The following is a 57,671-nucleotide window of genomic DNA, read 5'->3' as shown; positions in this document are numbered from 1 at the left end:
GAAGTCGGTGGGCTGTCTCGCCGAGCATCTCCGTTCCCCCGAAGAGGGTCGCGGTCCCCTCCGAGACCAGGAAGAGAATGCCGATCCCGATGAACAGCAGCCCCGACAGCAGTGCGGTGGTGTGCAGTTCCACAGGTCCCACCCGGAAGGAGCGCCCTCTCAGCCAGCGGCGGGAGCCGAGATCGTAGCGGTCCCACAGCAGGGCCAGCAGGAACAGCGGAGCGACCATACCCAGGGCGTAGACCGCCAGGAGCAGGGCGCCGCGCACGGTCCCCCCTGTGGCGGCCACGGTCAGCACGGCGCCCAGGATGGGGCCGGAACAGAACCCGGCGAACCCGTACACCGCTCCCAGCGCGAAGATCGAAGCCGTGTCGGTCCTGCCGGCCAGGCGCCCCTGGAGGCGCTGCGCCAGGCCGGACGAGAAGCCGAAGCCCGCGATCTGGGCGACGCCGAAGGCGATGACCAGCCAGCCGGCGATGGTGATCAGGAGTTCCCGCTCCCCGTAGACCAGGCGGCTGATGAGCGCGGACCCCGCCCCCAGGGGAACCAGGGTCGTGCACAGTCCCGCGTAGAACACCGTGGTGCGTGCGACGAGGTGGCGCGGGTCACGGAAGGCGTAGCCGAAGAAGGAGGGCAGCAGCAGCGCGCTGCAAGGGCTCAGCAGGGCGAGTACCCCGCCGATCAGAGCAGCCGCGAACCCGATGTCGGTCACTGCCCCTCACCTCCGCCCCCGGAGGAGGCCAAGGAGCGGTCGATGACCTCTTCGAACACCTCCGTCGGCTGGGCCCCCATGACGGCCTGGCCGTTGATGAGGAACGTCGGGGTGGAGGTGACGCCGATCGCCAGCCCTTCGGAGAAGTCGTTCCCCACCAGTTCGGCCGCGGCATCGCTGTTGCGGTCCTCGTCGAACCGCTCGAGGTCCAGTCCCAGCTCCTCGGCGATCCGGACGAGGAGCTCCTCGGGATCGCTCGGACCGGTTCCCTCGACGGCGGCGTAGTAGGCCTCGTGGAACTCCCAGAAGGCGCCTTGGGCGGCGGCCGCGCGGGAGGCCCGGGCGACCGTCTCGGAGGTGTCGGTGATGACGGGGAAGTCCCTCCACTCGATACGCAGGTCCCCGGACTCGACGTAGTGCATCAGCTCGGGCTGGGTCTCCTCCACCCAGCGGCCGCAGTAGGGGCAGTGGTAGTCGGAATAGGCCACCATGACGACCGGCGCCTCGACGCCGCCCATGGCGGTGGGGTCGTCGGCCTGCCTTCGGACCACGGGGTCGTCGGCTTCGTCGGCCTCGCCGGCGTCCGCGGCCGCGGTGCCGTCCTCCGCGGAGGTGCTCGGCGCATCCGCTCCGGCAGCCCCGGACTGCCCCTCGCCGTCGTCTTCCCCGTACCGCCCCCACGCGACGGCGGCGGCGATCAGGATCAGGACCGCGCCCGCCGCCAGGAACACCTTCCAGGATGCGCCGCCGCCCGCACGGGTACCGCTTTCGGCCGGATGGCCCGAGGGCCTCGTTCTCTGCTCCGGGGTGTCCGGCATCGTGTGCCCCTTCTGTCGGCCGACAAGTATTTCTATCTTTGATAGTAGACCTACTAAGCTTGATAGAGAAATTGGGGCCGGCGCTGCGGAGCGGATGCCGCCCCGCCCCGTACATACTGACCGTGAACCATGGCACCGGACAGGTCCACAGACAGGGAAGGGCGGTCGCACGACCATGAACGGCAAGGGCCTGGGGCCACTGGAGTCCGCGGTGATGGACGCGGTCTGGGACTCGGACGGACCGGTGACGGTGCGAGCGGTCACCCGGCTCCTCGGCGAGGACGGCCCGGCCTACACGACGGTGGCCACGGTGCTCGGCAACCTGCACACCAAGGGATGGGTCGAACGGGAATGGCAGGGACAGGTCTGGTTCTACCGGCCTGCGCGCGACCGGAGCGAGCACGCTGCCAGGGCCATGGAAGACGCCCTGGCCCTCAGCGACCTGCCCCAGGCCACCCTGCTGCGGTTCGTGGACACGATGTCACCCCGCGACGCGCACACGCTCAGGCGCCTGCTCGACGAGGTCGGCGAAAGAGCGACCGAGCCCGAGGGGTGACGCGCGGCCGGACGCGGCGGCCTTCTCCGGGACACCTCGGGCCCGGGTGGCGCGACCGCGGCGGACGCGAGCGGGCCCCGGCGCACGGACCGGTCAGCCGGCGCACTGGCAGTGGGGGATGAGCACAGCGGCCAGCGCCGAGGTCAGCGTCAGCACCAGCGGAAGCGTCACCGCCACGGACGTGGCGGCCACCAGGACGCGGCCCCTCCAAGGCCGGCACCCCGCGGGGCGCCGGACCTGCCGGCGCACACGTTCGACCGGGCACGCACCGCCGATGGACAGGGTCTGCGGCGCCCCGGCCGGCGCGGCCTGCGCGAGGGACCCCAGCGCGTGGACCAGCGGATGCATCCCGGCAGCACGCACGGCCCGGTCGTCCGCCGCCCACTCCACCAGCACGGGCACGTCCTGCGCCGCGGCACGGAACAGCGGAACCCCCGGAAAAGCGCGGTCCAGGAGCCGAACCCAACCCACGATCAGATGGTGCCGCCCCCGCAGATGGGCCTGCTCGTGAGCCAGAACCGCGCGGGCCTGGGCATCGGTGAGCATGTCCAGCGCGCCGCGTGTGATGACGACACCGCCCCGGGACCCGGGAACGCAGTAGGCATCGGGCGCAGCCGTGTCGAGCAACCACACGGGCTGGTCGTGCAGACGGCGGCGCTGCGCCCTGGCGAGAAGGCCGCTGTGGTGCGTCCGCCTCCAGGACAGACCCGCGCGCCCCTGCCGGGCGGCGGTCCACAGAAGGCGCAGAAGCGCGACCACGGCCAGAGCGGCCCCGGCCCCGATCCCCCACCCCGCGTGGTTGCGCTCCAGTGCCTGGAGCACATCGATGCACGCTGCCAGGACGCCCTTGACCGCAGGGCCGAGGAGCTCCGCCGCGAGCAGGGCGAGCAGAGCGGCGCAGGAGAGCACCCAGGCCGCGGTCGCCGCGACCCACAGCGCCAGCATGGTACGCGGAGCCGAACCGCAGACACGGGCGGCGCGGCGCAGGACCACCGGCCCCCTGGCCCCCACCGCGACCACGGCGCACAACGCGGCGAAGGACCAGATCACGGGTCCTCCCCCGTCGGCAGGTCCGCGAGCAGGGAACGCAGGGCGCGCACGTCCTCGGACCTCATCCCGTCGACGAAGCGCAGCAGTGTCGCCTCGGAGTCGCGGCTCCCGGTCAGCGCCTCGTGCATCAACTCGGCGGCGTGCGTGGAGCGGTCGCGCAAAGGCCGGTAGAACCACAGCCGGCCGATCCGCTCACGGTCGACCCACCCCTTGCGCCGCAGATTCTCCAGAACGGTCGAGGTGGTGGTGTAGGCGACCTCGTGGTCGGTGAGCCCTTCCAGGACACCGCGCACGGGCAGGGGCTCGGGCGCGCGCCAGAGCACGTCCATGACCGCCGCCTCCAGCGGTCCCAGTCCAGCGATCACGGCACCCGCACCCCACCGTTCGACATCCGATCCTCCCTCAGCATAGTGATCACCTGTTCTCCCGTTCCCGGTCGGTATCGGGCGAGGGGAACACGGCGTAGGAGCCACCGGGCACCGCCACCGCGGCGACCCCGCCTGCCGTCCCGGCCACAGGCACCTCCCATCCCCCGCTGCCCAGGAGCGCGCCATCGGCCGTCGACCGAACGCGGTTCTCCTCACCGAGCGCGGTGTAGAGATACCCGGAGACGATACGCAGGGGCCGCTCGTCCGGGTCCGCACCCACTGTCCACACCTCGGCCCCGGAGACGCCGCCCACCCCCACCATCACGGGCCGGCCGGACTGCGCGGAGATCCCCGCCACCACCGCGCGGCCGTGGTCGTCACCCACCGGCACGGGCCGGGCCTGCGAGGAGAACTCCGCCAGACGGCGGCCGTCCCGCAGGTCGTGGACGGTGAACACCGTGGACGTCCCCCGGGTCCAGGTCATCACGACCAGCGGGCCCGAGTCGGTCGCGGGCCGGGGACCGTAGGCGAGGGAGACCTCCTCCTCCGCCTCGCCCCCCAGGGAATCGGGGACCGCCAGGTCGCTGCCGCGCCAGAGTTCCTCACCGGAAAGGGTGTCGACCGCGCGCAGCGCCCCGTCCCGGTGGAGTACCAGGGCGCCCTGGTACTCGTGCAGAACGGCGTCCCCCTCCTCCTCGTCGGCCACGACCGCTCCGGTGTCGGCGGACAGGGCCACCGCGGGACCGGTCTCGGCGTTCATGACGGTATGGGCCATCCGGGCGAACACCAGCCCCGGCCCCACCCAGGTACCGGGAACTTCCGTGGGCCCCCACACCTTGCGCCCGGTCGCGGGATCGAAGGCGGCCGCCGTGGTCCGCGTGGCCAGCAACCCGCGCTGGGGAGCCGCATCGCTGTCGAGCAGCACCACCAGGTCGTCACCCTCCTGTGTACGGGTGAGGGTGAACCCGGTACAGCTCGGGTTGCGCTCGGTGGACCAGCGGGTGCGCCCGTCGGCGTCCATGCCCACGAAGTGCAGTTCGCCCCCTCCCTCCGGTGAGACCGGGCCGACGAACCCGCTGTCGGATCCCTTGGGTTCGGAGGAATAGGGCGTGGCCCATCCGGCCGAACCGTCCACGGTCCCGGGAAGCAGGTCCGGATCCACCGCCTCGGCCGGCGTCGGCGCCCCCTCCAGGGGCAGGGCGTCCTCCGGGTCGGCGAGTTCGGGCCTCCCGCAGGCCGCGACGACCAGGACCAGGCAGAGCAGAACGGCGGCGAAGGGGCGCCGGTCGGGCGTCGCGCGGCGCTTCGTGCCGCCGTGGTACGTGTGCACGGCTACCCCTCCGCGTCGCTCAGCGCGAGGTCGACGGAAGCGGTGAAGACCTCCAGCGGTTGGGCTCCCAGCACAGGGTCCCCGTTGATCAGGAAGGCGGGTGTACCGCTGATCCCCATTCCCTGTCCCTCGACGAAGTCCGCCTCGACCGCCTCCTCGGCAGCCGTGCCCTCCATGTCGCGCACGAACCTCGCCGCATCCAGGCCCAGTCCCTCCGCCACGTCTTCCAGGTCCGCGCGGAGCCGCGTGTCACTTCCGGTGAAGTCCTCCGGGGAGTTGTAGACGAGGTCGTGGTACTCCCAGAACGCGCCCTGCTCGGCTGCGGCCATGGCGCCGAGGGCGAGAGTGCGGGAGTTGTCACCCAGGTAGGGGAACTCACGCCACTCGATCCGCAGCAGCCCGTCGGCGACGTAGGTGTCGACGAGGTCGGGCTGGACACCGCGCACCCACTCCCCGCAGAACGGGCACAGGTAGTCGGAGTACACGACCATCACGACCGGGGCGTCCACCTCCCCCATCGCGCGGGGATCTCCCTCCTGCCTCCTCGCGAGTTCCTCCCCCGCATCCCGCATGTCCTCGCTGACGGTGCGCGCCGGCTCCCCGGCGGACTCCCCAGAGGGGTTCTGGAGTTGTTCGGCCCTCACGAACAGGAACGCGAGGAGCAGCATCGCGCAGGCCGCTCCCGCAAGCATCAACACCTGTGCGATCGGGCGGCCGGACCGGTCCGGCATGAGCGGCACCTCGCATTCACGTACTTCCGCGGACGGCAGGACCACGTGGCTCCGCCCCGGCACACGGCCCGGGCCCCGCTCGCGCGGATCCTCCCGCGTCGGCGGCCACCATGGTTCTACCCTGGATAGAAGTCATACTATCCAGGGTAGAAAAAGAGCGCATCCGCCCCCTCGAATCCACTTGGGCAAGAGGCGCGGGGACGATCGGAAGCACCGGCATGCGGGCATCCGCGCTGCTGCGCGGAGGGCCCGGCCGCACTGACCACCCTCACTCAACCGGCGCCAGGGACGTCCCCGCGTGCGCGAGGAGCAGTCGAAGGCCCTGGAGGCGAACCCCTGTTCGTTGAGTCCATCCCCGCGTGCGCGGGGAGCAGACGGCGGTCTTGGGGCTGCCGGTGTCGTCCCTGGGTTCATCCCCGCGTGCGCGGGGAGCAGTCTTCGTGACCTGCGACGTTACTCGGCCCGTAGGCCGAATTCTGCACGTTTGCAAGAAACAGACACAGACATCCAATCCACGTAAAAAGCACCGCAGCCCATAAAAAATCTCACGCGTGCGCTTACCCTGCCGGTCCGCGCGGCTTCGCACAACTGCTCCAATTCCCGTGCACCATATGCCCGCACGAGGCGCCAGGGGTACGGTCCGATGCTTCTCGGAACCGGACACCCGGCGGACCCCATGCACTCCTTCAGATGCCCTCAGGGCTCTGCAAGGCGGCCAGTTCGCGGATCGCGTCCGCCACGGCCCGGAAGTCCTTGCGCAGGATGTGCGAGTGGTTGCTCAAAACCTTCGCGCCGACCTCAATATTCGGGTTGCGGTCGAGCACGGGGTCGAGTGCGGCGCGCACCTGCTCCATCTCCCCCTCTTCCGCGCCGAGGTTGTCGCCCGTGGCCAGGACGTATCGGACGGGGCAGGCCACACGGTCCAGGACCGGGGCGATGGCGGCGTTGACCTCGTTGATCTCGATGTTGACCTCGGCGTGCTCGTCCGCGGTCATCCGGGCGGCCAGTCCCAGCGGGCGCACCAGCGGCAGCAGCGGTCGTATGCGGCGGAACAGGCCCCGGATCCGCTCGCGGCCCTCCTCTCCGGTCAGGCCGTACGGGATGGCACCGTCCACGCACACCACCCCGGCGACGCGGTCGGGGTTCCGCTCGGCCCAGTGCACCGCGATCGCAGCGCCGTAGGACCAGCCGGCCAGGATCGGCCGTTCCACTCCCCTGGCCTCGAGGACGGCGTCGACGTCGCGGACACACGCTTCGAAGGAGTAGTCCGCCGATGTCGCGGACCGGCCTCGGGCCCGTTCGTCGTAGGTGATGTGCCGGTATCCGGTGCCGAGTTCTCCGGTCACGTGGCGCCAGTGCCGTCGGCCGGCGTAGGCGCCGTTGAGGTAGAGGACGGGGTGTCCGGGGCCGCCGGTGTCGGCCGCGGCCAGTGCGGTGTCGTCGACCGGGACGGTGCCGGTCCAGGCAGGGGTGGTCGGGTCGGCTGTGGTCACGGGGGTCTCCTTCAGAGGCTGCGGGCGGTGATGTCGCCGTGGGAGGTGGTCGCGTGGATGTCCAGGGCGGGGGTGCCGCCGGTGTTCTTGAGGGAGTTGTGGATACGGCCGTGGGGGGTGCCGGCGTCCAGGGAGGCGGAGGTCTCGGGGGCAGCGGAAATCGAGATGTCGCCGGCCTGGGTGGTCAGGTGGGCGCTGAGGGTCTCGTCGAGTTCGACGGTGGCCTGCTGTCCCGTGAAGGTGACGTCTCCCAGGCGGCCCACGCCCCGGAGTTCGGCATGGGCGGCGGTCGCCTCGACGTGGGAGCGGGTCGGCAGCTGGACGGTGACTTCGACGGCTCCGCGGGCGCCGAGGAGGCGGTTGGGCGCCGGCGGGGCCTCGATGCGCAGGACCCCGTTGCCGTGGGTGGCGGTGACCTGCTGTGCGGCCTGCACGTCGCGGCTCCGGGTGGGGTCGGCGGGCAGGATCTCGACCGTGGTGTCGGTGCGGTCGGCGGCGATGAGGCGAATGCGTCCTGCGGGGATGTCGAGGACGGCCGTGACGGGGGTGGGGGTGGGGAACTCGTGCATTTCTCTCTCCTACTCCTCTGTGTTTCCGACAATGGAAAAGCTACGTTGCATTCGCAATATTGGCAACGGAACTTACGAGGCAAACTTACATACCCAAAGGCTAGAGCAGGGAAATTGTTGCAATGGCTCTGAATTCAATGCAACAAGCCCTGCCCTTTCGTTGCAATGGATTGGAGATGAACGCTATAGTCGCGCCACCCGCGACCCACGGAGGAAACCGCGATGCCCGGTGGCAGGCTCACCCAGCAGGAACGCCAACAGATCGCCCTGGGGCTGGCCGACGGCCTGGCCTACGCGGAGATCGCCAGGCGCCTCGACCGTCCGACCTCGACGGTCACACGCGAGGTGGCGCGCAACGGCGGTCCCGCCGGCTACCGCGCGGACCTGGCCCACCGCGCCACCCAGCAGCGCGTCCGCCGCCGCAGGCAGGCCGCGCCCGCGGACACGGGCCGGAAGGAGCCGCAGGCGCACGGGCGCGACGCCGAGGCGGTGCGCGAGTACGAGGAGGCCTTCACCGAGGTCCTGGTGCAGTCGGGCTTGCCCAGGATGGTGGCGCGGGTGATGGTGTGCCTCTACACCACCGACTCGGGCAGTGTCACCGCCTCCGAACTCGTCCGCCGCCTCCAGGTCAGCCCCGCTTCCGTCTCCAAGGCGGTCGCGTTCCTCGAGGGCCAGGGCCTCCTCCGCCGGGAGCGCGACGAGCGCCGCCGGGACCGCTACATCGTCGACGACGACGTCTGGTACCAGTCCATGATGGCCAATGCCCGGGCCGAGGCCCGGCTCGTCGAGACCGCGCGCCAGGGCGCTCGCGTCCTGGGACCGGGCACCCCTGCGGCCGTCCGCCTGGAGAACATCGCCGATTTCCTCGGGTTCGTCCGCGAGAGCATCGTCCGTGCCGCGGAACAGGCCCGCGGGATCCTCCACACCGGTCCCGACACGCTCCCGGGGAGCGCCGCCGAACCGGAGCCCGAGCCCGGTCGGCAGGGATGACCCGGGCCGTACCGCGGGAAGGCTGCTTCGCGCCGACGACCCTGTTCCCCGGGTCCAGAGGCAGGCGCGCCCGGTCCGGGACCGGGGGCCGGGGCTCCGAGACCGGGGCGCTCCGGCCGGTGCCGCGACACGGCGGCCCGCACCGGAAATCCCCGCTTCTCCCCCATGGGGGATTTAGCCTTTGACCTGCGAAAACAATATTTTCGCGCGGAGACGCCCCATGACTGCACCGGTGCTCTCCGAACACCGGGCCCGGCCGGCTTCGCGCCTTCCCGGGCAGAGGCGGCCCCGGGCGCCGGGCCGCCTTTCCAGCACTCCCCGGCGCGGTCGCCGCCGTACGGCCGATCCGCCGCGGACGCGTGGTCACGCGGCCCGCCTCGGTCCGCCCGGACACCGATGCCGCGACCGGACCGATCTCGGAGGAACCATGCACATGTCCAGGCGCTCCCTGCTCGCGGCGGCCGGAGCCGTCGCCCTCGCCGCCGGCCTGCCGGGTGCCACCGCGATGGCCGCACCCCGGCTCCGCCCCGGCACCGCACAGCCGGGGCGGAGCCGGTACGTCCGCAAGGACGTGAGCGGGCTGTTCGACCCGGAAACGGGGGCCTGGGCCCCGGAGCTGTACTGGTACGCCAAGGCCGTCGGGTGGATGAAGGAGCAGCAGCAGTCCGACCCGCGGTCCTGGCGGTTCCAGTGGTACACGCACGGCCGGACCGAGCGGTCGCAGGACGATCCCCCCGAGTGGCACCAGTGTCCGCACCGGAGCCCGTACTTCCTGCCCTGGCACCGCTGGTACCTGTACCACTTCGAGCGGATCGTGCGGAGCGTCATCGTCGCGGAGCTGGGCCGGGACGACATGTCCGACTGGGCGCTGCCCTACTGGAACTACGCGCATCTGGCGGCCGGCGGTGCGCCGGAGGACTCGCAGGAGTGGCGCAGGGTCCCGCTGCCGTTCCGGCAGCGCCGTATCCGCAGTCCCCAGGGCGCGGAGGAAGAGGAGAACCCGCTGTACCTGCCGGTCGACCAGCAGGGCCGCTGCCTGGGGGACGACGCCCTGGACTTCGACCAGGTCGATCCGACCGCGGCGATGCGTGAGGACTTCTTCTGGCCGCCGGAGGGCGAGGAGGGCGGCCGGGTCGGCTTCTCCCGTTCGCTGGAGCGCTTTCCGCACGGTCTGGTGCACAGCGGCATCGGCGGCCTCATGGGGTCGGTGCCGACGGCCGCCGGCGATCCGGTGTTCTGGCTGCACCACGCCAACGTCGACCGCTTCTGGAACGCCTGGATGACCAGGCATCCGATGCCCTCGGACTGGCTGTGGCCCGAGACGCGCCCCAAGCACGATCCCGACGACCCCGACCTCCCCTACATGCTCCGTGACGAGAACGGCGAGCGGCACACCTTGCGGGGCCCCGTCTTCGCCTTTCCCCAGAACGCCTACGTGTACGAGTCACTGACGGACGGCTTGGGGACCGACGAGGTGCCGTCGGCCTTCCTCGTCACCGGAATTCCGCAGGAGGACGTCTCGGAGACGTTCGTGCTCGTCGACGAGACGACGTACCTGGGTCCCGATCCGCTCGTCCTTCCACACGAAGGCGGGGGCGCTGCGGATGCCTTCGCCACTGCGGTGGGGCCCGACGACCGGGTGGTTCTCGCCTTCGAGGGTGTGCGCGCCGATGCGACACCGTGTGCGGCCTTCCGCGTCTTCCTCGGCGACGACGAGTCGGACACCGATCCGGAAGGTCCCGCCTTCGTGGGCCACCTGCCGTTCTTCGAGAACGTCGGTCCCCACGCCGCACACTCGGAGGGTACCGAGGTGTTCTTCGACGTGACCGAGACGCTGCGGCAGCTGCCCGACCGGGCCTGGGACCGCGAGGGGGTGCCGGTGGTCCGGGTCGTCCCGGACCCGGCTGCGGAGGCGGGAGGAGCCGTCGAGGGTGATCCCCGTCTGGCCTGGGCCGCTCTCACGGTGCTCTGAGGCCCGGACGAGCCCTCGGCCGCCCCGGACCGGCCGGCAGCGGATGCGCGCAGGCACCCGCCGCCGGCCGGGTTCCGGAACTCCGCGCCTCCCGGCGCCGCCGGGGATCAGGGACGGGATGAGGCGCCCCGAGGGGTGAACACCGCCTCGCGCGCCCTCCGAGGAGTGACCGCTCCCCGAAGGGCGGGGTCGGTGAGCAGCACCACCGGGGCGATCCGGTGCGGCGAGAGCGGGCACCACTCGGCGAGGGCCTCCTCCAGGACGTTCCAGGCGTCGTCGTCGGCCCCGTGGGCGGCCAGTTCGCGTGCCGTTGCGAGGGCTCGTTCGAAGGCGGGCGGCTCGGGGGTCCGCCGCTCGGCGAGCCATGCCGTCCACTCCTGGTCGTCCGACGGCAGGCCGAGCCCGGGCAGAGCCTCGTCCAGGAGGCGGAGTTCACGGGCCGCGTCCGCGAAGGTGTCCAGTCCGGCGCTGCGCAGGAGGAGCGGGACCGCCTCGGCACGGATCTGCTCGGTGCCGATCTCGGCCACGACGTGAGGGCGGCGCAGCAGGTCCCTCAGCTTGTGGTGGACCCCGCGGAGGTCGAGGAAGGCCGAGAGCACGACCTTCAGGTAGGCGGCGGCACCCGATCCCTTCTCCTCGGCCCGGCGGAACACGTCGAGCGCCTCGTGGGCCTGGCCCTCCAGTGCCGCCCGGCGCCCCTGGGCCAGCAGGTCATCGGCGGCCTCGGGACGTACCGGGCGCCCCTCGTCCCTGCTCAGCTCCTCGAACGAGGCGCGTTCGGCGGCGACCAGCTCCGCGAAGGATCCGTGGCGCTCTCCCAGCCCCGGATACCAGCTCGCCCAGATGTAGGCGGCCCATTCCCCGTCGGGGGAGACGTCGCCCGCGTCCAGCAGCCAGTACTGGGCGTCGGTCTCGTCGGAGACCAGCAGCGTCGGTCCGACCATTCCCTCCTTCTTCAGATGGTGCTCACCGAGCCCCCAGTCGCTGCCGAGGTCGCGCATCCAGCCGACCGAGGAGGTGCCGCGCAGGCTGTACACGAACGCGCCCATGACGTTCCAACCGTCGGAAGCCGCGAGGAAGGACCGGTAGCTGGGCGGCAGCCGGGTGCCGAGCCGCTCCTCCAGGGCCTCGATCTGCTCCTCGGTGGCGCCGTCGAACCCCAGCCAGGGGGTGGGGTGCTCGCCGGCGCCGGTGGAGTCCTCCTTCTCGTCGAGGAGGGCGAGGATCTCCTCCTCGTCCATGACCCGCAGCATGTCGGCGCTGTACCCGGCCAGGTAGCTCCGCCAGTCCTCGGCGGTCCGTGGAATGCCGACCGCAGCTTCCCCGGCGGTGCCGGTGTACGGCATCGGCGCCTTCCCCGCCTCGTAGCGGTGTCCGGCGAAGGACTCGTAGGTGCGCTCCGCCGAGGAGAAGCGCACACTCTCGAGCTGAAGTTCGGAGGCGCCGCAGTTGCGGGTGATCTCCAGGCGGAGGTAGCGGTAGGGGGTGTCCGCCGCGGGGCCGGTGACCTGGAAGTCGCGGGCGAAGTGCCGCCTGGGGAAGAACTCGTCGGAGCGGGTGTCGAGCACGTCCCACCTCCGCCTGTCCACCGACCCCTTGAGCACCCAGTCGCGGGGGTCCCGGTCGGCGAAGTCGTTGGCGGACACCAGGGTGTAGTGCCGGACGCGGACAGGCCGGGCCATGGTGAACTCGACCCGGTCGGCACAGCGCCAGGAGAGCCACTTGGTGGAATCCTCGTCGAGCAGGTTCTCGGCGACCTCACCCGCGGAGAAGTGTTCGTTGCCGGCCTTCACCTCGCTCACCTCGTTCGCCTCGCCGACCCGGTCCAGGTCAATCGAACGGAGGACGATCACACCTCCCCCGCCCTCCCTGTCGGTCCAGTCGACCCGCGCGACCGGCGCGCCGCCGTCCTCGATGAGCAGCTTCAGGTCTTCCTGCGGCTCCTCCGCCCGCCCGCTCCGGAACCGGTGGACAGGGCGGGCGGTGAGGCGTTTCTCCAGGCAGCCCTTCCACGCGTAGGACGTGCCGTCGGGGCCGGTACGCACGCCCGTGAAGGTGGTCATGGCGGGATCGAAGCCGACCGTCGACTCGTTGCCGTCGCGGTCCCGCCAGCCGAGCTGGGCCAGGGAGACGGCCTTTCCGGGCTCGAACCCGACGGTCAGCCGGCTGCCGGGAACCCACCCTCCTCCGGGCCGCTGCTGTTCGGTGCGGAAGACGAGGGCGGGCGCGGTCTCTGGCACAGGGGCTCCAAACGGTGAGGGGTTCCGTCGCAGAAGCCGAGAAAAAAGGGTGTCGGCCTCTGCATCCGCGCAGAAGCTATCCAGGTACTCCGACATTCGGCGCCGGCAGCGGTGCACCCTCGCCGCCCGTGCGGCGGAAGGAGGTTCCCGGTCTCCCCCTCGCCCCGGTCAGGCCACGGGCGGCAGGGGAACGCCCAGAACCATCACCACCGGGGAGCAGAGCAGCGCGCCCACCCGGATTCCGGTCTCCACGGGGCTCTTTCCGGTGTGGAAGGCCAGCGGGGAGCTGAACATCCACCAGCGCTTGCCCCGGACCCGGAACGGCCAGGCCAACGGAACCCCGGAGCGGGTCAGCCAGTCGCCCAGGACGTGCGTCAGCGCCCCGGTGGACACCGTCAGACCGACCAGCCACGGCGCGGGACCGGAGTCCCCGGCCAGCAGCATGCCGGCGCCGAAGGCCGCCGCGATCAGCAGCGCCACCCGCTTGCGCTTCCTCCGGGTGCTCCATCTCCTCAGCGACCGCGCGACCGTCCCCAGCCCCAGCGCGGACATCGCGAACACCAGCAGGGCCGCGCCGAGCGGCACGAACGCCAGCGCCGCGGCCACCAGGCCGAACACGAGGCAGGCCGGAACCGTGTGCGTCAGGTGGCGGTGCCCGCCGTCCTTGGGGTCGGCGGCCTCCCACTCCGTCGCCGTACGGAGGTAGACGCGGCGCGACAGGTCCCGCAGTCCCGTCGACACCAGTTCGGTCACCCGCCCCAGCGAGCGGCCCACCGTGGAGCCCGGCTCGTCGAGATCGGGCAGGAGGGCCGCGCCGGCTCCGATCGCCGCGCACATCAACGTCACCAGCGGGCCTGCGTCGCAGAGCACGCCGACCGCGCTGCCCGCGAGCACGCCGGTGGCGGCGTGCGAGGTGCCCATCATCAGCATCTCCAGGTGTCCGAGGGGAAAGGGCGTCCTGATTCTTTCTCGGACCGGCGGCGGATCCCACCTGTTCTCCGAGGACGCCGGGGGTCGGCCTCCGGTGTCACGGCCCGGTGGCGGCTCTCCGGCGTCCGGCGAGGCTCACCACGTCCGCTGTCATCTGCGGGGAAAGCCTCCGCGGGCTGCGCAAGGGGTCGTCACAGAACCGGCCTCATACCCGCTCCAAAGGGCCCTCCGGTCCCATGAGCGCATCGAAGTGGCCGACCAGCCCGCTCACCTGTTCGGGGCTGCGGACCAGCACACCCGCCTCGATGTTGTGGCGCAGTGCGTACCCTTCTCACAGGTCGAGTGCACCATGGCCAAACTGGCCGGATGCCGCCGCCTACACCGCCGCTACGAGCGCAGAGCCGACCACTTCCTGGCCTTCGCCGACATTGCTTGCATCCTGATCTGCTACCGCAGACTCACCGAATGCGACGAGCTCTCAAGGGAATATGGAGACCCGGGTCCATCCCCGCGTGCGCGGGGAGCAGTCTGGCCCCGCGAGAAGTCGACCCGATACCGCGGGTCCATACCCGCGTGCGCGGGGAGCAGATAGGGGAACCCCCACCCCGGTGGGAACCCGGGGGTCCATCCCCGCGTGCGCGGGGAGCAGTCTTGCTGACCTGCGACTTTACCCCGCCAGGATGCCTGATTTTTCAAGTTTGCGAAAAACAGACACCAACAAACAAAAGGAATAAAACACGACAAGCCCCACAGAATTACCCGCCGACCCGGCCACTGACCAGCCTAAAAGGCTCCACGCCCCCAGAACCTACTCCCCGCCGCAGGCTGCTTTTCTCTTGTCAGGCGGCAGCCACCACCCCGGCACCGCCTGTCACCTGCCTCTGGCCGCCTCGAACAACAGATCCCTGGATGTGCGGCCACAGCGCCAACAGGAGGGCATCGATGTCGCGGCCCTCCACCAGGCCGGCGGGGGTGACGGCCCAGAAAGACTGGGTGGCCTCGCCGTAGTAGACGATCAGGTGCCGGTACTGGCGCTGGAGCGCGGCGGCGTGGGCGTGTTCGCGGGCGTATTCAGCGCGGTGTCCGCCCAGGCGGGGCAGCTGCTGGGCTCGTCGGTGCCGGCAGGAGGGGTGGCCGCAGACCGGGCAGACGGGCCCGGGGAGGGGGCGACGCCAAGGCAGCTGCATAGGCTCGGGCCATTGAGCGCGAGCCTGCCGAGGGTGTAGCGGTCGGTGACGCGCTCGGCTGTGGGCGATTGCTCGTGCTCGTCACCGCCGACCGGAGCGTAGAGATCACCTACGACCAACTCTTCCAGCTCGGCCCGGATCTCACGTGCTGTCGGGGGTGTGAGGCCCCTGTCATCGCCCGTGGCACATGGCTAGAGGTCGGTGGGGACAGGGTGTTTGGTGTTCTCGGGTCGGCCCTCAAGCAATCTGGAATCTCTGGTCCCCGAGCTCGACCTCCACGTGCAGCGAACCACCGAGTGCCTCGACATAGCGCCGCAGGGTATCGATCTGGGTACGCTCGATGCCACCTCTCTCGATGCTGGACACCCGGTTCTGGCTGACGTTCAGCCGCTCGGCGAGTTCGACCTGGGTGAGTGCGGCTTCTTCGCGCAGCTCGCGCAACCGATGGACGATGACGTCTTCCAGTATTCGCCTCTTGTGCGCGTTCACCGCTTCCCGGTCGACGGGCCGTTCGTTCAGCATGTCCTGGAGGCTTGTACCCATCACTGCCCCTTCTCGAGCCTGCCGATGTGCTCATCGAACAGGTCGTCGGCGACTCGGATATTCCTGGTGTACCACTTGTTCCAGTCTCGGGACTTGTCCCCCGCCACGAGCATGATCGCTTGACGCCGGGGGTCGAACGCGAACAGGATCCTCAGTTCCGAACGACCGCTGGAGCCGGGGCGGAGTTCTTTCATGTTCTTGTGCCGTGAACTGTGGACCGTGTCCACCACAGGCCGTCCCAGTGCCGGCCCGAACTCACTGAGGACTTCGAGCGCCGCAATCACCTGTTCGTAGGACTCCGCGTCGAGTTGCCGCAACCATTGCCGTACCAGTCCAAGTTCGATCTTCCACACGATGATAACGCTACAACACAGGTGTTGTAAACCATGTGTGTTTTGGAAAGAGCGAAGCCCCCCTGGATCCGGAGTCCGGGAGGGCGCGCGAGAGGGGTCAACAGGCAATGGGAGCAGGGCTCCAGTCGGCGAGCGGCTCGGTGTAGGGCCACAGCGCCAACAGGAGGGCATCGATGTCGCGGCCTTCGATCAGGCCGGTGGGGGTGATGGCCCAGAAGGACTGGGTGGCCTCGCCGTAGTAGACGATCAGGTGCCGGTACTGGCGCTGGAGCGCGGCGGCGTGGGCGTGTTCGCGAGCGTATTCGGCGCGGTGGCCGCCCAGGCGGGGCAGCTGCTGGGCGCGTCGGTGTCGGCAGGAGGGGTGGTCGCAGATCGGGCAGACCGGTCCGGGGAGGGGTGGCGCCAGGGCAGCTGCGGAGGTTCGGGTCGGGGGTCGGCAGCCGGGCGGGGAGCGGGGATAGGATTCTGCATCAGATCCTCTTTTCCATCCTGTATGTGTGGTTTGGGTTTTGGGGGATTCAGGGCCCGGAAGAGCGTTGCCGCGCTCTCCTGGGCCCGTCTCATGTCATCGGCATGTGCAGCGTGAGCAGCTCAGCTGGTGGTGAGGGTGTTCCAGGAACTTCCGGCCAGGTCGTAGGCCAGGTGGAACCAGACGCTGCGGTACTGGGCGTTGCCGTTGTAACCCCACTCGGAAGCCAGGGCGTCCACCAGAGCCAGCCCCCGCCCGGACTCAGCGCCCAGGTCCAGACCGTCGGGGCTGGGGGCCAGGTGAACATCGCGCTCACACAACCCGCCCAGGTCACGGCAGGTCAGACGCAGACCTTCGCGGTTGCGCTCGACTTTGAGGACGTAGCTGCCGCCCGGCCGCCCTGAGAGGGAGTGGCAGATGGCGTTGTTGGCCAGCTCCGAGCCCAGCAGGGTGAACAGGTAGCGGTAGTCGCTGCTCTGGTCGGCGGCGCAGGTGTCCAGGAACGCGCGCACCAGCGGCATCACCGCGGGGGTGCCGGCGAACTCGTAGTGGCGCATCCGGTAACCGGGCCGCTCCGCCCGCCCGGAGAAGTAGTGGCGGTGCGCGGAACGGATGAAGCACGAGAGCGGGACGGTGGCCTGGCCCAGCTCGGGCATCGGGGCACGGGTGGTCGAAGGCATGGCGGATGCACTCCTTGGCATGTGTGAGCAGGGGTTGAGCGGGCCCGTTGAAGGAGTCTCACGGTTGCTGTGATGCGCGGAACGGGCAAGGCGTAGCCTGACCGGCAGGAACTCTTGGTGATGCGCCGGTCACTGGCCACACCTCCATAGTGGTACTCGATAATCGAGCTGGCAACGATTATCGAGAAAATCTGGATAGGATCCAGCCATGCACAGACCTTTCAGCCCCACAGTGCGGCGCCGACGCTTGGCGCGAGAGCTTCGACGGCTGCGCGAGTCACAGGGATTGAAACTGTCGGCGGCAGCGAAGGCAGCCTCCGTCCCTCAGTCCACACTCAGCAACATCGAAGGTGCCGATGCGCGTCGTATCAAGGCACGCGACATCGACGCGCTCGCGGATCTCTACAAGACTCCCCCGGAGGTACGTGCAGCTCTCCATGAGCTTGCCCGGGAATCCAAAGAGCAGGGATGGTGGTCCAGCTACAAGGATGTCTTCGGCACCAACGCCATACCCGACTTCGAGGCCGAGGCGTCCATGATCCGGACCTACCAATGCCAAGTCATCCCTGGTCTCCTGCAGACGCCCAGATACAGCGAAGCCGTCTTCCGAGGTGGGCGCGCGTACTCAGATGACGAAGTCAGGCGCAACGTCGATGCTCGGCTGCAGCGCCAGCACGTGCTGGGACGCTACCAAGCACCGCACTTCTGGGCCGTGATCGACGAAGCCGCCTTGAGAAGGCGACTCGAAGACCCGGAGATCATGAGAGAGCAGCTGCACCACTTGCTCGACATGGCCACCCGAAGGAACGTGGACATACAGGTGCTCCCCTTCGATGCAGGCATGCACGCCGGTCTGTCCGGCTCCTTCGTTCTGCTGGACTTCCCCGATCCGGCAGACCCCTGCATCGCCTACACCGAGACCGCCACTGCAAGCCTTTTTATCCAGGACCCTGATGATGTGCAGCGCTATGTCACAATCTTCTCTCATCTGAACTCGGCAGCACTGCAAGCTTCGCGGACCACACGTTTCATCCAACAGATCCTTGAGCAGGAGGAAGGTTCATGACCACCAGAACCGGGCTGCGGTTCTTCAAGTCCAGCTACAGCAGTGACCGAATCGAGTGCGTCGAAGTCGCCCACATCCCCACTAACTTCCGCAAGAGCAGCTACAGCGGCCAGGAACCGAACTGCGTCGAGGTCGCCGACCTGCCCTGCGGTGCCGCTGTCCGCGATTCCAAGCACCCCGACGCCGGGCACCTCCCCTTCCCCGCCGACGAGTGGGCCCGCTTCCTCCACGCCGCTCTCCAGTAGCCCCGCACACCGGCAGAGCCGGCCGCGGCCCCGTGGACCACGGTCGGCTCTGATGTCAACCCTGCATCCGGAACGGTCAGGATCGCAGCGGAAAGCCTGTCCTGCCGGTCCCGCCGATCCGACACGGTCCCTGCTGCCCGCCACGGGCAGGGCCCCGGCGCCCCGGTCAACCGGCACCGCTCCAGCGCCGCATCCACCAGGACGGGACAGGTCCGCCGACTGGAGTCCGGTCTTGGCACCCCTCCAGAGTGTTCGGGTACGGTCACCCGGCCGCCCCGGTTGCTCCAGCGCAAGTTCAGGCCGGCTCGGAGCCGAAGCCGAGCCGCTCCAGAAGGAGCTCCATTCTCTTCCTGATCTTGGGGTCCGGCTCCTCGCGCACTGCAGAGCGGAGCAGAGACACAATGCCCACGGAGAGCGGCCGGTCCTGCCACGCCTCCAGAACTCTGACCGCACTCGCCCGCACCGCGACGCACCGGTTGCGCAGGCCGACGCGAACGAGCGACCGACCTGATCCCGGGATCCGCGCCATACAGCGCAGAACCTGCTCCAGCACCTGCTCGTCCTCGTACCCCGGCCCGACCGCCGCCACGTCGGTCGGCCCCGTGTCCAGCCGATCGAGCGGCAGCAGCGTCTCGTCGAGCTCCACCAGGCCGGTGGCCCGCTCCTGGGAAGAAGCCCACCGGAAAGCCCAGGCCCAAGCGGCGGCATCCCGCGGGGCGACACGCAGACGCCGGAGAACGTCATCGAACGGCCGCAGGCCCAGCTCGTGGGCCGGCCACAGCGCGGCGCCGAAGTCCTCCCGTTCAGGGTCGGCCAGATGGGCGCGGACCAGGTCCGTCCATTCGGGGTGTTCCAGCAGTCGGGAGAACCGCCTGCCGAGCCGGGCCACCTCTTCCGCCGGGCGCCCCAGATCTCCGGGGATGCCGAGCAGGTAGAGGCGGATCCTCGTCAGATCGGCGAGTCGGCCCAGGGGGGCGGGCACGCCTTCGACCAGCTCGGCATAGCGTTCGAGTGCAGTGAAGGCGCCTGGGTAGTCCGCCAGGCCTTCGGCCACTCCACCCTCGGCCATGGCCATGGCGCTGAGGAGCCTGCCGGCTCCGTCGAGCAACACCTCGTCCGTCCCTGCCTCCGGCCCTTCGCCGGTGAGGGCTTCCACCAGCCCGAAGTTCACCGCAACGAAGTGGGCGAGGTAGCTGTCCATGACACCGTTGCGGAACCCCTCACGCAGTAGCCATGCGCGGATGGCGGGATCGGCGGCACCGCGCAACCGCTTCACCGCGTGGATCCGGCCCCACCCTGTGGTTCGCCGGGCGATCAGGAACAGGTCCGGCTCGGGATCGGGCACGGCGCGCCACAGGGCGACCGCCGCATAGAGCGCGAACTCGTCGAGCGACCCGAGCAGCACGAGCAGGTCGCGTTCACGTTCGTCGCCGCACAGGCCCAGCAGCACCAGCGCGATCTTCAGGGCGTTCCGGTCGGTGCCGTATTCGGCGATCCACCGGGCGAGTTCTCGCACACGCGCTGGGGGCGCCTTCCGTTCGGCAAGCGGATCGGCGAAGTGGTCGGCGACCGTCAGGGCGTCGGTCCCGGCGAACACGTCGTGGAGGTGTTGGAACACAGCGGTGCCGACAGGGTTCTTCACGGCCCGAGCGATGGCCTCGACCAGGGTGTCGGCCTGTCGCGTGTCTGCGTCGATGCCCGAGTGATGTGTGCGGACCCCGTCGAGGAAGACGCTGCTCATGGCGACGTTGGCCCAGCCGGGCAGATCGTCGGGAAACGGCCGACCGCCGTCGGGCCAGGGTGGTTCGCCGTGCTCGTCGAAAAGGGAGAGGACGTGCTGGAGAAAGGTGGACCGTCCATCGGCGGGAGCACCGTGGGTCCGCTCAAAGGCGCTCAAAGGCCCGGGCGGAGGCCGCCCTTCCGTGAGATGCGGGTCGTCATTTCAGCAAGTGTGGCCCCTTCCGCTCCTCGCTGCAAGGCCGGGCCGGTCCAGGTTCCGGAAGACGGCACGCGCGGGCAGCGGCTCGGGCAGGGTAAGTTGCCGAAGGACGGCATCGAAGGGCCTTGGGCCCGGTCCGTCACGCTCCACCGTGACAAGCACCGCTCGTCCAGAACGCTACGCGTCCCGGCAGGCCGCACCAGGTCGACGTGATCATCGGCTCTGGCCTCGGCACGGCTTTCCCCACCTGAGCGGTGAACCGCAGCGCCCCACCTCGGTGCCGAGCATCGTGATGGCCGTGGCCGTCCTGTCCGGACATCGCGTGAAGGGTTCGGAAGCGGGGGCCGATCAGGGACCCGGGTGCTTCGGCAGGAGCCACGGGCCGACGTTCTGCCGGACACGGCGTACTGCCTCGGACCTGCGTGTCGGCGTTCGTCCATAACACGGCCAGGATCCGGGAACAAGACCGTTGACGCGCCTGCGACGAGCATTTAGCTTCTGCAAAAGAAAGCGCTTTCCAAATGTAGGCACGGACTCCGGAGTTCCCACCCCCCACCTGGAGACAGACGATGCAACTGAGACCCTCCCTGGCGTGCGCGGGCCTGCTGGCCGCCGTGCTCGTCGGCCTGCCCGGTACCGCCGCGCAGGCCGAGACCACCCGCTACGAGGCCGAGGCCTCCCCGGCCGTCTGCACCGGCACCATCGACTCCGACTGGTCGGGGTACACCGGCAGCGGGTTCTGCAACGGCACCAACGCCGTGGGCGCCCACGCACAGTTCACCGTGACCGCCCCCGCTCCGGGCACGGTGACGCTGAAGGTCCGCTTCGCCAACGGCACCGGCACCGCGCGGCCCGCCGACGTCGCGGTGAACGGCTCGACCACCGCCTCGGCGTCCTTCGAGAGCACCGGCCGGTGGGACGCGTGGCGGACCAAGACACTCACTGTGCCGGTGAACGCCGGCAGCAACACGATCCGCCTCACCCCCACCGGTTCCGAAGGCCTGCCCAACATCGACCACCTCGACGTCGAGACCGACGGTGGCGGCGACGTCCCGCCGCCCCCGGGCGCGGAGCTCTACGTGTCCCCGACCGGCAGCAGCAATGCCTCGGGCACGCAGTCGGACCCGACGACGCTCGCCTCGGCGATCGACCGCATCACCCCCGGCGGGACGATCCACCTGCGCGGTGGGACCTACCGCTTCTCGGACACGGTCACCCTTCCGCAGGACAGCGGAGGCACCTCGGGCGACCGTACAGAGCTGTGGGCCTACCCGGGCGAGACGCCGGTGCTGGACTTCTCGGCCCAGAGCGAGGACTCGGCCAACCGCGGCCTGGCCCTGGAGGGCTCGTACTGGCACATCCGCGGCATCGTCGTGGAGCGCGCCGGCGACAACGGCATCTTCGTCAGCGGCAGCCACAACGTCGTCGAGCGCACGGTGACGCGCTTCAACCGCGACACGGGACTGCAGATCTCCCGGCGCGACTCGAGCACCCCCGAGAGCCTCTGGCCGTCCCACAACCTCGTTCTCAGCGCCGAGTCGCACGACAACGTCGACTCCGACGGCGAGGACGCCGACGGCTTCGCCGCCAAGCTCACCTCCGGCCCCGGAAACGTCTTCCGCTACGCCGTGGCCCACAACAACATCGACGACGGCTGGGACCTCTACACCAAGTCCGAGACGGGCCCCATCGGAGCCGTGACCGTCGAGGACTCCCTCGCCTACGGGAACGGCACCCTCAGCGACGGCTCCCAGGCCGGGGACGGCGACCGCAACGGCTACAAGCTCGGCGGCGAGGACATCGGCGTCGACCACGTCATCAGGCGCAGCATCGCCTATGACAACGGCAAGCACGGATTCACCTACAACCGCAACCTCGGCTCGATGACGGTCTCGGACAACGTCAGCATCGGCAACGAGGAGCGCAACTTCAACTTCGACGGCGGCTCCTCGGTGTTCCGGGGCAACACCTCGTGTGACAGCGGCTCCAAGGACCGGATCATCGGCAACTCCGACAGCTCGAACCAGTTCTGGTCGGGGACGAACGGATCCCGGTGCTCCTCCTACAGCGGCTCCCTGGACTGGTCCTTCGCGGCGGACGGGCGTCTCGTCGTGACCTTCGGCGGTACCCCGGTGACGCCGTAGCCGGTCACCCCCTGTCGGCCCGCCCGGTTCCGCCGGGCGGGCCGATCCCTGTCTCGGACCGCCCGCCTACCGCGCCGTCTTGTCCGCTCTTGTCCGAAACACGCGCAAAAAGCAGTCACTCCTCCGAAAGGAAATCAATTCCTGCAAAGAGGACCAGCTGCGGAAACCCCTACTACGGTCGCATTCGCAGAGAAATCAATGCTTTCCTTGCCGCATTATCCGCACAACCGGATGTGTATCTTGGGAAACCGCTGACGATTGCCGTCTCAAGGCTTTACCTTCATGGTGAAACGTTTGCCGGAGGACAGGAGACCTGCGGGATGACACAGAGCGTGAGCGGACGTACCGGGTGGGATCGGCAGCAGGTGGCGTCGCACCGACAGGCCGGGCGCGGCGTGGGGGAGGCCAAGGGCCCCCGTGAGCAGCACGTCGAGTCCCGGCAGCGGCTCGCCGCGTCCCGCACGGCGGAGGTCAACCACCGCGTCTCGTGCCTCGACTCCGTTCTCACCGACGCCCTGAAGCGTGCTCCCCTCACCTTCGACGACCTCGCGGTGAAGCCGGAGTTCCCCCGCTTCCGGCCCGGCCACCTGGCCGTTCCCGAACCCGAGCCGACCTGGGCCGGGTACGAGCCCGAGCCGCCCGGGCCGCTGGAGATGCTGTTCGGCGGCGCCGGCCGCCACAAACAGGTCGTGGCCCGGGCCGAGGAGGTCTTCCGGGAGGCGCTCGACGAGTACCGGCAGCGGGAGGCCCGGCGCGTCGCCGAGCTGGTGCGGGCACGCCGGGAGCACGACGAGCGCGTCCGGGAGATCGAGAACCGGACGCGGGCGGAGAACGAGGCCCTGCGGGCGCGCGCCGAGGAGTTCCTCGACGGCTGGTACGTGGCGGTCGAATGGTTCGTCGAGCGGGTCCTGGAGCGGTCGGCGTATCCGCCGGGGTTTCCGAAGAAGGTCCGGGTGGCCTACCGGTCGCAGAGCCGCGGTGTGGTGATCGAGCTCGAACTCCCGCCCGCGTCCGTGGTCCCCGACGTGCGCGGCTACGAGTACGCGGCGGCCCGGGACGTGATGGTTCCGGTGCCCCGGTCGTCGGGCGAGGTGCGCAGGCGCTACGCACAGCTCGTGGCCTGCATGGCCCTGCGCACGCTGCACGAGGTGTTCAGCGCGACCCCGGGGGAGGTCGTGGAGACGGTCGTGTTCAACGGGAGGGTGAGCGCCCCGGACCCGGCCCCCGGCGGGGAGTCCCGCCCCCACCTGGTCAGTGTGCAGACCGGGCGCGCCGAGTTCGAGGAGCTGGTGCTCTCCAAGGTCGACGCGGTGGCCTGCCTCAAGCGCCTGGACGCGCGGTTCTCCTCCGACCCCTGTGAGATGGAGGCCGTCGAGCCCTTCGTCGAGTTCGCGCCCGAGGACTTCCACGACAGCGGCGCCACCGTTCCCGGTGTCGTCTCGGGGGACGTGCTCCATCCCTAGAAGGGCCGCGGTGGACGTGGTCCGGGCCGTGTTGTGTGGATGTTCTCGCCGTGTCGGCGGAGCCGATCCTCCGGCGAACGGCCGGCCAGGCGTTCCCTTGCGAGGCGGAGAGCGCAGCTCGGCCCGGTGGGCTTCGCAAGCTCTCCGGCGCGGCAAGGGGGCGCCTGGTCGGCCGTGCGGCCCGAGACGATCCGAAATAGCAAGGCCTAGGGTCGGCGTGCTCGCAGGTGGTCGCGCAGGGCGCGGGCGACCCTGGCCATGAGGGCCTCGGCTCCGGGTTGGTGGACGGCCGGTACGAGCGACTCGGTCAGTGCCGCGACGGCGAAGGACTGCCCGTCGGCGTGCTCGACCACGCCGATCTCGTGGCGCAGGTTGAGCACCGTGCCGGTCTTGGACGACCAGGTGGAGGCGTCGGAGGAGAAGTCGGGTGCCAGCCGGTGGCGCAGCACGTTGTGGCGCATGAGTTCGCGTACGCGCGCGGCCACCTGGCCGTCGATGTGCCTGGGCCGCCACAGTTCCTGGAGCAGGTCGGTGAAGGCCTGGGCGCTGCCGGAGCTGGCGCGGGTGGTGTCGAGTTGGGGGATGCGGTGGCCGCGTCCGGCCGTTCCGCCGCCGATGGCCAGGGAGTGGGCGAGGTGGATCTCGTCGCGGTCCAGCTTGTCGGCGGGGGTCTCGTTGAGGTCGCGGGTGTCGCTGCGCACGGTGATGCCGCGCAGGCCGATGCCGCGCAGGAAGGCGGTGACCTGGGCGGGCGGGGTGAGTCCGAAGAGCGCGCCGGCGGCCACGCCGTCGCTGAGGCAGGTGCTCAGGTAGAGCAGGTCCTCGACGGCGATGCGGGCCGGGTGGCGGAACTTGCTCATGCCGGTGCTGCCCGAGTCGAGGTCGCGGCCGGGTTGTACGAGCAGGGTGCGGGCGCCGTCGATCTCGCCGGTGCGGATGCGTTCGAGGGTGGCCAGGGCCAGGGGGACCTTGACGAGGGAGGCGGAGGAGAAGTCGAGGTCGGGGTCGAGGCCGAGTTCCTCGCCCGTGTCCAGGTCGCGGACGAGGAAGGAGCCGCGCAGTCCGGCCTCCTGCAGCTCGTCGCGCAGTGCGTGCAGCAGGGCGGTGGTGTTCACCTCGGTCCTCCCGGGGAGCCGAGGCAGCGGGCGATGTCGCGGTCGAGCAGGTGGCGCAGGCGTTCGGCCTCGTCTCCGGTGCCGGCGGCGAGGTCGTAGCCGCGGGCCAGGTCGGTGCCGCCCAGGGGGCGCCAGTAGAGGTCGAGTTCGTCGGCCTGGGCGGGCGAGCACAGGAGGAGGTCGGCGCCGGCCAGGACCTCGGTGGCGGCCGCGGCCAGGGAGGGGGCGGTGGCGACCTGGGTGGGGCGCAGGCCGAGGGCGTCGCGCATGCGGGTGAGGGGGTCGCGGATGTGGGGCACGTCGTCCTCGGGTTGGAGCCACAGGCGCCGGGGGCGGGTGCCCAGGTCGGTGCGGCCCAGGCGCAGGGTCTCCAGGTGGAGGGTCCCGGTGGCGGGCCCTTCGGTGGCGGCCGCGCCGAGGGGGACGGTCCAGTCGGCCTCGGCGGACGGTACGGCCAGGAGGGCGGCGCGTACGTCGCGGTCGCGCAGGAGGGTGCGGCGTGCGGCGGGGGCCGCGGGGACGGGGTCGGCGGCCACGCCGGCCTCGCGGGCGCGGGCGCCCAGCAGGGCCAGGTCCAGCGGGGTGCAGGTGTCGGGGACGGCCAGGCGCAGGGGGCGCAGTGCGGCGCGGGCGGCGTCGTGCTGGAGTTCCTCGGCGGCCTGGAGCAGTCTGCGGGCGGCGGGGAGCATGTCGCGGCCGAACTGGGTGAGTACGGCCCGGCGGGTGGAGCGGTCGAACAGGCGCCCGCCCAGGTGTTCCTCCAGGGCGGCGACGCGCCGGCTGGCCACGGGTTGGGGGATGCCGGCGGCGGCCGCGCCGGGGGTGAAACCGGCGTGGTCGCTGACGTGGACGAAGGCCAGGCAGGCTCCGACGAGGTCCATGGCACCTGATCTTATGCAGAAAGTGCATGGAACCACGCACTTTCGTCTTGGACAGCATGATGCGGCCGGGACAGACTTCTGTCCGGTGCCTCCCGAGGGGGAGGTGCCGGCGCCGGGCCCGGTGTGCCGCACTCTCGTAAAGGACGAAAGACATGTTCCAGCACCCTGTGCGCCTCACGGTTCCGGCCGTCGTGGCACTGATGGTCCTGCCGCTGGCCGCGTGCGCCTCTTCGGAGCCGGCCGCCGATCCGCAGGGCGGGTCTCCGTCGGCCGCCGAGGCTGCGGTCGACGGGTTCGCCGCTCTGGAGGAGGAGTTCGACGCCCGTTTGGGGGTCTACGCGGTGGACACCGGGACGGGCGAGGAGGTGGCCCACCGTGCCGACGAGCGCTTCAACTACGCCTCCACGCACAAGGCCCTGTCGGCCGGTGTGGCTCTGCGGCAGAACTCGCCGGAGGAGCTGGAGGAGGTGGTCTCCTACTCGTCGGAGGATCTGGTGGAGTACTCGCCGATCACGGAGGAGAACGTCGCGACGGGTATGACGCTGAGGGAGCTTCTGGACGCGTCGGTGCGCTACAGCGACAACACGGCGGGGAACCTGGTCCTGGAGGAGATCGGCGGGCCCGAGGGGTTCGAGGACGCGCTGGAGGAGATCGGTGACGACGTGACCGATCCCGAGCGCTGGGAGACCGAGTTGAACGAGGCGGTGCCCGGGGACGAGCGCGACACCAGTACACCTCGCGCGATGGTCGGGAGCCTGCGGGCGTTCACGCTCGGGGACGCGCTGCCCGAGGACCGGCAGGAGATCCTCAACGACCTGCTCGTGCGCAACACGACGGGGGACGCGCTGATCCGCGCGGGTGTCCCCGAGGACTGGACCGTGGGCGACAAGACGGGGTCGGCCGGCTACGGCACCCGCAACGACGTCGCCGTCCTGTGGCCGGACGAGGGCGACCCGATCGTGCTGGCGGTCATGTCCAGCCGTGACGAGGCCGACGCCGAGCACGACGACGCGCTCGTGGCCCGGGCCGCGGAGGCCGTGGTCGACGCCCTGGGCTGAGGGGTCCGGCGGAGCCCGGGCATGCCGGGCGGGGCCCCGCGGCCGGTCGGCCGCGGGGCCCGCGGGTGTCAGTCGTCCTCTTCCTGGTGGTGGTCGAGGTTGGTGGTGCCGCGGCGCCAGTAGCCGTCGACCTCGCAGGTGGCGTTGCGGACGAAGCCGCGCTCCTTGAGCAGGCGCCGGATCGGCTTGAGGGTGTCGGCCTCGCCGGCGGCGTAGACGAATCCGTCGCCCTGGGGCAGTTCCAGGGCGCGGAAGGCCTCCAGCAGCAGGTCGGTGCTGCCGGGCTGGGCGTCGCCGCGGTGCAGCCAGGTGATCCGGGCCCCGGCGGGGGCGTCGAGCTTCTGCTCCTCGGCGGCGTCGGCGACCTCGAGGAAGGCGAAGACGCGGGCGTCGGAGGGCAGTTCCTCGATGTAGCGGGCGGCGGCAGGCAGGGCCGTCTCGTCGACCAGGAGCACGTGGTAGTCGAAGTCGCCGGTGATCCAGGCGGTGCCGCGGGGGCCGAGCACGCCGATGCGGTCGCCGGGGCGGGCGGCCTGGGCCCAGCGTCCGGCGGGGCCGTGGTCGTGGGCGACGAAGTCGATGACGAGGCGGTCCTCGTGCAGGGCGCGGACGGTGTAGTCGCGGTAGACGACGCCGGGGTCGCGGAAGTTGAGGCAGCGGTCGTCCTCGACGACGGGCAGGACGTGCCCGCCCTCCTCGTTGGGGAACCAGAGCTTGACGTGGTCGGCGAAGTGGTCGCTCCGCATGCCTTCCAGGTCGGGGCCGGCGAGGTGGAGGCGGACCATGCGCGGGGTGATGCGTTCGGCGTGGGCCACCTCGAGCACGCGCCGCCGCAGCGGGTACATCTCGATCCGGCGCTCGTGGTCGGTCATGTCTTCCAACTCCTTGTGGGTGCGGTTCCGCTACGGGGCGGAGTGTTCGGGCTCGGTGAGGACGCGGGCGGTGCGCAGGCCCGCGAAGAGGGCGGCGGCCGCGGCGGTGCAGGCCACGGTGAGGGCGCCGCCCGCCAGGAGGGCGCCCGCGGCGCCGACGAGGGGGGCGAGCGCGCCGAGGGTGAGGGCGCCGGTGGAGTCGCCGACGGTGGCCTGGGCGGTCCAGACGGCGTTGACGCGGCCGCGCAGGCGGTCGGGGGTGTGTGATTGCAGCAGTCCGTAGCGCAGGATCTCCCCCACGACCTGGCCGAGGCCGAGCAGGGCGAGGAAGGCGAAGGCCGCAGGTGCCCAGGAGGAGAGGCCCAGGGAGGCGACGGCCAGGCCGCACAGGGCGACGGAGGCCAGGAGTGCGGTGCCGGTGCGGCGGGCGCGTCCGGCCCAGCCGCTGGTGAGGGAGCCCAGGAGGGCTCCGGCGGCGGGGGCGGTGTAGAGGAGGCCGACCAGGGCCTCGCCGCCGCCGAGGACCTTGTCGGTGAACTCGGGGACGAGCACGGTGGGCGCGGCGAAGAGCATCTGTACGAGGCCGAGCAGCAGCAGGGGGCCGACCACGCGGTGGCGGACGGCGAAGGCCGCTCCTTCGCGCAGGGCGGCGGGGAACGGCTGGCGGCCTGCGTCCCCGCCGGCCTCCAGTCGGGGCAGGCGCCAGACGAGGGCGGTGGTGACCAGGGACAGTGCGGCGGTGACCGTGTAGTTGGCGCCCATGCCCCACAGGGCGATGACGGAGCCGCCCAGGGCGGGGGCCAGGACGGCGCCGAGTTCGCCGTTGAGTGCGAGGAGGGCGCCGGCGGCGGGGAGCTTGCTCCGGGGGACGAAGCCGGGTGCGGCGGCCTGGAGGGCGACGGCGCTGAAGGAGCCGAAGAAGCCGTTGAAGGCGGCGGCCGCGTAGATGACCCAGAGCCAGGGCTGGTCGAGGAGGAGGGTGTTGGCGGCCAGGGCGCCGAAGCCGACGACGGCGGAGCCGCGGCCGAGGACGATGAGGCGGCGCCGGTCGCCGCGGTCGGCCAGGGCCCCGCCGACGAGGGTTCCGGCCAGGACGCTGAGGGCGCTGGTGGTGTGGACGGTGGCCACGGCCAGGGAGGATCCGGTGAGTTGGTACACCTGGAGGGGCAGGGCCACCGCGGCGAAGCCGAGGCCGAAGACGGAGACGAGCCGGGCGATGAAGACGGTCCTGAACTCGGGGCTCGTGCGCAGCGGGCTGACGTCGACCATCAGCTGGGAGAGCTTCACGGGTACCTAACTGGGTGCGGTGGTGTCCGGGCGGGGCCGGAGCCCCCCATCACGTTGGCACACCCTGCGGCCTTCCGGGGAGGCCGCAGGGTGCGGGGGCGTCAGGCCATGGCCTCGCGCAGGCTCCGGGGCCGCAGGTCGGTCCAGTGCGTGTCCACGTACCGCAGTGCCTCGTCGCGGCCGGTGGGGCCGTGGACGGCGGTCCAGCCGGCGGGGACGGGGGCGAACTCGGGCCACAGCGAGTGCTGGTCCTCGTCGTTGACCAGGACGAGGAAGGTGCCGTCGGGGTCGTCGAACGGGTTGGTCATGCCGTGCTCCTTGCGGGCTACAGGTCCTGGAGGACCGTCTCGATCTGGTCGAGGACGTCGTTGGCCTGGGCGTAGGTGCGCGAGAAGCTGTAGCGCAGGGGGTGGACCTGCTCGTTCTGCGCGGCGGGCAGGGTGCTCCACAGTTCGTGGCCGAGGAGTTCCTCGGTGAAGGCGTCGGGTTCGAGGGTCACGTCGGTCTCGTAGAAGACGACGTCGGCGTCGGCGAGGGCGTCGATGTTCTCGTAGGAGTACCAGGCGGCGAAGTCCTCGCCGGCGGGCTCGATGGCTTCGGTGAGCCGGGCGCCGAGGCCGTCGAGGGTGGAGCCGCCCCAGGCGTTGGAGTTGACGACGGCGAATTCGTCCTCGACGGCGAAGACGACGGCGAAGGTGTGCTCCTCGAGCTGTTCGGCGTAGGTCCGGCCGATCTCGTCGGAGCGGGTCTCGAAGGTCTCGCGTTCGGCTCGGGCGCGTTCGCCGTCGCCGATGATCTCGGAGAGTTCGAGGGTCATGTCGCGCAGCTGGGAGTCGGCTCCGTCGAAGTCGAGGAGGACGGTGGGGGCGATCTGCTCCAGGTCTTCCTTGCGGGCCTCGTAGTCGGCGTGGCTGACCTCGCGGACGCCGCCGATGATGAGGTCGGGTGCGGCGGTGGCGACGGCTTCGAGGTTGATCTCCAGGGACGCGCTCTGGACGACGGGGGCCTGTTCGAGGATGCCCATCTGCTCCTCGGTGTAGAGGGAGGGGGTGGGTTCGATGACGCCGGCGGGGGTGATGCCCGCTTCGAGGAGGACCTCGTTGCCGAATTCCAGGGCGACGATCGACTGCGGGTCGGCGGGGATGTCGACGTTTCCGTAGTCGGTCTCCACGGTCACGGTGTCGGCGGCCGCGTCGGCGCTCTCCTCGGTGCTGCCGCCGCCGCAGGCGGTGAGGGTGAGGAGGAGGGCGAGTCCGCCGGCGGGGAGGGCGCCGCGCCCGGGGTGGGTGGTCCTGTGGATCACGGTGGTGTGCTTCCTGTGTCGGTACGGGGGTCGGGGGGGAGGGCAGGAAGGCCCGCGGGGGCGGGCTTTCCCTGACGAACAGGCAGTATGAGGATAGCCTTACCTAAGGCATTGGGCCAGTGGGGTCGGGCATTCCGTCGGACCTGTTCGCTCCTCCCCTGGTCAGAGGGGTGCGGAGGCGGCGCGCAGGGCGCGGTCCAGCTCGGGTCCGATCACCGCCAGCGCGGCGGGGCCGGTGAGGTCGTCGTGGTGGTGGTCCACCTCGGTGTCCAGGACCTGGCCGCCGACGTGCCGCTTCCACAGGTGCGCGCCGATCCCCGAGGCGGGGTCGCGCCCGGCGGTGGCGGTGAAGAAGTGCACGTCGCCGTCGAAGACCCGGTAGCGGCAGCGGTACATGGCGTCGCTGGTGTACGTGTACGCCCGTACGACCCGGTCGATGGTCTCGGCCTCGAAGTCGGCCCAGACCCCGTCGCCGTCGCGGAGGAACTCCACGACGTCCTCGCGCCGGTGGGGCGGGGCGAGCCGCGCGGGCAGGTCGCGCCCGGAGCTGGAGAGCAGGAAGCCGAGCGCCTCCTGTTCGGCCTCGTCCTCACCCACCGGGCCTCCGGCCGCGCGCACGGGGTCGGAGTCGGTGGGATAGGTGTCGAGCATCGCCAGGAGGGCCACCTTCTCCCCCTCGGCCTGCAGGCGGGTGGCCAGGGCGTGCGCGATCTGCCCGCCGAAGGACCAGCCGAGCAGGTGGTAGGGGCCGCTGGGCTGGACGGTGCGGATGTGGCGGGCGTAGAGCTCGGCGAGTGCGTCCATCCCGGCCGGGGGCTCTTCGCCGAGCAGACCGGGGAACTGGATGCCGACCAGGGGCCGGTCGCGGTCGATGTGGGGGGCCAGGCCCGCGTACCCCCAGCTGAGGCCGCCGGCGGGGTGGAGGCAGAACAGCGGTGCCTTGCGTCCGCCCTCGCGCAGGCGCAGCACGGTGGCCAGCAGGTTCTCCCGGCGCGGCGACTCCAGGTACGCGCGCAGCCGCGCGGCGGTGGGGGCGGCGATGAGGTCGCCCGCGCGCAGGCGCTGCCCGGTGCGCTTGCGGATGCGCCCGACCAGGCGCATGGCCAGCAGGGAGTGGCCGCCCAGGTCGAAGAAGTCCTCGTCGGGGCCGACCTCGGGCACGCCCAGGACCGCGGCGAAGTCCGCGCACAGGGCGCGTTCGGTGTCGTCGCGCGCAGGCCGCCCGGCCGGTCCGCGTCCGGAGGGGGCGGGCAGGGCGGCGCGGTCGAGCTTGCCGTTGACGGTCAGCGGCAGGCGGTCGAGGACGACCAGGGCCGAGGGCACCATGGCGTCGGGCAGGGACGCGCGCAGGTCGCGTCGGATCGCCTCGGAGTCGGGATCGGGGCCGGCGGGGACAACGTAGCCGACCAGGCGCTGGGGGCCGGGGGCGTCCTCGCGGACGGCGACGGCGGCCTGGGCGACGGCCGGGTGCCTCTCCAGGGCGGCCTCGACCTCGCCGGGTTCGATGCGCACGCCGCGGATCTTGACCTGGTCGTCGGTGCGGCCGAGGTAGTCGATGCGACCGGCGGCGTCCCAGCGCACGAGGTCGCCGGTGCGGTACATGCGCGATCCGGGCGGGCCGTAGGGGTCGGCGACGAACCGCTCGGCGGTCAGGGCGGAGCGGCCCGTGTAACCGCGGGCCAGTCCGGCGCCGGTGACGTACAGCTCGCCGGGGACACCGGGGGCGACAGGGCGCAGCGCGGTGTCCAGGACGTGCACGTCGGTGTTGGCGATGGGCCGGCCGACGGTGGGGGTGCCGCTGTCGGCGGTGCCGCCGCCCAGGGTGTTGATGGTGTACTCGGTGGGGCCGTAGAGGTTGTAGCCGAGCACGCCGGGGGTGTCGCGCAGGGTGTCCCACACGGTCGGGCCGACGGCCTCGCCGCCCAGCAGGACGAGCGGGGGGCGGTGGCCTCCGGCGTCGAGCAGGCCGTCCTCGAGGAGCTGGCCGCAGTAGGAGGGGGTCACGTTGACGACGTCGATGCGCCGCGCGGCGCAGTAGGCGACCAGGGCGGCGGAGTCGCGGCGCAGCTCCTCGTCCATGAGGTGGACCTCGTGGCCGTCGATCAGCCACAGCAGTTCCTCCCAGGACATGTCGAAGGAGAACGACACGGTGTGCGCCACGCGCATCACCCGGCCGCCCTGGGAGGCGACGACGGGGCCGAAGATCTCCTCGCGGTGGTTGACCAGCATGTTCACCAGGCCGCGGTAGGGCACCTGGACGCCCTTGGGTCTGCCGGTGGAGCCGGAGGTGTGGATGACGTAGGCGAGGTGGTCGGGGCGGCCCGCCGCGGCTGGGCGCGGTGCCGAGACGTCGGCGGCGGCCGGCTCCTCGCGGGTGCGGGGATCGTCGAGCAGGACGCGGTGCCCTCCCCCGTGCCCGGGAAGGCCGCGGGCGGCGGCCGAGGTGGTGACGGTGACGCCGGGATCGGAGTCCTGGAGCACGTGGCCCAGGCGCTCGGCGGGGTGCTCCAGGTCCAGGGGGACGTAGGCGGCGCCGAGTTTGAGCACGGCCAGCAGGGTGGCCACCCAGTCGGCGGAGCGGGGCAGGGCGATGGCCACGCGCACCTCGGGGCCGACGCCCAGGCCGGCCAGGAGCCGGGCCAGGCGTTCGGCGCGGTCGTCGAGCTCGGCGAAGGTGAGGGCCTCGTCGCGGGTGACGAGCGCGGTGCGGTCGGGGTGGCGGGCGGCGGAGGCCTCGAACTGTTCCGCGAGGGTGGAGGGGGGCAGTGCGCGCCGCGTTCCCCTGCCCAGGCCGAGGGCGGCGGCCTCGGCATCGGGTTCCAGGACGCCGAGGCCGGCCAGGGGGGCGTCGGGTGCGGCCGTGATCTGCTCGAGCAGGCGCACCGTGCGGTCGAACAGCTCCCGGGCCCGTTCGGCGGGGACGGCGTCGGTGCGGTGGGCCAGGCTCAGCCGCAGTTCCTCGCCGGGCTGGACGACGAGGGTCAGCGGGTAGTGGGTGGCGTCGGATCCGGTGACCGACTCCAGTCCGGTGAGGCGGCGCACGCGCTGGTAGTTCTCGTCGTCGCGGGGGATGTTGCGCTGCACGTACAGGGTGTCGAAGAGGCGCTTGCCGCCGACGGTGCTCTGGATGTCGGCCAGGCCGACGTGGTGGTGGGGCAGCAGGTCGGCCTGCTCGCCCTGGATGCGCTTGAGCAGTGCGCGTGCGCTCTCGCCCGGGCGCACCCGCACCCGGACGGGGACGGTGTTGAAGAAGACGCCGATGACGGAGTCGACGCCGTCGATCTCGGGCGGGCGCCCGGCCACGGTGCTGCCGAAGACCACGTCGTCGCGGCCGGTGAGCGAGCGCAGGACCAGACCCCAGGCGGCGAGGAACACGGTGTTGGGGGTGACTCCGGTGTCGCGGGCCAGGGCGGTGACGCGCCCGGCCAGGGCCGGGTCGAGGACGCCGTCGACGGTGCGGGGCATGAGGGTGGTGTCGCCGCCCTCTCCGGGGGCGAGGAGGGTGCCCTCTTCCACTCCTTCCAGGGCCGACCCCCAGGCGGCCAGGGAGCGGGCGCGGTCCTGGCGGGAGAGCCAGACGAGGTAGTCGCGGTAGGGGCGGGGGGCGGGCATGCCGGTGTCGTCGCCGCCGCGCAGGTAGAGCTCCATGAGCTCGGCGTTGTAGAGCTCGCCCGACCAGCCGTCCATGACGATGTGGTGGAAGGTGAGGATCAGGGCGTCGCGGTCGGGGCCCAGGCGCACGAGCACGTGCCGGATCAGGGGCGGTCGGGTGAGGTCGAAGCGGCGTTCGCGCTGGGCGACGCGGATGTGCTCGAAGCGGCGGCGCGCCTCGGCCTCGGGCAGGTCGGACAGGTCGGCCTCGTGCCAGGAGACGGGGACCTCGCGGGGGATGAACTGGACGGGGCGCTCCACGCCCTCGTGCATGAAGCCGGCGCGCAGGGACGGGTGGCGGCGCAGGAGGGTGCGGGCGGCGGCCTGGAGGGCGTCGGCGTCGACGCGGCGGGAGAACTCGAAGACGTTCTGGACGGTGTAGACGTCCAGGTGCTGCTCGTCCTTGACGGAGTGGAAGAGCAGTCCTTCCTGGAGGGTGGCCAGGGGGAGCACGTCCTGGATCTCGCCGGTGCCCCCGGGTGCGGGTGCCATGGTCTGGTCTCCTTCGGTGGTGTCGCGGGTGGTGGGGGCGTTCACTGGCGGGGGTTCCACAGCTGCTGGAGCTGGTCCATCTCGCCCGCGTCGAGCAGGTCGGCGAAGGCGTCGGGCCCGGGTTCGGGCTCGGGTTCCGGTGCGGCCAGGGCGGCGTGGGCGGCGAGGCGCTCGGGGGTGCGGTGGGTGAATACGTCGCGGACGCTCAGCTCCAGTCCGGCGGCGCGGGCCCGGCCGACCAGGCGGATGGAGGTGACGCTGTCGCCGCCCAGGGCGAAGAAGTCGGCGTCGGCGGCCACCTCGTCCAGGCCCAGGAGTTCGGCGGCGGCGGCGCACAGGGCCTTCTCGGCCGCGGTGGCGGGGGGACGGCCCGGGGGCCGGTCGGCGGCGGGCCGGGGCAGGGCGGCGCGGTCGAGTTTGCCGTTGACACCGAGCGGGAGGCGCTCCAGCACGGTGACGGCGGCGGGCACCATCGCCCGGGGCAGGAGGCGGGCCAGGTCCTCGCGCAGCCGGTCGGGGTCGAGGTCGTGTCCGGGCCGTGGGACGGCGTAGCCGTCGACGCGGCCCGGACTCACGGTGGCGGCGGCCGCGGCGACGCCCTCCAGACCGGTCAGGGCGGCCTCGATCTCGCCGGGTTCGACGCGTACGCCGTTGATCTTGACCTGGTCGTCGGTGCGGCCGAGGTAGACCACGGTGCCGTCGTGCCAGCGGTGGACCAGGTCGCCGGTGCGGTACATGCGCGACCCGGGCGGACCGAAGGGGTCGGCGACGAACCGCTCGGCGGTCAGGTCGGGGCGGCCGGTGTAGCCGCGGGCGAGCTGGAGGCCGCCGAGGTGGAGTTCGCCGGGGGTGCCGGGGGCGACGGGCCGCAGCCAGGGGTCGAGGACGTACAGGGCGGTGTTCCACACGGGGGAGCCGATGGGCACGGTTCCCGGGCCGGAGGGGTCGGCGGCGGGGTGGGAGGAGACGTCGATGGCGGCCTCGGTGGGCCCGTAGAGGTTCTCCAGGCGGGCGTCGAACACGCGGGTGAAGTCGCGGGCCAGGTCTGCGGGCAGTGCCTCCCCGCTGGAGACGACCAGGCGCAGTGCGTCGGCGCGCGCGGCCGTCGGCTCCTCCAGGAACAGGCGCAGCATCGAGGGAACGAAGTGGCAGACGGTGACGCCGCGGCGGGCGAACAGGTCGGCCAGGTGGGCGGGGTCGCGGTGGCCGTCGGGGCGTACGGGGACGATCGCGGCGCCGGCGGCCAGGGGCCAGAAGAACTCCCACACCGAGACGTCGAAGCCGACGGGGGTCTTCTGTGCGACGCGGTCGCCGGGGGTGAGGCGGTGGGCGTGCTGGGTCCATTGCAGGCGGTTGGCCAGCGCGCGGTGGGTGATGCCGACGCCCTTGGGTCTGCCGGTGGAGCCGGAGGTGAAGATCGTGTAGGCGAGCTGGTCGGGGTGGGGGCGGGCCCAGGGCAGCGGGTCGGCGGCATCCAGGCGCTCTCGGACGGAGGGGGCGTCGGTCTCCACGACGGCGGGTGCGGTGCTCCGGGGGGCCGGGCCGCTGCGGGCGGCGAGGGCGGGGGCGAGGTCGCGGTGGATTTCCGAGGTGGTGACCAGGACCGCGGCGCCGGCCCGGGCGGCCGTGTCGGCCAGGCGGGCCGGGGGGTGGTCCAGGTCCAGGGGCAGGTAGGCGGCGCCGGTGCGCACGGCGGCGAGCAGGGCGGTCACGAGGTCGGTGCCGCGCGGGAGGGCGACGGCGACCACGGTCTCGGGGCCCGCGCCGTGTTCGGCGAGGACGGCGGCCAGGCGCGCGGCCTCGTCGTGGAGTTCGCGGTAGGTGAGTTCGCGGTCCTCGGCCACGACGGCGGTGCGGTCGGCGTGGGCGTCGGCGGCCGCGATGAGCATCCCGGTGAGGGTGGTGTGTTCGAGGGGGTGGGCGGTGTCGTTGTGGCGGCGCACGAGCGCGTGCTGTTCGGCGGGGAGCGGGTCGAGTTCCCGTACGGGCCGTTCGGGGTCGGCGCAGGCCTGGTCGAGCAGGCGGGTGAACGTTGCGAGCAGGGCGCGTGCCTCCGGCTCGGGCAGGGCGTCGGGGCGGTGGTCCAGGCGCAGCAGCGGGGCGCCGCCGGGGCCGTCGTCGGGCAGGAAGGTGAGGGTGGCGGGGTAGTGGGTGGCGTCGCGGACGCGGACCCGCTCCAGGCGCAGGCCGGCGTGGTCGGCCTTCTCGGTCTCCCGGTCCAGGGGGTAGTTCTCGACGACCAGGAGGGTGTCGAAGAGGGTTCCGTGGCCGGCCTGGCGCTGGACGGCGGCCAGCGGGGCCCACTGGTGGTCGAGCAGGTCGGCCTGTTCCAGGCGCAGCCGGGTGAGGAGGGCGGCGACGCTCTCGGCGGGGTCGAGGCGTACGCGTACGGGAAGGGTGTTGGTGAACAGGCCCACGGTCTCCTGGGCGCCGGGCAGGTCGGCGGGGCGGCCGGAGACCGGCTGTCCGAACACCACGTCGGTGTTTCCGGTGCGGGCGGACAGGGTCAGCGCCCATACGGCCTGCACGACGGTGTTGACGCTGGTTCCCGCACGGGAGGCCAGGGCACGCAGGCGCTCGCCCGCCGCGACCGAGGGTGCCTGTTCGATCCGCTGCGGGGAGGCGGCCGCCTCTCCGGCGCCGGGTACCGCGAGCGTGGGTCCGGCCAGACCGTCCAGGGCCCGGTGCCAGGCGCGCAGGTCGGCCTCGGCGTCGCGGCGCGTCAGCCAGGCCAGGTGGTCGCGGTAGCGGGGCGCGGGCGGCAGGGCGGTACCGGCGTACAGGCGCAGCAGGTCCCGCACCAGCAGCGGCAGGGACCAGCCGTCGAGCAGGACGTGGTGGGCGGTGACCAGCAGGACCGTGCGGCCGGGTTCGGCGGTGAGGGCGCGGAAGCGCATCAGCGGAGGTGCGGCCAGGTCGAAGCGGTGGCCGAACTCGGCGTCGGCGATCTCCTCCTCGCGGGCGTCCCGCTCCGGTGCGGGCAGGGCGGACAGGTCGGTGTCGTTCCAGTGGACGTCGGTGTCGGCGGGTACGAACTGGACGGGCTGGTCGAGTTCCTCGTGGAGGAAGCCCGCGCGCAGGTTGGGGTGGCGTTCCAGCAGTGCCGCGGCGGCGCGGCGCAGCCGGGCGGTGTCGGCGGGGCCGCGCAGTTCGAGGCGGACCTGGATGTTGTAGCCGTCACCGCCGCCGCTGAGGGCGTGGTGGAACAGCAGCCCTTCCTGCAGGGGGCCGAGCGGGAGCACGTCGGCGATCGCGCCGGTGTTCTCCTGTGTCATCGCCGCTTCCTCCACATCGATTCGAGCTGGTCGAGCTGGCCGGGTGCGAGGGAGAGCAGGGGCTCCTCCTGCGCGGGCGGGGCCGGGTCGGGTGCGTGCGCGGGCCGGGCGAGGGCGGCCAGGTCGGCGACCACCGGGTGCCGGAAGACCTGGCGGCCGGTGACGGTCCATCCCTCTCGGCGTGCGGCTCCCACCAGGCGCAGGGTCAGGACGCTGTCGCCGCCCAGGGCGAAGAAGTCGGCGTCGGCGCCGACCCGGTCCAGGCCGAGGACCTCGGCGTAGACGGCGCACAGGGCGCGTTCGGCGTCGGTGGCGGGTTCCCGCCCGGGGTGGCCTCCGGTTGCGGGGGCGGGGTCGGGCAGGGCCTTGCGGTCGATCTTGCCGTTGGCGGTGAGGGGGAAGGCGTCGAGCAGTACGAACGCCGAGGGGATCATGTAGCCGGGCAGGGTGCGGCCGAGTTCGGTGCGCAGTCCGGTGTCGGTGACGGGGCCGTCGGTGACCGCGTAGGCGACGAGGCGGTGGTGGCCGTCGTCCTCCCGGCGGGCGGTGACGACGGCCTGGGCGATGCCGTCGATGCCGGTCAGGGCGGTCTCGATCTCGCCGAGTTCGATACGGAAACCCCGGACCTTGACCTGGAAGTCGGCGCGGCCCAGGAAGTCGAGCGTCCCGTCCTCGCGCCACCGGGCCAGGTCACCAGTGCGGTACATGCGTGTTCCGGGCGCTCCGAAGGGGTCGGCGACGAACCGCTCGGCGGTCAGGGCGTGCCGGCCGTGGTAGCCCAGGGCCACCCCCTCGCCCGCGATGTACAGGTCACCGGCCACCCCGGTGGGGACCGGGTTCAGGAAGGTGCCGAGCACGTAGACGCGGGTGTTGGCCATGGGACGGCCGATGGTCACGGGCTGTCCGACCGTCACCGGCGCGGTGGTGGACCAGACGGTGGTCTCGGTGGGCCCGTAGACGTTGGTGACCTCGGCCGCGCAGGATGCGAGCCGGTCGGCCAGGTCCTGCGGCAGCGCCTCGCCGCCGACCAGGACACGCAGACCGCGCAGCACCTCGGGTTTGGTCTCCAGGAGCATGCGCCACAGGGTGGGGGTGGCCTGCATGGTGCCGATGCGGCCGGATTCGAGAAGTTCGGCCAGGGCGATGCCGTCACGGACGGTGTCCTTGTCGGCCAGGACGACGGTGGCACCGGACAGCAGCGGCAGGTACAGCTCCAGCACCGAGATGTCGAAGCTGACCGTGGTCACCGCCAGCCACCGCTCCCCCTCCTTCAAAGGGAAGCGTCCGGCCATGTCGGTGAGGAAGTTGGCCAGGTTGCGGTGCGAGACCACCACGCCCTTGGGACGCCCCGTCGACCCCGACGTGTACAGCACATAGGCCGCACCGTCCGGAGCGGAGGACCGCACGGCACCGGCGGAGAGGGCGGTGCTCCGTTGCGGACCGCGGTGCGGGATCTCCGGGTCCCCGGCCCGGGGCGCCGCCGGCACGTGCGCCGCGCCGGCGGCGGTCGCGCCGGTGACGGTCGCGCCGGTGACGGTCGCACCAGTGACGGTCGCGCTGGTGTCGTGTGTGTCCAGGTCCAGGACAGGAACCCCCGTGCCCTCGGGCGGAACCACTCCCCCGCCCGTGACCAGCAGCACCGCACCCGAGTCCGACAGCATGTACGCCAACCGGTCCCGCGGAAACTCCGGATCCAACGGCAGATACACCGCACCCACACACTGCACCGCCAACAGCGCCGCCACCAGATCCACCGACCGGGGCAGCGCCACCCCCACCACCTGGCCCGGACCCACACCCGCCCCGCGCAGCAGAGCGGCGACCCGCTCCATACGCCCGCACACCTCGGCATAGGAGTAGGAACCCGCACCGTCCTCCACCGCCACCGCATCCGGAGCACGCACCGCCCACCCGGCCAACGCCTCACACGGACGCGGCGCCCACACCTCCACCCCGGTCGCATTGAAACCCTCCACCAGGACATCACGCTCGGCGGTTCCGAGGATGTCGACATCCGCGATCGGCAGTCGGGGGTCCTGGACCGCCTGCCGGAGGACCCGTACCAGGCGGTGGGCGAGCCGCTCGGCGCTGTCGGGGTCGAACAGGTCGGCGGAGTGGTTGAGTGCCAGCCGTGTTCCCTGTGCGGGGTCCTCGACGAAGGCGAACTCGAGGTCGAACCTGGCCGTGTCCAGCGGTGTCTCCACCAGCTGCGTGCGCGATCCGAAGAGTTCGCCCGTGCCCTCGGGGCGCCTCTGGTAGGACACCATCGTCTGGAACAGCGGGTGCCTGGCGACCGAGCGCTCGGGGGCGAGCGCCTCCACGACGGTGTCGAAGGGGGCGTCCGCGTGGGCGAACCCGGCCAGGTCCACAGCGCGCACCCGCGCCAAGAGTTCGGCGAAGGAGGGGCGTCCGGACAGGTCCAGGCGCAGGACCAGGGTGTTGAGGAAGAACCCGACCGCGTCCTGGGTGCCCTCGTCGGCCCGGTCGGCGACGGGGCTGCCCAGGGGGATGTCGTCCCCGGCCCCGAGCCGGTGCAGCAGGACGGCGACCGCCGCCTGCACCACCATGAACACGGTGGCGCCGTGCCCGGTGGCCAGGTCGTGCAGGGCCTGCTCCAGTTCCGGGTCGATCGGCACCTGGACCAGGCCGCCCCGGTGGGAGGGCACGGCCGGGCGCGGCCGGTCGGTGGGCAGGTCCAGTTCCTGGGGCAGGCCGGACAGGGCCTGCTTCCAGTGTGCGAGGCGGCGGGCGAGCGGGCTGCCGGGGTCGGCGGCGTCGCCGAGCCAGTCGCCGCGCGAGGCCGCGTAGTCGGAGTACTGGACCGGCAGCGGCTCCCAGTCGGGGGCGCGTCCCTCGGCGCGGGCGCGGTAGGCGGTGTCCAGGTCGGACAGGAGCGGGCCGAAGGACCACTCGTCGGCGGCGATGTGGTGCACGACGAGCAGCAGCAGGCATCCCCGGCCCACGCCGGGGCCAGCGAGCAGGCGCACCCGCAGGGGCGGGCGCGCGGCCAGGTCGAAGGGGATCGCGGTGAGACGGGCCAGTTCCTCCTCGGGAGAGCCCTCGACGCGGACGGTCGCCACGTCCTCCGCCGCGGCCCGGGCCGGAAGGAGCTCGGCCTCGGGCCCGTCGTCGCCGGCGCGGACGACCGTGCGCAGGACCTCGTGCCGTTCGGCGAGGTCGGCGACGGCGGCGCGCAGCACGTCCTCGTCGAGCGGGTCGGCCACGCGTACGGCCAGCGGCACGTTGTAGGCGCCGCCGGGTTCGTGGACCTGGTCGATGAGCCAGAGGCGGTGCTGGGAGTGCGAGAGCCTCGGCCGCCGGTCCTCGCGCGGCCTCACCGGGGGCCGGTCCTCCTGTCCGTCGGCGGTGCGGCGGGCGAACCCGGCCGGGGTGGGCGCCTCGAAGAGGTCGCGCACGCCCACGTCGGCGCCGAGGAGGGCGCGGGCCCGGGCGACGACCCGGGTGGCGAGCAGGGAGTGGCCGCCGAGGGCGAAGAAGTCGTCGTCGGGGCCGACGTCGCGGCCCAGGACGTCCCCGAAGAGGCCGCAGACGATCTCCTCGCGGGCGTCGGCGGGGACGCGTCCGGCCGTGTCCGGGCCGCCGGGGTCGGGCAGGGCCTTGCGGTCGATCTTGCCGTTGGCGGTGAGGGGGAAGGCGTCCAGGAAGGCGAACGCCGACGGGATCATGTAGTCGGGCAGGGTGCGGCCGACGTGCTCGCGCAGGGCGGCCGGCGAGGGCGCCGCGGCCCCGGGCTCGGGAACGAGGTGGGCGGCGAGCCGGGCCGACCCCGACGGGTCCTGGCGGGCGGTGACGACGGCCTGGGCGATGCCGGGCGCGGTGAGCAGGGCGGTCTCGATCTCGCCGAGTTCGATACGGAAACCCCGGACCTTGACCTGGAAGTCGGCGCGGCCCAGGAAGTCGAGCGTCCCGTCCTCGCGCCACCGGGCCAGGTCACCAGTGCGGTACATGCGCGTCCCAGGCGCTCCGAAGGGGTCGGCGACGAACCGCTCGGCGGTCAGGGCGTGCCGGCCGTGGTAGCCCAGGGCCACCCCCTCACCCGCGATATACAGGTCACCGGCCACCCCGATCGGTGCCGGGCGCAGCGCGGTGTCGAGCACGTAGACGCGGGTGTTGGCCATGGGACGGCCGATGGTGACGGGCTGTCCGACCGTCACCGGTGCGGTGGTGGACCAGACGGTGGTCTCGGTGGGCCCGTAGACGTTGGTGACCTCGGCCGCGCAGGATGCGAGCTGCTCGGCCAGGTCCTGCGGCAGCGCCTCACCGCCGACCAGGACACGCAGACCGCGCAGGAGGCGGGGGTCGTGCTCGGCGAGTGCGCGCCACAGCGACGGGGTGGCCTGCATGACGGTGGCGCCGCTGGAGGCGAGCAGCCCGCCGAGCAGGCGCGGGTCGCGGACGGTGTCCTTGTCGGCCAGGACGACGGTGGCACCGGACAGCAGCGGCAGGTACAGCTCCAGCACCGAGATGTCGAAGCTGACCGTGGTCACCGCCAGCCACCGCTCCCCCTCCTTCAAAGGGAAGCGTCCGGCCATGTCGGTGAGGAAGTTGGCCAGGTTGCGGTGCGAGACCACCACGCCCTTGGGACGCCCCGTCGACCCCGACGTGTACAGCACATAGGCAGCACCGTCACCATCGGCGGGTGTGCCGGGCGCGCCGGGTGCGGCGGTACCGGTGGTGGTGTGGGTGTCCAGGTCCAGGGCAGGAACCCCCGTGCCCTCGGGCGGAACCACTCCCCCGCCCGTGACCAGCAGCACCGCACCCGAGTCCGACAGCATGTACGCCAACCGGTCCCGCGGAAACTCCGGATCCAACGGCAGATACACCGCACCCACACGCTGCACCGCCAGCAGCGCCGCCACCAGGTCCACGGATCGGGGCAGCGCCACCCCCACCACCTGGCCCGGACCCACACCCGCCCCGCGCAGCAGAGCGGCGACTCGCTCCATGCGCCCGCACACCTCGGCATAGGAGTGGGAACCCGCACCGTCCTCCACCGCCACCGCGTCCGGAGCACGCACCGTCCACCCGGCCAGCGCCTCACACGGACGCGGCGCCCACACCTCCGCCCCGGTCGCATTGAAACCCTCCACCAGGACATCACGCTCGGTGCCGGTGGTGACGGGCAGGTCGGCGACCCGCAGACCGGGGTTCTCGGCCAGGGCGGTGAGGACCTCCAGGAGGCGCTCCAGGAGGGTTCCGGCGAGGGAGGCGCCGACCGCGTCGGGGCGGTGGCACAGGCGCAGCCCCAGTTCCCGGCCGGGGAAGACGTTGAGCGAGACCGGGTAGTGGGTGGCGTCCTCGACCTTCACGTCCGTCAGGCGGACGCCGCCGTGGTCGCGGTCGGCCAGGGCGTCGCGCAGGGGGAAGTTCTCGAACACCAGCAGCGTGTCGAACAGGGGCGAGACGCCCGCCAGCTCCTGGGTCCGGGTCAGTGCGGTGTGGTGGTGCTCGGCCAGGACGGCCTGGCGCCGCTGGAGGTCGGCGACCACGTCGGCCAGGCGCGCGGCCGGGTCGGCGCGCACCCGCACGGGCACGGTGTTGATGAACAGGCCCAGGGCGGACTCCGCGCCGGGCAGGTCGGCGGGGCGGCCGGAGACGGTGGCGCCGAACACGACGTCGGTGCGTCCGGTCGCGCCGCCCAGGACCAGTGCCCAGGCCGCCTGCACCAGTGTGTTGACGGTGACGCCCAGGTCGCGGGCGGTCTCGGCGGCGCGGGCGCTCGCCTCGGGGGAGAGCGCGGCGGTGAGCACCCGCTGGCCCTGGCCGCCGTGGGCGGAGGCGCCGGGGGCGATCAGGGTGGGGCCGTCCACGTCGGCCAGTTCGGCGCGCCAGGCGTTGTCGGCCGCCTCGGTGTCGCGTGCGGCCAGCCAGGCGAGGTGGTCGCGCAGGCCGGTCGGCGGCACGGGCGCGGCGGGGTCGGTGTAGCGGTCGAACAGGGCGCGCAGGAACAGAGGGGTGGACCAGCCGTCCAGGAGGGTGTGGTGGTCGGTGGCCACCAGGGCGTGCACCTCCTCGTCCAGCCGGACCAGGGTGAAGCGCACCAGCGGCGGGGAGGTCAGGTCGAAGGGTGTGGCCAGTTCCCGGGCGCACAGTTCTTCCAGAGCGCCGGGGTCCTGGGACAGGTCGGTCTCGTGCCAGCGCGCGGCCACCTGCTCGGGGACGAACTGGACGATGTCGTCGCCGTCGGCCCAGAATCCGGCGCGCAGGTTCGGGAAGTCGCGCAGCAGGGCGTCGGCGGCCCGGCGCAGGCGCGCGGCGTCCAGCGGCCCCTCGACGCGGGTGACCGACTGGGCGGTGTAGGCGTCGTGCCCGCCTCCGTAGAGGCTGTGGAAGACCAGGCCGGACTGGAGCGGCGTGGGGGGCCACAGGTCGGCCAGGCGTGCGTCGGGGTCGCCGCTGCGTTCGGCCCAGGCGCTCTCGATCTCGGCGATGCGTCCGGCGTCCAGGCCGGTGAGCGGGACGTCGGAGGGGGTCAGGACGTGGGCGCCGGGGGCGCGGGCGGCCTCGGCCATGGTGCGCAGGGCGGTGGTGAGGCGGTCGGCCAGGGTGTGCACGTCCTCGTCGCGGTGGACCCCGGGGGCCCAGCGCCAGGTCAGGTGCAGGCGCGGCCCGTCGGCGCCCTCGTGGGCGACGGCACCGAGTTCGAGACCGCAGGTGAGCGGCTGTGCGGGGTCCTCGCCGAGCATGATGCGGGCGGAGACGGGGGCGGACTCCCAGGGCTGTTCGGTGGCGGCACCGAAGCGGCCGAGGTAGTTGAACAGCACGTCGGGGCGGGCGCGGTCGGCCAGGAGGGGCGCGGTGTCGGGGTTGAGGCGGCGCAGCAGGCCGTGGCCGAGACCGTCGCCGGGGACCGCGCGCAGGATCTCCTTGACGTGTTTGAGCACGTTCGCGGCCGTGGCCGGGTCGGTGAGGGCGCGGGCGGGGTCGGCCCCGCCGGTGTCGAGGGCGACGGGGTGGGAGCTGGTGAGCCAGCCGACGGTGCGGGACAGGTCGGCCGAGCCTCCGACGTGCAGTTCGCGCCGGCCGTGGCCCTCCACCTCGGCCAGGAGGCGGGCGCCCGGGCGTGCGGCGGCGATGGCGAGGGCGGCCAGCAGCACGTCCTCGGCTCCCGCCCGGTAGACGGCGCCGATGCCGGTGAGCACGTCCCTGCTCAGGGCGGTGTCGAGTTCGCGTTCGAGGGTGCGGCGCACGGCGACGGTGTCGCGGGCGGGGTCGAGGGCGCGGGCGCCCAGGGGGCGGTGGGCGGGGTCGGTCTGCTCCAGCCAGTGGTCGAGTTCGGCGACCCGGTCGGGGTGGCGGGCCTCCTCGTGCAGCAGCTGTGTCCAGCGGCGCAGCGAGGTTCCGGCCGAGGGCAGCCGCACGGGGCGGCCCGCGCCGAGGGCGGCGACGGCGGCGGCCAGGTCGGGGCCGATCACGCGCCAGGAGACGCCGTCCACGGCCAGGTGGTGGACCTGGAGCAGGAGCTGCCCCACCCGGTCGGGGCCGGCGTCGAACCATACGGCGGACAGCGGGCGCCCCCGGGTCAGGTCGATGCGGGTGTGTGCCCGGCGGGCCTCCCGCTCGACGGCCGCGGCCAGGTCGGCGCCGCCGGTGCCGGCGGCGCCGATGCGTACGATCTGCGGGTACTCCCCCTCGCGGTGCGCGGGTGGTACCTCCATGCCTCCGTCGGCGGGGTCCGTCCGGAGGCGCAGGGCGCCGTGGTGGGCGACCACTGCGGCGAGGGCCTCCCGCAGGAGGCCGGCGGTGGAACCCGCCGGGGTCCACAGGACGTGGGACTGGGTGAAGGCGGCCGGCACCGGCCCCTGGTCGAGGAGTTCGGCGGCGACGGGGGTGGGGGCGACACGGCCGACCGGGTTGTCGGGGACCTTCTCGGCGGGGCCGGCGGCGCGGGCGCGCCGGGCGAGTCCGGCCGCGGTCGGGGCCTCGAACACGTCGCGCACCGTCAGCTCCAGACCCGCCTCGCGGGCCCGGTTGACGGCCTGGATGGCGAGGATGCTGTCACCGCCCAGGCGGAAGAAGTCGTCGTGGACCCCCGCCTCGGTGGCGAGCACCTCGCGCAGCACCCGCACCAGGGCGCGTTCGCGGTCGGTGGCCCCCTCCTCCCCCGAGGCCCGCGCCCCGCCGGGGTCGGGCAGCGCGGCGTGGTCGACCTTGCCGCTGGAGTTGAGCGGAAGCCGGTCGAGCACGACCACGTGCGCGGGGACCATGTAGTCGGGCAGACGGCGCGCGATGTGGGCGCGCAGCTCCTCCCCGTCGAGTTCCCGCCCGTTCCAGGGAACGGCGTAGGAGACCAGGACGGCGCCTCCGGCGGGGGTACGGCGCACCGCGGTGGCGCACCGGGCGACACCGGGGAAGGCCTCGGCCGCCGCGTCGACCTCGCCCGGCTCGACCCGGTGGCCGCGTACCTGCACCTGGGCGTCGGTCCGGCCGAGGTAGGCGACGGTGCCGTCGGTACGCACCAGCACGCGGTCGCCGGTGCGGTACATGCGCGATCCGGGCGGGCCGTAGGGGTTGGCGACGAACCGCTCGGCGGTCGGGCCGGGTCGGTCCACGTAGCCGCGGGCGAGCTGGTCGCCGTCCAGGTACAGCTCGCCGGGCACGCCGCGCGGTACCGGGCGCAGGGCGCTGTCGAGGACGTGGGCGCCCACGCCCGGCAGGGGTGTGCCGATGGCGGTGCGGGCGCTGTCGCGCACGTCGCAGACCAGGGCGTCGACGGTGTTCTCGGTGGGGCCGTAGAAGTTGAGCGCGCGGGTGGCGGGCAGTGCGCGCAGCCGCTCCCACAGGCCCTGGGGGCAGGCCTCGCCGCCGAAGGTGAGCAGCCCCGGTACACGGCTCATCCGCCCCGAGTCCAGGAGCGCCTGCAGGTAGGAGGGGGTGGCGTCGAGGTGGTCGATGCGGTGCTCGGCGGCGTAGGCGCCCAGGCGGGCGTGGTCGAGGACGATGTCGGTGTCGACCAGGTGCAGCTCGTGGCCGTGGACCAGACCGAGCAGGGTGTCCCAGGAGGCGTCGAAGGTGAACGATCCGGTGTGTGCGACGCGTGCCCGCTCGGGCAGCGGGAGGCGGGCGCGCTGGGTGGCGGCCAGCGCGGCCAGGGCCCGGTGCTCGACCACCACGCCCTTGGGGCGGCCGGTGGAACCGGAGGTGTGGATGACGTAGGCGGCGTCCTGGGGTCGCAGGACCGGCAGTTCCGCCTCGGCGGGGTCGTCGTCCTCCGTGTCGGGGTGCACCACGCGGGCCCCGCCGGGGTCGGGCAGGGCGGTGCCGGCGCCGGCCACCACGAGCGCGGGCCGGCATGCGGCGAGCACTCGGGCCAGGCGTTCGGCGGGGTGGTCGGGGTCCAGCGGAACGTAGGCGGCGCCCGCGCGCAGGACGGCGAACACCGCCGTGAGCAGTTCCACCGACCGGGGCAGGGCCAGGGCGACCAGCTCGCCGGGGCCGGCGCCGAGGGCGCGCAGGCGGCGGGCGAGCCGGTCCACGCGGTCGGTGAACTCGGCCCGGGTCAGCCGCTGGTCCCCGGCGACGACGGCGACCGCGTCGGGTTCGGCCGCGGCCGAGCGCGCGAGCAGTTCCGTGACCGGGGTGAAGCCCTCCGCCACCCGGGGGACGGGGGGCAGCGCGTCGGCCGGCGCCGCGGTGTCGAGCGCGGCGACGGCGGTTTCCGGGCGGGCCGCGGCGAAGGCGGTGAGCAGGCGCGCGAAACCGGACAGGTGGGCGCGCACTCCCTCGCGGTCGTAGCGGTCGGCGTTGGCGTTGGCCTCCAGGGCCAGTCCCCCGGCGCGGTAGACCGACACGGCGATGTCGTCGACGGGCCCCTCGGACAGGGTCGTGCTGGTGGAGGGGCAGCCGTCGAAGGTGAGGGCGTGGTCGAACAGCTTGACGTTGAGCTCGGGCCCGAACAGGCCCCGGCCCACCGCCGACAGGTCGCGGCGCAGCTGCTCGGACCGGTAGCGCTGGTGGGAGCGCAGTCCCCGGGAGGCCCGCGCGGCGGCCGCGGTCGCCTCGGCGACGGTGTCACCGGGGCGTACGCGCAGCCGCAGGGGCAGGACGTTGACCACCATGGCGGGGGTGCGTACCGCGGCGGTGCCCATGCGGACCATCGCCGGGGAGCCCAGCACCAGGTCGCGCGCACCCGTCATCCGGTGCACGTAGGCGGCGAACGCTCCGGTCAGCGCGTCCACCCATGTGGCCCCGGTGCCCCTCACCAGTTCCTCGAGCCCCGCCGTGACCGCCGGCGGGATCTCCAGGCGCTCGCGGAGGAACCCGGCGTGGGGCGAGGGGGGTGCCGACGACAGCTGCGCCGGCTCGGGCCGGTCGGCCATCGCCTCCGTCCAGTAGGCGCGGTCGGTCGCGTATCGCGGCGAGGCGGCGTAGGCCTCCTCGTCGGCCACGACGTCGGCCAGCCGGCCGAAGCCCGCGGGTGCCGGCTCCTCCCCCCGGCCCAGGCGGGTGTACACGTCGGCGACGCGGCGCGCGACCATCGCCACGGCGTAGGCGTCCACCGCCAGGTGGTGGTAGCGCTGGTACCACAGCCACCGGCGCGCGCCCACCCGCAGCAGCGCGAACCGGTACAGCGGCTCGGCCGCCGGGTCGACGGGGCGTCCGGTGTCGGCGCGCATCCAGGCGCGGGCGCGCTCGAACGCGCCCTCCTCCCCGCCGTCCCCGGTCAGGTCCGCGACCTCGAGGTCGCGGGGCACCTCCCCGCGGACCACCTGCACGGCCCTGTCGCCGTCGGCCGCCACGCGTGCGCGCAGCGCGTCGCTCTCGGCCACGGCGGTGCGTACGGCGGCGGCGAACCGTGCGGTGTCCAGGTCGGTGGGGATGTCGGTGTACTGGCCGACGTTGAACACCGGGCTGTCGGGGGCCGTCTGCTGCGCGTACCAGACACCGGCCTGGGCGCCGGTCAGGCCCATAGGGATGCCGTGGGGGTCAGCCATGGGTCGGTTGCTCCTCGGAAAGTGCAGGGGTGCGCCCGGGTCCGGCGGGCCGGACCGCGGGCAGGGGACGCGCGGACGAGGGGGTCGGGTCAGCGGGAGAGCAGGGCGGCCCAGGCGCTGACGGTGGGGGTCTGGGCGAGGTCGGTGAAGTCGGGGTCGGCGCCTGCGGTGCGCCAGGTCTCCATCAGGCTCATGAGGCGGACCGAGTCCAGGCCGCGGTCCATGAGGTTCTCGTCGGGGTCGATGCTCTCGGGGGGCTCTCCCAGGACGGCGGCGACATCGTCACGCAGGCGTTCGGCGGTGAGGGTCGGGGCCATGGCGGCCTCCTTCTTCCGGTGGCTGTCAGGCGGGGACGGGGGTGCGGGCCTGGATCGAGTCGATGATCTCGGCGGAGCGGACGGCGACGTTGGACAGCAGCGACGACGACACCCCGTGCGTGTGCTCGGTGCCGCCCTGCAGGTAGAGACCGCAGGTCAGTTCGTCGCGGGTGGCCATCCGGTAGTCGCGTTCCACGGCCGGCAGCCCGTCGGGGGTGGTGTGCAGCAGGTCGGCGACGGAGCCCAGGAGGGGGCGGGGGTCGGCGGGGTGGTAGCCGGTGGCGAAGACGACGTAGCCGGCCGCGACCGGTGTCTGCTTCCCGGTGACCAGGTCCTCCAGCACGACGGCCACACCGTCGGGGCTCTCGGTGAGTCCGGCGACCCGGGAGGTGTTGTGCAGGTGCAGGCGCTGCGTCCCGTGGACCTTCTCGGCGTAGTGGCGCCGGTAGAGGGCGTCGATGAGGTCGGGGTCGACCACCGAGTAGTTGGTGTTGCGGTGGTAGCCCAGAAGGGTGCGCTTGACCTCCTCGGGGGCGGTGTGGAACGCGTCGACGGCCTCGGGGTCGAAGATGCGGTTGGCGAACGGGCTGTCGTCCGAGGGGCTGTATCCGTAGCGGGTGAACACCGAGTGCACGTGGGCGGCGGGGAAGCGCTCGTGGAGGTGCTCGACGACCTCGGCGGCGCTCTGGCCGGCGCCCACGACCACGAAGGAGTGCGGTGCGGCCTTGGGCGGCAGCTGGGCCAGGTTGGTGAGCAGGTGCTCGTTGTGCCACACGCGGGCGGACTGCTCGACGCCCTCGGGCATGCGGGGGCGCAGGCCCGGGCCGAACACGACGTTGCGGGTGCGCAGCACGGTGCGCCGGCCCGCCGTGTCCTGCGTGACCACGTCCAGGTGGGTGATGCGTTCGCCGGTGCGCACCGGCAGCACCTCGACCACCTCGTGCCCGTAGCGGACCTGGTCGGAGACCCGGTCGGCGCACCAGGACAGATAGTCGTGGAACTCCTGCCGCAGGGGGAACAGGGTCTTGTGGTTGATGAAGTCGTTCAGCCGGCCCACGTGGTGCAGGTAGGACAGGAAGCTGAAGTCGCTGGCGGGGTTGCGCTGGGTGACGAGGTCCTTGAGGAAGGACACCTGCATGGTGGCGTCGTCCAGCAGCATGCCCCGGTGCCAGCCGAAGGCGGCCTGGCGTTCGAGGAACACCCCGGTGGGGGCGGCCTCTCCGCGCCCGCGGCGTTCGGCCAGGGCGATGGCCAGGCCTACGTTGGAGGGGCCGAAGCCCACGCCGACCAGGTCGGAGACAGGGGGGTCCTGCTCTGTGGCGGACACGGTGTTCCCTTCGTTGCGGTGGTGCACGTCAGTTCCCGGCCCGGGCCGGGGCGCCGCTCAGGGCGGACAGGGCGTCGGAGGTGCGCAGTACGGAGGCGCACCGACCGGCGGCGTAGTGCAGCGCGGACCGGTGGTGGTCGGCGCTGAAGTCGGCGACGGCGTCGGCGACCAGGAACGGCTGGATGTCGCGCATGAACGCGTCGGCCGCGGTGAGCTGGCAGCCGATGTGCGCGTACAGGCCGGTGACCACGATCTGGTCGCGGCCCTGGGCGGCCATGCGCTCGGCCAGGTCGGTCTGGGCGAACGCGCTGTAGCGCCACTTGGTGAGCAGCACGTCGGCCCCCTCGGGTTCCAGTCCGGGGTCGATGGCGGTGTGCTCGGCGACCGCCTTCATCCCCGGGCCCCAGAAGTCGTTCTCCAGGCCGCGCTGCTCGGGGGTCATGTCGCCGGGTTTGGCCGTGTAGACCACCGGGACGCCGGCTCGGTGGCAGGCCCGGCGCAGGTCGGCGATGTTGCCGCGCATCCGGGAGACGGGCTCGCGGTCGTGCCGGTAGGGGCTGAGGAAGTAGCGCTGCATGTCGTGGACGAGCAGGACGGCGCGCTCCGGGTCCAGGGTCCAGTCCACCCGGTTGCGGGGCAGCTCCTCGTCGGCGGGGAGCGGGTAGGGCGCGATGGTGGGCAGTGCCATCAGTGGTCCGATCCGGGTCGGGTGGAGGCGGCGCGCAGGTCGCGTTTGGCGACCTTGCCCACGGCGGTGGAGGGCAGCTCCTCCACGAACTCCACGAGGTCGGGGATCTTGTAGGCGGCCAGGCCGCGGCCGCGCAGGAAGGCCAGGAGCTCGCTCCGGGCGGGCGCCTGGCCCCGGGGAACGACGTAGGCGCAGGTGCGTTCGCCCAGGAACGGGTCGGGGACGGCCGCGACGGCGGCGTCGCGCACGGCCGGATGGGCCAGGACGTGGTTCTCGACCTCGGCGGCGGCGATCTTCTCGCCGCCCCGGTTGATCTGCTCCTTGGCGCGGCCGGTGACGACGAGGTTGCCCGAGGGGTGGCGGCGCACGATGTCGCCGGTGCGGTAGAAGCCGCCGGGGGTGAACGCGGTGGCGTTGTGCTCGGGCGCCCGGTAGTAGCCGCGGATGGTGTAGGGGCCGCGGGTCAGCAGGTGGCCGGATTCGCCCTCGGGTACGGGCCGGTCCTGGTCGTCGACGATGCGGATCTCGTCGTGGGGGCTGATGGGTCGGCCCTGGGTGGTGGTGACGACGTCGTCGGGGTCGTCCGCCCGGGTGTAGTTGACCAGGCCCTCGGCCATGCCGAACACCTGTTGCAGGGAGCAGCCCAGGACGGGGGTGACGCGGCGGGCGGTCTCCTCGGCGAAGGCGGCGCCGCCCACCTGCAGGACCCGCAGGGAGGACAGGTCGCGGGTTCCCTGGGAGCCGTGCTCGACCGCGTCGAGCCAGAGGCGGGCCACGGGCGGCACGACCGCCGTGTGGGTGACCCGCTCGGCCTCGATCAGGGCCAGCGCGGTGCCGGGGCCGGGGTCGGGTGACATGACGACGGTGCCGCCGGCATGGAGCACGCCGAGGAAGCCCGGGGAGCTCATGGGGAAGTTGTGCGTGGCCGGGAGCGCGGCGAGGTAGACGGTGCCGGTGTCCAGACCGCAGATGTCGGCGCTGGCGCGGACCGAGTACAGGTAGTCGTCGTGGGTCCGGGGGATGAGCTTGGGCAGCCCGGTGGTGCCCCCCGAGAGCTGGAGGAAGGCCACTCCCCCGGGGTCGGGTTCGGCCGGGGTGAAGGGTCCGTGCCCGCTCCTCAGGGAGTCCAGCGGCACCTGCCCGGGGCCGGGATCCCCGTCGACGACGACGTGGGTCAGCGAGGGCACGGCCGCGCGCACCTCCTCGGCCATGCCCCGGTGGTCGAACCCCGTGGGGGAACCGGGGATCACGAGGGCGGCGGCGCCGGTGGTGGCGGCCATGTGGACGACCTCGCTGCGCCGGTGGGCGGGCAGGGCGTACACGGGCAGTGCACCCAGGCGGAAGAGGCCGAAGACGGTTTCGAGCAGTGCGGCGGTGTTGGGCAGCTGGACGACGACGCGGTCGCCCTCGGCCAGGCCCAGGCGCGCCAGCCCCGCGGCGAGGGCGTCGGCGCGGGCGTCGAGTTCGGCGTAGGTCCAGCGGTCCCCGCCCGCGACGACGGCGGTGCGGTCGGCGAAGCGGCGGGCCCGCTCGCGCAGGAACGCGCCGAAGGTCTCACCGGTCCAGTAGCCGGCCTCGCGGTAGGCGGCGGCGAACTCGGGCGGGTACGGGACCCAGCCGTCGAGGTGCGGGGGGCGGTCTGCGGTGCCGGTCACGGTCAGGCCCCCTGGTCCACGCCGAGGGCGAGCAGGAGGGTGCGCAGCTTGGCGGAGGTCTCGGCGAGTTCGGCTGCGGGGTCGGACTCGGGCATGATGCCGCCGCCGGCGAACAGGTCGAGGGTGCGTCCGGAGGTGTCGGCGCAGCGGATGGTGACCACCCACACGCCGTCGCCGCGGGCGTCGGTGTATCCGACGGTACCGGTGTAGAAGCCGCGGTCGAAGGGCTCGATCCCGGCGATGGTGTCGAAGGCCCGGCCGGTGGGGGTGCCGCAGACGGCCGGGGTCGGGTGCAGTGCGGCGGCCAGCACGTGGGCGGGGGTGTCGGCGTCGCGCAGGCGTCCGGTGACGCGGGTGGACAGGTGCCACATGGTGGCGGTCCTGAGCAGTTCGGGCCCGTCGGGGACCGAGAGTTCGCGGCAGTAGGGAGTCAGGGCGTCGGCGACGGCCTCCACGACGACGGCGTGCTCGCGGCGGTCCTTGTCGGAGGTGAGCAGGCCGACGGCGGCGCGCTGGTCCTTGGTGGGGTCGGCGCTGCGGCGCGCGGAGCCGGCCAGGGGGTTGGACACGACGGCGTCGCCCCGCCGGGAGACGAGGAGCTCGGGGCTGGCCCCGATGAGGGTGCGGGGGCCGGTGCCGCGTTCGGGCAAGGGTGTGGCGAACACGTGGGCGCCGGGGTCGCGTCGGAGCAGGTTGGACAGGACGGCGGCGACGTCGACGTCCTCGGTGCTCTCCAGGCGCAGGCAGCGGGCGAGGACGACCTTGCGCAGTTCGTCGTCGTCGGCCATGAGTTTGAGGGTGCGCTCGACGGCGGCGGTGTGCTCCTCGGGGGCGGGGACGGGGGTGAGGGTCCACTCTCCGCGCAGGGGGCGCCAGCGGGGGCCCGTTCCGCCGTCGCGGGCGGGCGGTGCGGTGGACACGCTCTCGGGCACGATCAGGTGGGCGGGGCGGGAGGCGTCGAAGGGGACGGCTCCCACGGCGACCGCGTCCTTCCCGGCGGAGGCCAGGGCCGCGGGGACGGCGTCGAGGCTGTTCAGGACGGCGAGGCTTCCGGTTCCGTGCAGGACACCTTCGGGCGAGGAGAGGAAGACGTCCCCGGGCCGGTAGGCCCGGAGGAGGTCGCCCGCGCCGGGGGCGGGGGTCTGGGCGCGCTGCTGGGACATGGGGGCGATCGGCCTTTCTGTGTCGGGCACGCGAGCGGGGCGGCCGGTGGGCCGTGGGGTGGCGAGGGGGTGTCAGCGGAGCGTGGCTCCGCCGTCCACGTGGAGCTCGTGCATGGTGATGTGGCGGGCGGCGTCGGAGAGCAGGAAGCGCACGGCGGCGGCGACGTCCTGCGGGTCGGCGATGCGGCCGAGCGGAATGCCGACCTTGAAGGCGGACGGGTCTCCCTCCAGGAGGGGGCCGAAGCCGGTGCCTGCGGTCATGGCCCGCAGCATGGGGGTGTCGGTGGAGCCCGGGGAGACGACGTTGCAGCGCACGCCGCGCGGGGCCAGTTCCAGGCCGAGGGACTTGGTGAGGGCGACCGCGGCGGCCTTGGAGGCGGCGTAGGCGGCCATGCCGGCGCGGGGGACGCCGGCGGCGTTGGAGGCGACGGTGACCAGGCTCCCGTGCCCGCGCGGTCCCATGCGGCGGGCGGCGGCGCGGCCGACCGTGAAGACACCGGTGGCGTTGACCGCCAGGACGCGGTTCCAGTCGGCGTCGGTGCAGTCGGTGACGGGCCCGGTGGCCAGGACGCCGGCCGCGCCGACCACGGCGGTGACAGGTCCGAGGGCGGCCTCGGCCTCGTCGAAGAGCGCCTCGACCTGCGCGGTGTCGGTGACGTCGGTGGGCAGGGCCAGGACCTTGCAGCCCCGGGACTCCAGGTCGCGCACGGTCCGGGCGAGGCCGTCGGGGTCGACGTCGGCGGCTGCCACGCGGGTGCCGTGCGCGGCCAGGTCGGCGGCCACGGCACGGCCGATGCCGCTCGCGGCACCGGTGACCACGGCGGTGCCGCTGATCCCGAACTCGCTCACCTGGGGTTTCTCCTTTCGGCACGGCTGCGACCTGGGCTTATTTAGGTAATGCTTACCTAAGAAGCCCGCGGCAAGTCTCATCGGACCCGCGCCGGACTGTCAATAGGCACACCTAAGTGACCCAGGTCACCTTCAATGTGCCGGGAAAGCGGGCCGCCGGGGCGCCGGGCCGGACGGAGAAGGCCGCGCGAGGGCATCCCCGCAGGCCAGAAACGGTTACCGTGCGTCAACAAGGAATGACCCGGACCTCTCCGCGGCGGAGGGACCGGCCTGCCTCCCCGCGTCTGAAACATGCGAGAAGTGAGTCCCTTGTCACTTTCCTGCGGGACTTTCGCCAGGGGGTTCCGGTTCCTCAGAACTCAACCCTGGTCCCGAAACGGGCAGCCGAAACCGTGCCCTAGCCTGGGACCGGCCCCGTCCCGTGAACCCGAGCAGAGGAACCCGTGAGCATCACTCCCCGAACAACCGCGATCGCCTTCCGCGTGGTGGCCGTCTTCGAGGCCTTCACCTGGGTGGGCCTCCTGGCCGGCATGTACGTCAAGTACCTGGGCAGCGGAAGCGAGGCGGGTGTGCAGTTCTTCGGCCCGCTGCACGGCGGCGCGTTCGTGCTCTACGGCCTCGTCGCCCTGGTCGCGGCGCTGCACCTGCGCTGGGGCCTGTGGCCGACCCTGGTGGCACTGGCCGCCTCCGTGCCCCCGCTGGGCACGCTCGCGGCCGACCTGTGGCTGCACCGCAGCGGCCGCCTCACCACCGCCCCGGGTCGGCGGGAGGCCGAGCCCGTCGCCTGAGCGCTCGGAGCCCCGACCGGCTCCGCCTCGGGGGGCGGCCGCGCGGCCGCCCCCCGAGGTGCTCTCGGCCCGGCTTCAGACCTCGCAGGAACCGGCGGGGTTGAAGGGGGCGAACATGCCGCTGGGGTTGTGCTGCCACAGCCACACGTGCAGCGTGTAGTTCACCGGCAAACCCGGCCCCTGAGCCTCGTCGGGGCCGTCGAAGGGCTGCCCGAAGAGGGAGGGCCGGTCGCCGTCGGTGGAGGGGTCCTGGTCCTCGTCGACGAAGTAGTACTCCAGCGCGACCAGCTTGTGTCCCCCGTAGCCGTCGGGCTGGTAGACGAGGACCTCGGGTTCGCGCACGTCCAGTTCGCGGTCGATCAGGTCCCGGTTGGCGTAGTGGAACCCCATGGCCCCCTCGGGGCTCTGCACGCACTCGTCGTCGGGCACGTAGCCGTCGGCGATCGCCCGGGACACGTCGCGGTACTTCTCCCCTGCCTCCTTCGCCGCGGCCAGCTGCCGCTGCACCGCGTCGTGGCCGTCGTGGGCGAGCGCGGCCGCCGGCGCGCCGACGGCCAGGGAGACCCCCGTCATCACGGCCGCGGCGATGCGGCGGGTGGGTCGAGACATCGTCTTCCTCCTCATCCCGGGCGCCTTTCGCATACCCGGAACCAGCGGGGCCGTCCGGGGAGGGCACCGGTTCGGGTCCGATGCCCGGTGTGCGGACCCGAACACCGGGTCACGGGCGCGTGTCCGGGGACAGCCTCTCCGCATCCTCCGCTGTCCCGGCCTCCGCGACGCCCGTCATGGAGCAAAGCCGGGCAACTGTTGACCCGGCCGTCGACCGGCCGGACGGGAGCGGATCGGCGAGGCCGCAGTACCCCTGGTCGGCACCGCGTCCTCAGGCCGGAGAAGGCCTGAGCTCGGCGCCGTACTCCATCGCCGCCAGGACCGCATCGGCCGTCCCGGTCAGCGTGGAGAGAGGCCGGAAGCGGCGCAGGGCGCCGGGCGCGAACGTGTCCAGGGACCCGCGCACGAGCGGCTCTTCCCGCCGTTCCCGCAGCACGGCGACGCTGCCGGGCCGGTACATCTCCTGGAGGGCACCGAAGGCCACCGCGGTCAGCCACAGCTCCAGCAGCGGGCCGGAACCGCCGCCCAGCCGGTCAGCGCAGCCGCGCCGCAGTTCCCCTTCCTCCGCTCCCCACTTCAGGAGGACCTCCAGCAGCGGCCGGTGCGCCTCGGGAACGTCGTTCGCGGTGTCGATGAGGACCGCCTTGCCCAGGTTCCACCGCAGGAACGGCAGCAGGGGCGGCAGGTCGAGCACACGGCCGTCGAAGCGGGCTCCCCCGCTCGCGAAGCAGGTGGCGCGGCGGACACCGTGGTCGCCGTTGCCCTTGAGGCTGGGCAGTTCCCTGTGCTCGACCAGGTTCGGTACGGCGGCCAGTGTCCGCACGCCGCGCCCGCGCAGGAAGGCGAGGGCCGCGCGGTCGTCGGAGCGCCCTTCCGCACACGCCATGTGGCGGCCCATGTCCACCGCGATGTCCCGGGGAAGTGCCAGGGCGGGCGTGGGCATGTAGGGGTTGACGACGGGTACCGCGCCGACTCCGGCGAAAGCCGCCCAGCGCGCGAGGCAGGCGGTGCGCGATCCCCATTCCACGAAGAATGCGAGCGCCGCACCGGGATATCGGCGCAATGCGTCGCATACCGACGCGGTGAAATCAGCACACAGGATCACGTCGTCCTGGAGCACCAGGTGGTGGGTGCCCTCGTGCAATTCGGCGTGGGAGAAGGCCACGGCCGCCGCGCGCAGGGAACTGGGCGGCCCGCCGGGGTCGGGGTCCACGGCCAGGCGGGCGCCGGGAAGTCCCAGGGCATCGAGGACCTTCCGCGCCTCGCCGGCTCTGCGGGGGTGCGTCATGACGGACACGGAGAAGCGGGGAGCGTTGTCTTCCACCCCTGGAGAATAACCATGGCAAAGAAAATACAAAAGGGTGCGGAAAAATAATTTCCGCGCCCCTTTTGCTTTACCCGGCCAGAATACCACGCTTCTGATTCGACGTGCACCGCTCTCATTGAGGTGATCTCAGCAATCGGGAAGCAGTAGAAAACCGGCAATAAAGACGAGAAGTGCATCCATGGGTGAATTTCCGTTCCCCTGACACAGACGT

Annotated in this window: 41 protein-coding genes (1 of these 41 running past the window's edge); 9 read left to right on the top strand and 32 right to left on the bottom strand. The window is 72.4% G+C overall.

The window, feature by feature from the left end:
• A protein-coding gene (locus FHS13_RS20390) for a cytochrome c biogenesis protein CcdA (RefSeq protein WP_184293576.1) crosses the window boundary here: on the bottom strand, positions 1 to 712 show its 5' portion. 152 nt of this gene lie to the left of the window's left edge; only the first 712 of its 864 coding nucleotides appear in the window; its start codon is at positions 710 to 712; the stop codon falls past the left edge of the window.
• Positions 709 to 1,530 (bottom strand): DsbA family protein, encoded by an 822-nt coding sequence (locus tag FHS13_RS20385; RefSeq protein ID WP_184293575.1) that lies wholly within the window; start codon positions 1,528 to 1,530, stop codon positions 709 to 711. The genes FHS13_RS20390 and FHS13_RS20385 overlap by 4 nt, the downstream gene beginning before the upstream one ends.
• 175 nt (positions 1,531 to 1,705) lie before the next feature.
• Here FHS13_RS20385 and FHS13_RS20380 point away from each other — a divergent pair, with 175 nt between their 5' ends.
• Positions 1,706 to 2,086, top strand: a complete 381-nt coding sequence (locus tag FHS13_RS20380) for a BlaI/MecI/CopY family transcriptional regulator (protein ID WP_184293574.1) — start codon at positions 1,706 to 1,708, stop codon at positions 2,084 to 2,086.
• A gap of 93 nt (positions 2,087 to 2,179) precedes the next feature.
• Here FHS13_RS20380 and FHS13_RS20375 read toward each other — a convergent pair whose 3' ends face one another.
• The 6 genes from FHS13_RS20375 to FHS13_RS20350 form a co-directional block, all read right to left on the bottom strand.
• Entirely contained in the window at positions 2,180 to 3,136 is a 957-nt protein-coding gene (locus tag FHS13_RS20375) for a M48 family metalloprotease (RefSeq protein WP_184293573.1), read from the bottom strand.
• Positions 3,133 to 3,501, bottom strand: a complete 369-nt coding sequence (locus tag FHS13_RS20370; protein ID WP_184293572.1) for a BlaI/MecI/CopY family transcriptional regulator — start codon at positions 3,499 to 3,501, stop codon at positions 3,133 to 3,135. Before FHS13_RS20370 ends, FHS13_RS20375 begins: the two co-directional genes overlap by 4 nt.
• 49 nt (positions 3,502 to 3,550) lie before the next feature.
• On the bottom strand, positions 3,551 to 4,834 hold the full coding sequence (locus FHS13_RS20365) for an outer membrane protein assembly factor BamB family protein (protein ID WP_184293571.1): 1,284 nt from the start codon (positions 4,832 to 4,834) through the stop codon (positions 3,551 to 3,553).
• Positions 4,835 to 4,836: 2 nt separating this feature from the next.
• On the bottom strand, positions 4,837 to 5,565 hold the full coding sequence (locus FHS13_RS20360) for a DsbA family protein (protein WP_184293570.1): 729 nt from the start codon (positions 5,563 to 5,565) through the stop codon (positions 4,837 to 4,839).
• Positions 5,566 to 6,251: 686 nt separating this feature from the next.
• The gene (locus tag FHS13_RS20355) at positions 6,252 to 7,058 is read right to left on the bottom strand and encodes an alpha/beta fold hydrolase (protein ID WP_184293569.1); all 807 of its coding nucleotides are present in this window, start codon (positions 7,056 to 7,058) and stop codon (positions 6,252 to 6,254) included.
• Positions 7,059 to 7,069: 11 nt separating this feature from the next.
• Positions 7,070 to 7,627 carry a DUF4097 family beta strand repeat-containing protein gene (locus FHS13_RS20350; RefSeq protein WP_184293568.1) on the bottom strand — a complete coding sequence of 186 codons (558 nt, stop codon included), beginning with the start codon at positions 7,625 to 7,627 and terminating at the stop codon, positions 7,070 to 7,072.
• A 222-nt stretch (positions 7,628 to 7,849) separates the two neighbouring features.
• On the opposite strand from FHS13_RS20350, the gene FHS13_RS20345 reads away from it, so the two are divergent.
• Both FHS13_RS20345 and FHS13_RS20340 read left to right on the top strand, forming a co-directional pair.
• Positions 7,850 to 8,617 (top strand): GbsR/MarR family transcriptional regulator, encoded by a 768-nt coding sequence (locus FHS13_RS20345; RefSeq protein WP_184293567.1) that lies wholly within the window; start codon positions 7,850 to 7,852, stop codon positions 8,615 to 8,617.
• Positions 8,618 to 9,050: 433 nt separating this feature from the next.
• Positions 9,051 to 10,589 carry a tyrosinase family protein gene (locus FHS13_RS20340; protein WP_184293566.1) on the top strand — a complete coding sequence of 513 codons (1,539 nt, stop codon included), beginning with the start codon at positions 9,051 to 9,053 and terminating at the stop codon, positions 10,587 to 10,589.
• A gap of 107 nt (positions 10,590 to 10,696) precedes the next feature.
• Here FHS13_RS20340 and FHS13_RS20335 read toward each other — a convergent pair whose 3' ends face one another.
• The 6 genes from FHS13_RS20335 to FHS13_RS20310 form a co-directional block, all read right to left on the bottom strand.
• Entirely contained in the window at positions 10,697 to 12,829 is a 2,133-nt protein-coding gene (locus tag FHS13_RS20335; protein WP_343065107.1) for an SMI1/KNR4 family protein, read from the bottom strand.
• 168 nt (positions 12,830 to 12,997) lie between these two features.
• Positions 12,998 to 13,753: a metal-dependent hydrolase gene (locus FHS13_RS20330; RefSeq protein ID WP_184293564.1), complete on the bottom strand. Its 756-nt coding sequence runs from the start codon at positions 13,751 to 13,753 to the stop codon at positions 12,998 to 13,000.
• Between the two features lie 845 nt (positions 13,754 to 14,598).
• Entirely contained in the window at positions 14,599 to 14,946 is a 348-nt protein-coding gene (locus FHS13_RS20325) for a hypothetical protein (protein WP_184293563.1), read from the bottom strand.
• 237 nt (positions 14,947 to 15,183) lie between these two features.
• On the bottom strand, positions 15,184 to 15,468 hold the full coding sequence (locus FHS13_RS20320; RefSeq protein WP_221443264.1) for a helix-turn-helix domain-containing protein: 285 nt from the start codon (positions 15,466 to 15,468) through the stop codon (positions 15,184 to 15,186).
• A gap of 20 nt (positions 15,469 to 15,488) precedes the next feature.
• On the bottom strand, positions 15,489 to 15,842 hold the full coding sequence (locus FHS13_RS21620; RefSeq protein ID WP_343065106.1) for a type II toxin-antitoxin system RelE/ParE family toxin: 354 nt from the start codon (positions 15,840 to 15,842) through the stop codon (positions 15,489 to 15,491).
• A 591-nt stretch (positions 15,843 to 16,433) separates the two neighbouring features.
• The gene (locus tag FHS13_RS20310) at positions 16,434 to 16,991 is read right to left on the bottom strand and encodes an ATP-binding protein (RefSeq protein ID WP_246405556.1); all 558 of its coding nucleotides are present in this window, start codon (positions 16,989 to 16,991) and stop codon (positions 16,434 to 16,436) included.
• Between the two features lie 208 nt (positions 16,992 to 17,199).
• Here FHS13_RS20310 and FHS13_RS20305 point away from each other — a divergent pair, with 208 nt between their 5' ends.
• Positions 17,200 to 18,057: a DUF5753 domain-containing protein gene (locus FHS13_RS20305; RefSeq protein ID WP_184293559.1), complete on the top strand. Its 858-nt coding sequence runs from the start codon at positions 17,200 to 17,202 to the stop codon at positions 18,055 to 18,057.
• Positions 18,054 to 18,302, top strand: a complete 249-nt coding sequence (locus FHS13_RS20300) for a DUF397 domain-containing protein (RefSeq protein ID WP_184293558.1) — start codon at positions 18,054 to 18,056, stop codon at positions 18,300 to 18,302. The genes FHS13_RS20305 and FHS13_RS20300 overlap by 4 nt, the downstream gene beginning before the upstream one ends.
• 295 nt (positions 18,303 to 18,597) lie before the next feature.
• Here FHS13_RS20300 and FHS13_RS20295 read toward each other — a convergent pair whose 3' ends face one another.
• Positions 18,598 to 20,199 carry a hypothetical protein gene (locus FHS13_RS20295; RefSeq protein WP_184293557.1) on the bottom strand — a complete coding sequence of 534 codons (1,602 nt, stop codon included), beginning with the start codon at positions 20,197 to 20,199 and terminating at the stop codon, positions 18,598 to 18,600.
• Positions 20,200 to 20,810: 611 nt separating this feature from the next.
• Between FHS13_RS20295 and FHS13_RS20290 the strand changes: the two genes are divergently transcribed.
• Both FHS13_RS20290 and FHS13_RS20285 read left to right on the top strand, forming a co-directional pair.
• On the top strand, positions 20,811 to 22,385 hold the full coding sequence (locus FHS13_RS20290) for a carbohydrate-binding protein (RefSeq protein ID WP_184293556.1): 1,575 nt from the start codon (positions 20,811 to 20,813) through the stop codon (positions 22,383 to 22,385).
• Between the two features lie 332 nt (positions 22,386 to 22,717).
• Positions 22,718 to 23,848, top strand: a complete 1,131-nt coding sequence (locus tag FHS13_RS20285) for a hypothetical protein (protein WP_184293555.1) — start codon at positions 22,718 to 22,720, stop codon at positions 23,846 to 23,848.
• Positions 23,849 to 24,054: 206 nt separating this feature from the next.
• Here FHS13_RS20285 and FHS13_RS20280 read toward each other — a convergent pair whose 3' ends face one another.
• Entirely contained in the window at positions 24,055 to 24,963 is a 909-nt protein-coding gene (locus FHS13_RS20280; protein WP_184293554.1) for a serine hydrolase, read from the bottom strand.
• Positions 24,960 to 25,844 carry a LysR family transcriptional regulator gene (locus FHS13_RS20275; RefSeq protein ID WP_184293553.1) on the bottom strand — a complete coding sequence of 295 codons (885 nt, stop codon included), beginning with the start codon at positions 25,842 to 25,844 and terminating at the stop codon, positions 24,960 to 24,962. The genes FHS13_RS20280 and FHS13_RS20275 overlap by 4 nt, the downstream gene beginning before the upstream one ends.
• A 152-nt stretch (positions 25,845 to 25,996) precedes the next feature.
• On the opposite strand from FHS13_RS20275, the gene bla reads away from it, so the two are divergent.
• Positions 25,997 to 26,902, top strand: coding sequence for a class A beta-lactamase (gene bla, locus FHS13_RS20270; RefSeq protein ID WP_184293552.1), 906 nt, complete (start codon positions 25,997 to 25,999; stop codon positions 26,900 to 26,902).
• A 68-nt stretch (positions 26,903 to 26,970) separates the two neighbouring features.
• On the opposite strand, the gene FHS13_RS20265 is transcribed toward bla, so the two are convergent.
• The 13 genes from FHS13_RS20265 to FHS13_RS20205 all read right to left on the bottom strand — a co-directional run bounded on the left by FHS13_RS20265 (position 26,971) and on the right by FHS13_RS20205 (position 54,736).
• Positions 26,971 to 27,774, bottom strand: coding sequence for a siderophore-interacting protein (locus FHS13_RS20265; RefSeq protein WP_184293551.1), 804 nt, complete (start codon positions 27,772 to 27,774; stop codon positions 26,971 to 26,973).
• Positions 27,775 to 27,804: 30 nt separating this feature from the next.
• Positions 27,805 to 29,061: an enterobactin transporter EntS gene (entS, locus tag FHS13_RS20260; RefSeq protein ID WP_343065105.1), complete on the bottom strand. Its 1,257-nt coding sequence runs from the start codon at positions 29,059 to 29,061 to the stop codon at positions 27,805 to 27,807.
• Positions 29,062 to 29,162: 101 nt separating this feature from the next.
• Positions 29,163 to 29,369, bottom strand: a complete 207-nt coding sequence (locus tag FHS13_RS20255) for an MbtH family protein (protein ID WP_184293550.1) — start codon at positions 29,367 to 29,369, stop codon at positions 29,163 to 29,165.
• A gap of 17 nt (positions 29,370 to 29,386) precedes the next feature.
• Positions 29,387 to 30,364, bottom strand: a complete 978-nt coding sequence (locus FHS13_RS20250) for an ABC transporter substrate-binding protein (RefSeq protein ID WP_184293549.1) — start codon at positions 30,362 to 30,364, stop codon at positions 29,387 to 29,389.
• Between the two features lie 162 nt (positions 30,365 to 30,526).
• On the bottom strand, positions 30,527 to 34,507 hold the full coding sequence (locus FHS13_RS21795) for a non-ribosomal peptide synthetase (RefSeq protein WP_184293548.1): 3,981 nt from the start codon (positions 34,505 to 34,507) through the stop codon (positions 30,527 to 30,529).
• Positions 34,508 to 34,548: 41 nt separating this feature from the next.
• On the bottom strand, positions 34,549 to 37,782 hold the full coding sequence (locus tag FHS13_RS20240; protein WP_184293547.1) for a non-ribosomal peptide synthetase: 3,234 nt from the start codon (positions 37,780 to 37,782) through the stop codon (positions 34,549 to 34,551).
• Complete coding sequence (locus FHS13_RS20235) at positions 37,779 to 48,737, bottom strand: non-ribosomal peptide synthetase (RefSeq protein ID WP_184293546.1); 10,959 nt, start codon at positions 48,735 to 48,737, stop codon at positions 37,779 to 37,781. The genes FHS13_RS20240 and FHS13_RS20235 overlap by 4 nt, the downstream gene beginning before the upstream one ends.
• A gap of 89 nt (positions 48,738 to 48,826) precedes the next feature.
• A complete protein-coding gene (locus FHS13_RS20230; protein WP_184293545.1) occupies positions 48,827 to 49,054 on the bottom strand; it encodes a phosphopantetheine-binding protein in 228 nt (75 codons plus the stop codon).
• Positions 49,055 to 49,079: 25 nt separating this feature from the next.
• Positions 49,080 to 50,381: a SidA/IucD/PvdA family monooxygenase gene (locus FHS13_RS20225; RefSeq protein WP_184293544.1), complete on the bottom strand. Its 1,302-nt coding sequence runs from the start codon at positions 50,379 to 50,381 to the stop codon at positions 49,080 to 49,082.
• 28 nt (positions 50,382 to 50,409) lie between these two features.
• Complete coding sequence (locus FHS13_RS20220) at positions 50,410 to 51,069, bottom strand: isochorismatase family protein (RefSeq protein WP_184293543.1); 660 nt, start codon at positions 51,067 to 51,069, stop codon at positions 50,410 to 50,412.
• Positions 51,069 to 52,724, bottom strand: coding sequence for an AMP-binding protein (locus tag FHS13_RS20215; protein WP_184293542.1), 1,656 nt, complete (start codon positions 52,722 to 52,724; stop codon positions 51,069 to 51,071). The genes FHS13_RS20220 and FHS13_RS20215 overlap by 1 nt, the downstream gene beginning before the upstream one ends.
• A 2-nt stretch (positions 52,725 to 52,726) precedes the next feature.
• A complete protein-coding gene (locus FHS13_RS20210; protein WP_184293541.1) occupies positions 52,727 to 53,887 on the bottom strand; it encodes an isochorismate synthase in 1,161 nt (386 codons plus the stop codon).
• A gap of 72 nt (positions 53,888 to 53,959) precedes the next feature.
• Positions 53,960 to 54,736, bottom strand: coding sequence for a 2,3-dihydro-2,3-dihydroxybenzoate dehydrogenase (locus tag FHS13_RS20205; RefSeq protein WP_343065104.1), 777 nt, complete (start codon positions 54,734 to 54,736; stop codon positions 53,960 to 53,962).
• Between the two features lie 443 nt (positions 54,737 to 55,179).
• Between FHS13_RS20205 and FHS13_RS20200 the strand changes: the two genes are divergently transcribed.
• Positions 55,180 to 55,524, top strand: coding sequence for a DUF3817 domain-containing protein (locus FHS13_RS20200; protein ID WP_184293539.1), 345 nt, complete (start codon positions 55,180 to 55,182; stop codon positions 55,522 to 55,524).
• A gap of 75 nt (positions 55,525 to 55,599) precedes the next feature.
• Here FHS13_RS20200 and FHS13_RS20195 read toward each other — a convergent pair whose 3' ends face one another.
• Positions 55,600 to 56,133, bottom strand: a complete 534-nt coding sequence (locus tag FHS13_RS20195; protein WP_184293538.1) for a hypothetical protein — start codon at positions 56,131 to 56,133, stop codon at positions 55,600 to 55,602.
• Positions 56,134 to 56,404: 271 nt separating this feature from the next.
• Complete coding sequence (locus FHS13_RS20190; RefSeq protein ID WP_343065103.1) at positions 56,405 to 57,457, bottom strand: hypothetical protein; 1,053 nt, start codon at positions 57,455 to 57,457, stop codon at positions 56,405 to 56,407.
• Positions 57,458 to 57,671 lie beyond the last annotated feature (214 nt).

It is taken from the genome of Nocardiopsis algeriensis (assembly GCF_014203695.1).
GTDB classification, from domain to species: Bacteria; Actinomycetota; Actinomycetes; order Streptosporangiales; family Streptosporangiaceae; genus Nocardiopsis; species Nocardiopsis algeriensis.
This window is presented reverse-complemented; position numbering and strand designations above follow the sequence as displayed.

What these genes read in the sequence shown, in the direction of transcription:
- FHS13_RS20275 (WP_184293553.1), bottom strand. Translation starts at nt 25,844, where the DNA reads ATGGACCTCGTCGGAGCCTGCCTGGCCTTCGTCCACGTCAGCGACCAC.
- FHS13_RS20290 (WP_184293556.1), top strand. Translation starts at nt 20,811, where the DNA reads ATGCAACTGAGACCCTCCCTGGCGTGCGCGGGCCTGCTGGCCGCCGTG.
- FHS13_RS20240 (WP_184293547.1), bottom strand. Translation starts at nt 37,782, where the DNA reads ATGACACAGGAGAACACCGGCGCGATCGCCGACGTGCTCCCGCTCGGC.
- FHS13_RS20230 (WP_184293545.1), bottom strand. Translation starts at nt 49,054, where the DNA reads ATGGCCCCGACCCTCACCGCCGAACGCCTGCGTGACGATGTCGCCGCC.
- FHS13_RS20195 (WP_184293538.1), bottom strand. Translation starts at nt 56,133, where the DNA reads ATGTCTCGACCCACCCGCCGCATCGCCGCGGCCGTGATGACGGGGGTC.
- FHS13_RS21795 (WP_184293548.1), bottom strand. Translation starts at nt 34,507, where the DNA reads ATGGCACCCGCACCCGGGGGCACCGGCGAGATCCAGGACGTGCTCCCC.
- FHS13_RS20385 (WP_184293575.1), bottom strand. Translation starts at nt 1,530, where the DNA reads ATGCCGGACACCCCGGAGCAGAGAACGAGGCCCTCGGGCCATCCGGCC.
- FHS13_RS20340 (WP_184293566.1), top strand. Translation starts at nt 9,051, where the DNA reads ATGTCCAGGCGCTCCCTGCTCGCGGCGGCCGGAGCCGTCGCCCTCGCC.
- FHS13_RS20255 (WP_184293550.1), bottom strand. Translation starts at nt 29,369, where the DNA reads ATGACCAACCCGTTCGACGACCCCGACGGCACCTTCCTCGTCCTGGTC.
- FHS13_RS20325 (WP_184293563.1), bottom strand. Translation starts at nt 14,946, where the DNA reads ATGCAGCTGCCTTGGCGTCGCCCCCTCCCCGGGCCCGTCTGCCCGGTC.
- FHS13_RS20220 (WP_184293543.1), bottom strand. Translation starts at nt 51,069, where the DNA reads ATGGCACTGCCCACCATCGCGCCCTACCCGCTCCCCGCCGACGAGGAG.
- FHS13_RS20310 (WP_246405556.1), bottom strand. Translation starts at nt 16,991, where the DNA reads ATGCCTTCGACCACCCGTGCCCCGATGCCCGAGCTGGGCCAGGCCACC.
- FHS13_RS20320 (WP_221443264.1), bottom strand. Translation starts at nt 15,468, where the DNA reads ATGCTGAACGAACGGCCCGTCGACCGGGAAGCGGTGAACGCGCACAAG.
- FHS13_RS20300 (WP_184293558.1), top strand. Translation starts at nt 18,054, where the DNA reads ATGACCACCAGAACCGGGCTGCGGTTCTTCAAGTCCAGCTACAGCAGT.
- FHS13_RS20210 (WP_184293541.1), bottom strand. Translation starts at nt 53,887, where the DNA reads ATGTCCCAGCAGCGCGCCCAGACCCCCGCCCCCGGCGCGGGCGACCTC.
- FHS13_RS20305 (WP_184293559.1), top strand. Translation starts at nt 17,200, where the DNA reads ATGCACAGACCTTTCAGCCCCACAGTGCGGCGCCGACGCTTGGCGCGA.
- FHS13_RS20360 (WP_184293570.1), bottom strand. Translation starts at nt 5,565, where the DNA reads ATGCCGGACCGGTCCGGCCGCCCGATCGCACAGGTGTTGATGCTTGCG.
- FHS13_RS20235 (WP_184293546.1), bottom strand. Translation starts at nt 48,737, where the DNA reads ATGGCTGACCCCCACGGCATCCCTATGGGCCTGACCGGCGCCCAGGCC.
- bla (WP_184293552.1), top strand. Translation starts at nt 25,997, where the DNA reads ATGTTCCAGCACCCTGTGCGCCTCACGGTTCCGGCCGTCGTGGCACTG.
- FHS13_RS20265 (WP_184293551.1), bottom strand. Translation starts at nt 27,774, where the DNA reads ATGACCGACCACGAGCGCCGGATCGAGATGTACCCGCTGCGGCGGCGC.
- FHS13_RS20380 (WP_184293574.1), top strand. Translation starts at nt 1,706, where the DNA reads ATGAACGGCAAGGGCCTGGGGCCACTGGAGTCCGCGGTGATGGACGCG.
- FHS13_RS20350 (WP_184293568.1), bottom strand. Translation starts at nt 7,627, where the DNA reads ATGCACGAGTTCCCCACCCCCACCCCCGTCACGGCCGTCCTCGACATC.
- FHS13_RS20345 (WP_184293567.1), top strand. Translation starts at nt 7,850, where the DNA reads ATGCCCGGTGGCAGGCTCACCCAGCAGGAACGCCAACAGATCGCCCTG.
- FHS13_RS20330 (WP_184293564.1), bottom strand. Translation starts at nt 13,753, where the DNA reads ATGATGGGCACCTCGCACGCCGCCACCGGCGTGCTCGCGGGCAGCGCG.